The following is a 56,045-nucleotide window of genomic DNA, read 5'->3' as shown; positions in this document are numbered from 1 at the left end:
CGCAATAATCCTGTACCGCTGATAGCTTCGCTTGAATCGTGTACTTTCCCATGAAACACCCCATCGGTCGTGTCCAACTTTTGGGGTGCACACCAGAGCGTGGGAACGATCAGCGGTTACCCTCCTGCACCTGCACACTCGCCGTCATCCCCGAACTCAAATTCATCCCTTCCGGTAATTTATCAATCTTGATCCGCACCGGAATCCGCTGCGCCAGCCTCACCCAGTTGAACGTCGGTTCTACCTCCGCCAACAACTGCCCATCCGGCGTGGTATTACGATCGGTAATCCCGCGGCTGATGCTTTCCACGTGCCCTTCCAGCGCTTCCCCCGCGCTCATCAACCAGACCTTCACCGGATCGCCAACCCGAATCCGCGGCAACTTGGTTTCTTCGAAATACGCCTGCACATAAAAGGTCGAATCATCGATCAACGCCATCACCGGTTGCCCGGCATTCACGTAGTTGCCTTGGGCCAGGCGCAGGTTGGTGATGTGGCCGCTGCGAGGCGCATGGACCTGGCTGCGCGCCAGATTGAGTTCCGCGACCTTGGCTTCAGCCTGAGCTTCACGCAATTCACCCCGGGCGATGCCGGCGTTGATTTGCGCGTTCTCGCGCAGCTCGGCGCTGATGGCTTGCGGCCCAAGGCTGGCGCGGCGACTGGCTTCGCGTTCGCGCAGATTGAGTTGTTGCTGGCGGGTCTGCACCACCGCCTGGGCCTTCTCCAGCGCCGCTTCGAAACGATCACGATCGATGCTCAGCAACAGATCGCCCGCCTTGACCCGCTGGTTATCGAACGCCTTGAGCTCACGCACCCACCCCGAGACGTCCGGGGCGATGACCACCACGTCGGCGCGGATCCGCGCATCCCGGGTCCAGGGCGTGAGCATGTAGTACTGCCACAAATGGAAACCGGCAAAGATCGCCACCGCCACCAGGCACAGGGTTACCGCGACACGTACGGGGGTACGCATTTTCAACTCCTTATAAAGGTCCGAGGACGACGGTGATCAGGGTCAATACACAGACGTACAAGGCGCAATCAAACAATGCTTCGTGCCAGATCCAGCGGCCGACCGGCGTCAGGCGCAACAGCATGCGCAAGGCTCCGGTGACCAGTAGCGCCAGCAACACATAAATCAGAAACGGACTGAGCAGCACGCCGCCCACCGACCATTCACGCAAGCCCATGGCTTTGCTCCTGTTGACGGCACCAGGCGCGCCAGCTGCTTTGCAATTGCAGCACGGCACCCTGGGCCAGTTTCACGGCATCGCTGGGCGGCAACGCGTACAAGGTCTTCAAGAAGGCTTCGCTGGGTTGCTCCAGCGCATCGGCGCGGTTGCCCGCAGGGCCATGCTCAAGGACTTTTTCCAGCTGCTCGAGATAACGCCGTTGAGGTGCGCTGACCGGCACTTGCGCCACCGCCAGGCTCAACCGCAGATGCAGCAATTCATCGCCGATATCGAGGCCGAGCAAGCCGTCATCCCAGCGACTGCGCGCCGGTTCCGGCAACTCGGGGTAGTGCCGCGCCAGTTGCAGCAAGCGGTCGGCCATCCGTCCGCCAAACCAGCTTTCGGCACCCCGCAGGTTACGTCGGGTCAGCCGCACAAGATCGTCGAGCGTCGCCGCCAGCAAGCGGCGGCCATGCCACGCCGGGTTACGCAGGATCAGCAAGTGGAACGCCAGCACCGCCGCGCCGACACCGACCACCATCGCCTGGGCGCTGTTGAAGAACGTGGCGACGTCGAATTTCATCACGTTCAGCGGCGACACCAGCACGATGAAATGCAGACAGAACGAAGTGGCCGTGGCGCCGATCTGCGGCTTGGCCATGCCCAGCGCTCCGAAAAACAACGGCACGCCCATGCCCATGCAGAGCAAGGCAAATCCGCTCCATTGCGGCAGCAGAATTTGCCCGACGAAAAACGCCGTCGGAATCGCCAGAAAAATGCCCCGCATGAAACTCATGCCGATCTGCGCACCGTTCTCGCGACTGGCAAACAGGCTGCACACCACGCATGTCAGCACCAAGGCGCCGGACGCGGCGGGCCAGGCCGTCGCCAGCCAGAAGCACGACACCACCAGAAACGCCAAGGCGCTGCGCGCGCCGAACACCAGCGCCAATGACAGGTCGCGGTGCGGCGTCAGGGTGCGTGGAGGATCGATCGTTTCGCGCCCCTCCTCCACCGCTTTCAACGCCGCGGTGGCCGCCATCGCGGTATCGAGCAGCAAGGTGAAACGGGCCAGGCAGTAACTCTGCGCCGAGCTGATCTGCCGATCATGGGAAGCATCGAGCAACCTCGGCCGCAACGCTTGCAGGGTCGCGGTATCGTCGCCGCTGAGCGCAACCTGAACCTCGGTCATCCACGGCAACAGTTGCTCGGCTTCTTGTGGTTCCAACTGCTTCCACTGACGGCGCACCGAACGGGCGATGCGCAGCAGCATCAAGAGCTTCTGGCTCAAGCCGCTGATGGCTCGTGCCCGTTGCCGACCCAGGCCACCTTCAAACCAGGCATGTTCGCGCTGGGCATCGACCGCGACGATTCGCCCAAGGATTTCCAGCAAACCCTTGCGTGCCTGAGCATCGCCGGCCAGCGTTGCACGCGCAGCATTCATCCCGCTGTTCCAGGCTGCTCGCGCCTGATCCGCCAGTTGTCGCTCGACGCGCATCGGCCACAGCAACGCGCTGGCCGCCGTGGCGCAAAGGATGCCCAGACAGATTTCCGTGCAACGTGCCACGGCTTGGTCGAACACTGTCAGCGGATGGGTAATGGCCGGCAACGCGATGATCGCCACTGTGTAACCGGCCAGCACAAATGAATAGGACCAGGCACTGCGCAGCAAGGTCGAACTCGCCGTACACAGCCCGAGCCACAACGCCAATGCCAGTAGAAACAGCCAGGGCGTCTGGGCGAACAACCCCATGAACACCACTGACATGATGGTGCCGACCAGCGTGCCCAGCAGCCGCGCCAGCCCCTTCTGCACCACCATTCCGGACAAGGGCTGAGCGACGATGAACGCCGTCATCAGTGCCCAGGCGGGTTGCTCCAGGCCCCAGCGCAAGGCCAGCCACAGAGCCAGGCCACCACCGATCAAGGTTTTGATCGCGAACTGTAGGGCGCGGCGGTCAGGCGCAAACAAAGCCTGCAAAGTGATAGGCACGTAGAAGACTCTTGAAATGACGTTTTTAACGATAGTCGGGTTCACTGAAGTCACTTGAAAAACAAATTATTAGCGAGCTATCTATATCCCGTCCAGCGTTAAATCCCAGACACAAAAAAACGCCAGACTGGCTGGCGTTTTTGACAGGCAATGAGCGCTTTAAGAGCGTGCGCGAGCCTGGTTGCGCAGGGCTTTTACCTGATCATGATTGCGTTGCACGCCGTGGTACTGACGTTCAACCATGTCACGAATGCCCACCAGGTTGTGCTTGTTGATTTTTTCCATGGCTTCTTTGTAAGCCTTCAGTGCATGGTCTTCGCCGCGTTCGGCTTCGTTCAGCACGGCTTCTTCATCCTTGCCGGTGAACATCGCTTTGACGTCGACCCAACGACGGTGCAGATCACCGCTGACACTGGTGGAAGTTTCGGGATCGCCACCCATCGAACGCACGGCGCTCTGAAGTTCGGCAGCAGCGGTTGCGCAGTCAGCGGAACGTTGCACGAACAAGGTTTTGAGTTCAGGGTGTTTGATGTCTTCAGCGCAAGTCTTGAACCCTTCCTGACCGTCTTTGCTGGTTTCAATCAGGTCATTGAGTACAGAGATCGCTTCTTTATTCATGTCGGTCATTTTTCAATTCCTTGCGGGTTGATGAAAGATGCAATAGCTGTTGCACCCTGCATGCCAGCTTCGAACTGATAATTTAACCGTTATATTTCAACAACTTAGACTTAAAGACAAAATCTGTATCCGCTTCTTTTGCATGAACTGTCAATTGGCCTCCATGCAGAATGCCTGTATTTTTCCTGCCTGATGAATCAAGACGACCGATAGATGAACCCTGAAAAGCTCGAACTGTTGATCACCCGTGAAATGCCCTTCGGCAAATACAAGGGTCGAATCATTGCCGACCTGCCTGGCCAATACCTGAACTGGTTCGCCCGGGAGGGTTTCCCCCATGGCGAACTGGGGGGATTACTGGCCCTGATGCAGGAGATCGACCACAACGGTCTGTCGGACCTGCTCGAACCGCTGCGCGCCAAACACGGCAAACCTGCCCCGCGCCACTGACATTGCCGAAATCGAGTAGCCCATGCCCGACAACACCCGCCGCGCCCGTGATGAACACTTCTGGAAGACCTTTGCCGACCGCTACGCCGTCGAACCCGGGCCCATCAACCTGGAAAACGGGTACTTCGGGCGCATGTCGCGCACCGTGGTCGAGGAGTACCAGCGCAACATCGAACTGATCAACCGCAGCAACTCGGTGCATGTGCGCCAGCGCTTCGAACAGATCGAAAGTGTTGAGATCCGGGCACAGCTCGCCAGCCTGATCGACGTTCCAGTCGAAACCGTGGCCCTCACCCGCAACGCCTCGGACGGTTTGCAATCGTTGATCCGCAATTACAATCGCCTTCAACCGGGTGATCAGGTGCTGATTTGCGATCTGGAGTACGACACGGTCAAAGGCGCGATGCGTTGGCTGGCGCGGCATCGCGGCGTGGAAGTGATCGAAATCGACCACGCGCATCCCACAACTTTCGACAGCTTGCTGGCCACTTATCGCGACACCTTCGCGCGTTATCCAAAGCTCAAATTGATGGCCCTGACCCATGTCACCCATCGCACCGGATTGGTCATGCCCGTGCAGACCATTGCTGCCGCCGCCAAAGAACACGACATCGACGTAATCCTCGACGGCGCGCACGCCCTGGGCCAGATCGAGTTCAACCTGGACGAGCTTGGCGTTTCTTTCGCCGGCTTCAATCTGCACAAATGGATCGGCGCGCCCCTGACGCAGGGTTTTATCTACATCGCCCCCGAGCGCTTGGCCGACATCGACCCGGACATGGGCGAGATGCATTTCCCGGTCACCGATATTCGCGCCCGCACGTCCTACAGCACGCCGAACATCCCGGCCCTGCTGACGCTGCCGCTGGTGTTCGAGGAGCATCTCGCCATGGGCGGCGCCGCTGCCAAGAGCACACGCCTCAACTACCTGCGCAACCGGTGGGTCAACGCGGTTCGCGAGCTACCGGGGATCGAGGTCATGACACCGGATGACCCGCGACTGTATTGCGGCATTACCTCGATGCGCTTTACCCGGCATACCGATCAGCAGGCGATGGCCCAGCGGCTGCTCAACGACTACAACCTGTTCACCGTGGTCCGCAGCGGCGCGGCGAGCGGGCCATGCATTCGCATTACGCCGGGGCTCACAACCACCGCTGCCGAGATGGATCTGCTGGCCCGGGCGCTGACCGAGCTGCGCTGACGTCAGACCGTGTACTTGTCGAAGTCCTCCGGCTTGATTTGCGTCGATGCGGCGAACGTGTCGATACCGATGGTCGTGTGCCCGAAGAAGCCGTCCTCGTTCGAGTCTCGACCGAGGGTGTGGACCGTCAAGGTCGAGGCCTCGCCGCCCTGATCCCGGTAATAAGTGTCTTCATTGTTGCTTAGCGGCGAGACCGATCGACCGCTGTACTCCCGGGCGTTTAGCACTGAACGCGAGGCGGGTTCGGGAAAGTAGAGCTGACCGACCCAGGCGACGTGTCGTTCGTCGAGAAAATTGTTGCCGGACGTGATGCGCACGGCGACATGGATGTGCAAGGTACGGCCGGCATAGAACCCCGGGTAGATGGTGGTAAACCGCACCACGCCCTTTTTGTCGGTGAATTGCCCGCCACGCAGGTAGGTGTCGTCGTCAGTGCGCGGGACCGAGCCGATGTCACCGACATCGACTTCCTTGTCCGGGTTGATCTTGCTCCAGCCCGAATACGCACCACGCGCATTGCAATGCCAGATATCGACCAAGGCCCCGGTCACCGGCTCCCCCGTCATGGCATCGACAATCGCCAGTCGCAGCACCAGGGGAATGCCATCGGTGCTTTCGCTGATGTTGCGCCGGATCAGTTTCGGATTGCGGAAATACGGGCCGGCGATTTGCTCGGGAGACAGCAGGTAAATCGGGGGTGTGGGTGCAACGGAGGTGTTGTCGTCCATGACGTTCTCTCTTCCATAAGATGAACGCAGGTTAACGCTGGTTGAGCCGCGAGAGGCGGTAACTATGTATCGCCTCTTTTCCCTTGTAGGAGCGAGGCTTGCCCGCGAAAGCGTCGGCACAGTCAGCATTGAAGGTAACTGGTCTGGCGCCTTCGCGGGCAAGCCTCGCTCCTACAGGGACATTCATCAGGCAAAAAAAAACGGTGCACCGACCAAGCGCACCGTAAAGCCGTAGAACACACAACGAAGTGTTTGGTAAAAGCCGATCAGTCCAGCAGCGCCAATGCCTCGGCGGTACATTCCTGAATGCGGGCCCAGTCGCCGTTCTTGATCCACTCGGGATCCAGCATCCAGCTACCGCCCACGCACATCACGTTTTTCAACGCCATGTAGCTCTTGATGTTGGCCGGGCTGACGCCGCCGGTCGGGCAGAATTTCACTTCACCGAACGGGCCGCCGAGGGCTTTGATAGCCGCAACGCCACCGCTGACTTCAGCCGGGAACAGCTTGAAGCGGCGATAACCCAGGCCATAGCCTTCCATGATGCCGGACGCGTTGCTGATGCCTGGCAACAGCGGGATCGGGCTGTCGACGCTGGCTTCGAGCAGGTCACGGGTAATGCCCGGCGTGACGATGAACTGTGAGCCGGCCGCTTCAGCAGCGGCGAGCATAGTGCGATCCAGCACAGTACCGGCACCGGTCACCAGCTCCGGACGCTGCTCACGCAGAATCTGGATGGCCTTGAGGCCGAACTGCGAACGCAACGTCACTTCCAGCGCAGTCAGGCCACCGGCGGCCAGGGCGTCGGCCAGTGGCAGGACGTCTTGTTCGCGAGCGATGGTGATCACTGGCAGGATCCGCGCCTTGGCGCAGAGGCTGTCGATCAGGGCAACTTTGTCCGCCATGGAAACGGTCGGGGATGGGGTTGTCATAGCGGCTGTTCCTTGGCTCATGGGCACCAGTAAATCTCTAACGTAGGTTGCAGAAACGCGCGAATCGGCATGGCGGCGACATCGTCACCGGCCAATGCGGCACTCAGGGTGGTCAGTTTGGACTGACCGGAAATCGATAGAACGGTGGTCTTGGCCGAGGCCAGCAGCGCACGACTCATGGTCAGGCGCTGATGCGGCACGGTTGGCGCCAGCATCGGATAGCACCGACGGGTGCCGTCGACTTTCAAGGCATCGATCAGGTTCGGGCTGTTGGGGAACAGCGAAGCGGTGTGCCCGTCATCGCCCATGCCGAGTATCAGCACGTCGATCGGCGGCAACTCGGCGAGCAAACGGTCGGCCTGCTCGGCTGCCAGCTCAAGGTTCGCGGTGGCGCTGTACAGGCTCAGAAACTGAGCCTTGGCCGCCGGGCCTTGCAACAGGTAGCGCTTGAGCAGGCCGGCATTGCTGTCGGCATGCTCGACCGGCACCCAACGCTCGTCGGCCAGGGTGATGACCACCTTGGACCAGTCCAGTTTCTGCTTTGCCAGGTTCTGGAAAAACGCCACCGGGCTGCGGCCACCGGACACCACCAGCGTCGCGCTGCCGCGAGCGTCGATGGCGTCACTCAATTGCTTGGCCACATTCAGCGCCAGACCATCGGCCAGCAGCACCGGGCTCTTGAACTCATGGGCGCTGACGCCCTGAGGCAGTTGCAAGTTAGATATCGCCATACCACGACCTCCCATCCCGCGTGATCAGAGCAATGGAGCTCATCGGTCCCCAGGACCCAGCCGCATAAGGCTTGGGCGCATCACCGGATTTTTTCCACCCGGCGATCAACTGGTCACACCACTTCCACGCGGCTTCGATTTCATCTTTACGGACAAACAGGTTCTGATTGCCGCGCATCACTTCCAGCAACAACCGCTCGTAGGCATCGGGGATCCGTGCGCTACGCCAGGTGTCGGAAAAATTCAGCTGCAACGGACCGCTGCGCAGCTGCATGCCCTTGTCCAGGCCTTGTTCTTTGGTCATCACGCGCAAGGAAATGCCTTCGTCCGGCTGCAGGCGGATAATCAGCTTGTTGCTGATTTGCAGGCGCTGCTCGGGGGCAAAGATGTAGTGCGACGGTTCCTTGAAATGGATGACGATTTGCGACAGCTTCTGCGGCATGCGCTTGCCGGTCCGCAGGTAAAACGGCACGCCGGCCCAGCGCCAGTTGCGGATGTCGGCACGCAGGGCGACGAAGGTTTCGGTGTCGCTTTGGGTGTTCGAATTCGGTTCTTCCAGGTAGCCCGGCACCGGTTTGCCTTCGCTGTAGCCGGCGATGTACTGGCCACGCACCACTTGTGTGGTCAGGCCTTCCGGGCTGATCGGCGCCAGGGCCTTGAGCACTTTGACTTTCTCGTCACGGATGCTATCCGCAGACAGGTCGGCCGGCGGGTCCATGGCGATCAGGCAGAGCAGTTGCAGCAGGTGATTCTGGATCATGTCCCGCAGCTGTCCGGCCTTGTCGAAGTAACCCCAGCGGCCTTCGATACCGACCTTCTCGGCCACGGTGATTTCCACGTGGGAGATGTAATTCTGGTTCCACTGGGTTTCGAACAGGCTGTTGGCGAAACGCAGGGCGATCAGGTTCTGGACGGTCTCTTTGCCCAGGTAGTGATCGATGCGGTAGGTGCGGTTCTCCGGGAAGAACTGCGCCACGGCATCGTTGACCTTGCGCGAGGATTCCAGGTCCGAACCGATGGGTTTTTCCAGCACCACGCGGGTGTTTTCAGCCAGGCCGACCTTCGACAGGTTCTCGCAGATCGCGCCGTAAACGGCGGCCGGCGTGGCGAAGTAGGCAATCACACGCTGGGCGCTGCCGGCCATTTCGGCCAGGGCGACGTAATCGTCAGCCTTGAGGAAGTCGACATGCAGGTAGCTCAAACGGGCCAGGAAGCGTTCGACCACAGCTTCGTCCAGCTCTTTGGCACCTACATAACGGCGCAGTTCGGAGGCGATGAACGCCAAGTGTTCCTGCTCGCTGCCCGGCTCACGGGCCAGCGCGATAATCCGCGTATCCTCATGCAGCAGGCCTGCGCCATCGAGTTGATAAAGGGCAGGAAACAGTTTGCGCAGGGCCAGGTCGCCGAGGGCGCCGAACAAGGCAAAGGTGCACGGTTCAACCGTAATCGAAGGCATGATGTTTGTTCTTTTATCAAGTTAAGCTACAAATACCTTTTTTCAAGGCATCACTCAAGGGAAAATGTAGTAATAACCACAACATTTTCGCAAAATACAGATTCCGAGTGGTGGTCGGTCGGAGCCATCAGTAGGATAGGCCACCGTTTGGGGCAGTATCAAAGTCCCAATTTGCATAGCAGCACGCTTGCTTGCATCGCAGAGCACTCTTGTAGGCGAACCTAGGAAACCATATGGACCGCGTGCGAAATTTACTGGAACAAATCCAGAATCGCCTTGAAGACCTGAACAAGGCAGAACGCAAAGTCGCCGAAGTGATCCTGCTCAACCCAGAGCAGGCCACCCGGTTCAGCATCGCCGCCCTCGCCCAGGCCTCGAAGGTCAGCGAGCCGACGGTCAACCGTTTCTGCCGTTCGTTCGGCGTCAGTGGCTACCCGGAACTCAAGCTTCAACTGGCCCAGAGCCTGGCCAGCGGCGCGGCGTATGTCAGCCGTGCGGTCGAGGCGGATGACAATCCGGAAGCCTATACCAAGAAAATTTTCGGCAGCGCCATCGCGTCGCTGGACAGTGCCTTGCAGGCATTGGACCCGAACCTGATCAGCCGCGCCGTCGACCTGTTGATCCAGGCCCGGCAGATCCACTTCTTCGGCCTTGGCGCCTCGGCGCCGGTGGCGCTGGATGCGCAGCACAAGTTCTTCCGCTTCAACCTGGCGGTCACTGCCCATGCCGACGTGCTGATGCAGCGCATGATTGCGTCGGTGGCGCATACCGGCGAGTTGTTCGTGATTATTTCCTACACCGGCCGCACCCGCGAACTGGTGGAAGTCGCGCGTATCGCCCGGGAGAACGGCGCTTCGGTACTGGGTTTGACCGCAGAAGGTTCGCCATTGGCCAAGGCCAGTACCTTGAGCCTGAACATTCCGTTGCCGGAAGACACCGACATCTATATGCCGATGACGTCGCGGATTATTCAGCTGACTGTGCTGGATGTGCTGGCCACCGGCATGACCTTGCGCCGGGGCGTGGATTTCCAGCCGCATTTGCGCAAGATCAAAGAGAGCCTGAATGCGAGTCGGTATCCGGTTGGGGATGAATTCAACTAGCGCAACATTGATCGTTCCCACGCTCTGCGTGGGAACGATCATGGTCTCAAGCCCCGACCCTTGCCTGCAAACTCAGATGAGCCTTCTGCCCCGGCGCCAGGCTCAGGCTATCGGTCCCGCCACTCGCCGCCTCGACACACACAAATTCTGAAATCTCGTTCCAGCTCACCCCCAGCAACGGCCGCGAGCCCGGATGCCAGACCACCGTGTCCGCATGGTCACCGGTATCGATGCACAACTCGCGCTGCCAGGCGTGGTCCTTGAGCTGTAATTCGCCGTCATGCTGGAACACCCGCTGACAGCCACCCTCCACCCGCAATTCGCCTTCCTGATGACAAATCTGACGGTTCAACTGGTCATAACCCTGCGCCCCGTCGAGCCCGGACAGCGCTATCTCACCCACGTCACCAATACGCCAATACGCATGCAACGCCTGGCTCAATTGGCACGGCAGGCTGTCCTGATGCTCGGTGCTCAGGCGTAATTCCATGCGTTCGCCCAGGTGTGCATGCAAGTCCACTTGCCAGTCGCACAGCTGAAGTTGCCAATGCAGACGCACGCCATCGTCGTCATGGCTGCTATCGAGCAGCTTCCAGTCGATCAACCGTGCCCAGCCATGGGAAGGCCAGGCGTTTTCGCTGGGATGACGGCCATACCACGGCCAGCACACCGGCACGCCACCACGAATCGCACCGACCTGCGGCCACTTCGCCGCGCACCAGAGCCAGGGTTTCTGGCCCTTTGGCTGGAAGTGCAGCAACTGCGCGCCCTGTCGGCTGAACACCGCCTGGCACAGCGGATGGTCGATCACCAACACGTCGCGCTTCTGATAGCGCTCCCACGCAAACACCGGACGTTCGCGCAAGGATTTGAAGAAGCGTTGTAGCGGATGCTCATGCATGTGCCACGGTCCTGAAAATCATGGGTGTACTCATTCTTTTGTGCCCAGTGAACCACTGTGGCGAGGGGGCTTGCCCCCGTTCGGCTGCGAAGCAGTCGTAAAATCAGCCTGCTCATTCCTTCAGGTCAATCACAGTGGATTCCTGGGATCGCTTCGCAATCCAACGGGGGCAAGCCCCCTCGCCACAATCGCGCAAGACATGACATTCCTTGTAAGCCCCCAAAAAAAAGCGGACAGCCAAGGCTGTCCGCAAAAATGCGCACATAGAGAGGAGCTTATCGCAACAGCGTTAGAACACCGACTGAATTTTCAGGCCGGCCACCAGCGCGTTGTCGACTTCATCCACACCGCCCGGGTGAGTGATGTATTGCAGGTTGGGACGCACGGTCAGCCAGTTGGTAACGTGGAAGCCGTAGTTGATCTCGTAGTTGTACTCAGTGTTACGCAGCGGCGCGAACAGCGGGTCCTGATAGTCAGTGACATTGTTGGAGGCGTTGACCAACTCTGAGTTTTTCTTCACGTCATCGTTGACATGGATACGGGCGGCACCGATACCGAAGTCATCCTTCGGACGTGCATCGAACGGGCCCTTGTACACCAGCATCAGCGACTGGTAGTTGTCGACGAAGTTGGTGTCCTTGTCGTGGAAGGTCGCGTTGACAGCAATGTTCAGGCCGCGGGATTTGTCACCGTTGTGACTGGTGAGTTGTTGTTGCGCCACGAACCAGTAGCCGGACTTGCTATCGTGACTGCGATAGGCGTTGCCGCTGGTGGCCGCATCATTGCCGTTGGCATCTTCGCGGACGTCATCGGCATTGGCCGTGCTTTTGTAGTAACCGACACGGTATTCGCCCGGCAGGTTGCCAGGGTTAGGCAACCAGACCAGCTCGACCGGCAAAACGGTGCCTTTGGTACCACTGCCGCTGAGCTTGAAGCCGTTACCGTGCTCCAGTTGCGACGGGTTCTGGTTGTACGCACCGATCTGCGCATACCACTCAGGCGAGATGTTGTACTTCACGCGGACCGCAGCCTGCATGACCGGCCAGTTGTACCAGATGTTGGTCGCCCAGTTACCCGCTTGGGAACCGCAGAACGCCAGGTTCTGGAACTCGCAAGGGAAGGTGTTGAAGTCTTCGCCTTCGCCGAAGTAACCGGCCTTGACGTCCAGTTTGCCGTCGAGGAACTGGTGCTTGATCCACAGTTGGGTCAGACGGACCATGTGGCCACGGCCGTAGACTTCCTGGGAGGAACTCAAGGTGCCGGCACGCGGATCGCCGACGCGGTCATTGGAGATGTTTTCACCGTTACGGTTGGTGAACTGGACCTTGGCCTGGGTGTTATCCCAGCCCCACAGCTTTTGCAGGTCCAGCGCCACGCCCAGGCCAAACTGGTCGGAGTAACGCGCAGTCTTGTCGTCGTTGAAGCCGCCGTGAAGGTTGCCACCCACTTCACCGACGTAGTCCATCTTGATGTCGATACCCTGCTCGATCAGCCTGGTACGCTCGCCACCCCAGTCCCCGGTCATCCACTCCGAATCGGCGCTGAACGCGTCAGCCGCGTGCACACTACCGGCCAGCATCATGGCCGCAACCGCGGACAACTGGCAGATAAGCTGAGCGTTGTTGTTCTTCTTCATCCCTACATCCTCGTTTTATTGTTATTAACTGTTTTTATTTAACGCGGTTACATCAGGTGCGGAGAGCGACAGGCCGCTCACCGCATATCCCCCTGTAGGAGCCAGGCTTGCCGGCGAAGGCGTCCCTGAAATCGCCTTCGCCGGCAAGCCTGGCTCCTACAGTTTTTGATCTTCAGCGGCCTTTGAATTGCGCGACGTTGGCGTTGTGGCTCTCGGCTTTTGGCTGACCAGCCACCCCCAGGCGTTCACCGGTCTTGGCATCGAACAACAGCACTTTCGATGGATCGAATTGCAGGGTCAGGGTTTCGCCCACGTTCGGCGCGACGTCCGGCGCCAGACGGCAGCAGACTTTGGTGTCGTTGAGATTGACGAACACCAGGGTGTCGGGACCGGTCGGCTCGGTGACCTGGACTTCGGCGCGAATGGTCGGCAACCCGTTCGGCTCGCTGCCCGCCAGAACGATCTGCTCCGGGCGCAGGCCGAGGATCACTTCGCGGTCTTCGAGACCGGCGTCCTGCATGCCCATTGGCAATTCGCAGCGGGCCTGACCGCTGTCGAGCAACGCCACCAGACGACCTTCCTTGCGCTGCAAACGCAGGGGGATGAAGTTCATCGGCGGCGAACCGATGAAGCTCGCCACGAACAGGTTGGCCGGGTTGTTGTAGATGTCCTTCGGCGTACCGAATTGCTGGATGATCCCGTCCTTCATCACCGCAACCTTGTCGCCCAGGGTCATCGCTTCGATCTGGTCGTGGGTCACGTAGACCGTGGTGGTTTTCAGGCGCTGGTGCATCAGTTTCATTTCGGTGCGCATCTCGACGCGCAGCTTGGCGTCAAGGTTGGACAGCGGCTCGTCGAACAGATAGATCTTCGGCCGACGCGCCAGGGCACGCCCCATGGCCACGCGCTGTTGCTGACCACCGGAGAGCTGACCGGGCTTGCGATTGAGCAGGTGTTCGATCTGCAGCAGCTTGGATACCCGCGCCACTTCCGCTTCGATGTCGGCGGCGGGCATTTTGCGGATCTTCAAGCCGAAGGCGATGTTCTCGCGCACGCTCATGGTCGGGTACAGCGCGTAGGACTGGAACACCATGGCGATGTCGCGGTCTTTCGGGCTCATGCCGCTGACGTCCTGGTCACCGATCATGATCGCGCCGCCGGTGATGGTCTCCAGGCCGGCGATGCAATTCATCAGGGTCGATTTGCCGCAACCCGAAGGTCCGACAAGAATCAGGAACTCACCGTCCTTGATCGACAGTTCGATGTTCTTGAGGGTGTCCGGCAAGCCGGGGCCATAGGTCTTGTTTACATTGCGAAGTTCGAGCGTAGCCATGATTACCCCTTGACTGCGCCGGCCGTCAGCCCGCGCACGAAATACTTGCCTGCGACCACATAGACCAGCAGGGTCGGCAGCCCGGCGATCATCGCCGCCGCCATATCAACGTTGTATTCCTTGGCCCCGGTACTGGTGTTGACCAAGTTGTTCAACGCCACCGTAATGGGTTGCGAATCACCGCTGGAGAACACCACGCCGAACAGGAAGTCGTTCCAGATCTGGGTGAACTGCCAGATCAGGCAGACCATGATGATCGGGGTGGACATCGGCAGGATGATCAAGCGGAAGATGGTGAAGAAACCCGCGCCATCGAGCCGCGCCGCCTTCACCAGCGCATCGGGAACGCTGACGTAGTAGTTACGGAAGAACAGCGTGGTGAACGCCAGGCCGTAGACCACGTGGACGAACACCAGGCCGGTGGTGGTGCTGGCCAGGCCCATTTTGCCGAGGGTGAACGAGGCCGGCAGCAGGACGGTCTGGAACGGCAGGAAGCAACCGAACAGCAGCAAACCGAAGAACAGTTGCGAGCCACGGAAGCGCCACATCGACAGCACGTAGCCATTCAGTGCACCGATGGCGGTGGAGATCAGCACCGCCGGGACGGTGATCTTGATCGAGTTCCAGAAGTACCCGTCCACCGTGCCCCAGGCCTTGACCCAGCCGATGCCGCTGACCACGGTCGGCCAGCTCAGCAGGTTCCCGGAGTTGATGTCTTCCGGCGTCTTGAAGCTGGTCAACAGCATGACCACCAGCGGTATCAGGTAAAGCAATACGGCCAGGATCAGCACGCCGTAGATCGCGATGCGACTCAGGCTGATGGAAGGTTTGGCAGAGAAACTAGTCATGGCGCTTGGTCCTCAGCTCGGAGTACAGGTAAGGCACGATGATTGCGAGAATCGCACCGAGCATCAGAATCGCACTGGCCGAACCCATGCCCATCTGGCCGCGGCTGAAGGTGAAGGAATACATGAACATCGCAGGCAGGTCGGAGGAGTAACCCGGGCCGCCGGCAGTCATTGCCGCCACCAGGTCGAAACTCTTGATCGCGATGTGGGCCAGGATCATGACCGCGCTGAAGAACACCGGGCGCAGGCTCGGCAACACCACTTTCAGGTAAATACGCGGCATGCTCGCGCCATCGATCTGGGCGGCACGGATGATCGATTGATCAACCCCACGCAGGCCGGCGAGGAACATCGCCATGATGAAACCCGAGGCCTGCCAGACCGCAGCGATCACCAGGCAATACACCACGCGATCCGGGTCGATCAGCCAGTCCAGGCGAAAGCCTTCCCAGCCCCAGTCCCGCAACAATTTGTCCAGGCCCATGCCCGGGTTGAGCAGCCATTTCCAGGCAGTACCGGTGACGATCATCGAAAGCGCCATCGGGTACAGGTAAATGGTGCGAATGAAACCTTCGCGACGAATGCGCTGATCAAGAAACACTGCCAGCAGCACACCGATCACCAGGGTGATGCCGATGAACATGCCGCCGAACACGGCCAGGTTCTTGCTCGCGACCCACCAGCGGTCGTTGTCGAACAGCCGCTGATACTGCGCCAGGCCCGCCCACTTGTAAGTCGGCAGGAAGGTCGAGGTGGTGAACGACAGGATGAACGTCCACAGGATATAGCCATAGAAGCCCACCAGGACGATGAACATGCTGGGCGCCAGCACCAGTTTCGGGAGCCAGCGCTGCAGTGCATCGAACGGCGAGGCCTTGCTGAACACAGCAACAGAACTCATGGGAAGATCCCGTACGAAAAGAAAATTTACGTTGGAAATGCTTCCCCCTGCAGGAGTGAGCTTGCTCGCGATAGCTGAGTGTCAGACTCTGGATGTATCAACTGATACACCGCCATCGCGAGCAAGCTCGCTCCTACAGGGGCCAAGCATTACTTGGCAGCTTTGACGGCCGTGCCCAGTTGCTTGGCGGCAGTCGCCGGATCGGCTTTCGGGTCGTTGATGAAGTTGGTCACCACATCGAAGAACGCGCCTTGTACCGCCAGCGTGGTCGCCATGTTGTGCGCCATGCTCGGCTGCAGGCCGCCGGACTTGGCGTCCGCCAGGAAGTCCTTCGCAGCGGTCTGGGCGCAGGAGTCGAAACCGTACTTGCCCATGTCGCTCAGCATGTCGATTCGAACCGGGATCGAACCTTTGTTGATGCTGAAGACTTTCTGGAAGTTTTCACCCAGCACGACCTTGGCAATGTCCTGCTGCGCGGCAGCAGTGCCCTTGTCTTTCTGCTTGAACACCGCCAGGGAGTCGATGTTGTAGGTGAAGGCCTTGTCGGTGCCCGGGAACGCTACGCACTCGTAGTCCTTGCCGGCGACTTTCTTGGCTGCGGTCCACTCGCTCTTGGCCCAGTCACCCATGATCTGCATGCCGGCCTTGCCGTTGATGACCTTGGCTGCTTCCAGGTTCCAGTCCTGGCCTTTGCCGTCGGCGTCCATGTAGGTCGCGACTTTCTTCAGCTCGGTCAGCGCCTTGACCATTTCAGGACCGGTCAGTGCGGCGTTGTCCAAGTCGACCAGGGCTTTCTTGTAGCCGTCGACGCCCATGACCGAAAGGACCACCGCTTCGAACACGGTGCTGTCCTGCCAAGGCTGCCCGCCGTGGGCCAGGGCAATGAAGCCCGCAGCCTTGAGCTTGTCACCGGCGGCGTAGAATTCCTCAAGGGTGGTCGGGGTTTTTTCGATGCCGGCTTTCTTGAAGACTTCCGGGTTGATCCACAGCCAGTTGACCCGGTGAATGTTCACCGGCACGGCCACGTAGTCACCCTCGTACTTCACGGTATCGGAGACTTTCTTGTCGAGCAGGCTGTCCCACTTCTCGGTCTTGGCAGCGTCTTTCAAGACGTCGGTGTCGAGCAGACCGGTAGACGCCCATTCCTGGATGTCCGGGCCTTTGATCTGTGCAACGCCCGGCGGGTTACCGGCAACGGCGCGGCTCTTGAGTACGGTCATGGCCGTAGCACCGCCACCACCGGCGACTGCGCCGTCCTTCCAGGTGAAACCGTCTTTTTCGACTTGGGCCTTGAGGACATCGACGGCCGCTTTTTCGCCACCGGAGGTCCACCAGTGAACGACTTCTACCGAACCTTTGGAATCGGCGGCAAGCGCACTGACAGGGAATGCAGAGATTGGAAGCAATGAGGCAAGAGAAATGACAGTAGCGAGGCGAGAAATCGCATTCATCTAGAATTACCTTTCTTGTTGTTATGCATGCAAGTCTGGTGCTTGCGCTGCATAGGATTTTAAACAGGAGTTATCCCCTCGCAGGTAACGAAGGGACGCTTGAATGTCACCACATGGTTACACAGGAGCGCTCTGGGACAACTGCCCCAAGGCTGTGGCCATGCTCGGCGCCAACGGCAGGCGCGGGATCAGGACGGCTTGCCAGGCGTGATACAGGTCCGGTTTACCGGCCCAGATATCGGCGCTCGGGCGGTTTTGCGGATCGAGTTCATGGTGCCAACTGCCATCGCAACGGTCGATGAAATGACTGTCACAGAATTCCCAGAACAACCGGTACCAGGTTTCGTATTGCTCGTCGCCCGTGCGTTTAAGCAACGCGCTGGCGGCGGCACTGGCTTCGCAATGGGTCCAGTGCAAACGATGGCGAACCACCGCGCGATTGTCCCAGTCGAGGGTGTAGACAATGCCCGGCGCACCGTCGACATCCCAACCGTGACGGCAGTTGTGATCGAAGAGTTTTTGCGCGTCGGTCGCCAACCAGCCCGGCGTGAGCATGCCGGCCTGAACCCGCGCGGCTTCAAGGTGCAGCAACAGCCGCGCCCATTCGAAACCGTGGCCCGGCGTGGTGCCGTATGGGCGGAAACCGTCGGCCGGGTTGTCGTGGTTGTACTCGCGCAGCGGCTGCCAGTCGCGATCGAAATGCTCGACCACCAGGTAGTCGTTGGCAGCGGCGTGACCATGGATCACTCGTTCAACGATCCGTTGAGCACGGCACAGCCAACGGTTGTCTTCAGTGACATCCGCCAGGGCGAGAAAGGCTTCGGTGGCGTGCATGTTGCTGTTGGCACCGCGGTAGGCTTCTTCAGCGCTCCAGTCGCGATCAAAGGACTCGCGCATCGCGCCCTCCTCCTCGCTCCAGAAATGCGTGTCGATGATGTTGATCGCGTCATCGAGCAACGCTTGTGCGCCGGGGCGTTGCGCAACCACGGCGGAACTCGCCGCCAGCGCAACGAAAGCATGCAGGTAAGCGGCCTTGCCGGCGTTGCCATCGCGATGATGGGCCACTGCAAACCAGCCACCGTGTTCGGCATCGCGCAACGGGCCGCTGAGCGCCTGGATCCCGTGATCGACCAGCTCGGCAAAACCCGGCAAGCCCTGGATATGCGCCATGGCGAAGCTGTGGGTCATGCGTGCGGTGTTCATGGTTTCGGCGTGGGCGTTGGCCGGCAGCCGGCCCTTTTCATCGAGATTGCCGAAGCCTTCGGCAAGCTTCGAAGCCTTGGCAAATGCGAGCAGGCGCAAGCCTTCGGCCGCGAGCCATTGCTGATGGGCAGGTGCGTTGAGCCAACTGCTGAACGCAGGCTGGAAGGTGTCCATGGGGTGCCTTTTTTGTTGTTTTGACTACGGGCAGTCTAAACAACGGGCGGGGGCGGGCTTGTAACGAAGGGGGCGAGTTATGTCACCAGCTTGTGACATTCAGCCGGGTTCTACGGCGAGTGATGAACCTGTGGTGAGGGGATTTATCCCCGTTCGGCTGCGAAGCAGCCGTGAAACCATTGCACTCGATATACCAGATACACCGCAATTGCAGTTTTTGGGGCGGCTACGCCACCCAACGGGGATAAATCCCCTCACCACAGGTCTGCGTCAATCGATCGAACGAGGCAACTGCAACGTCACCCGCAACCCGCCTTCACGCAAGTTTTGCAAGCTGACCTCGCCACCATGGCTGTGGGCAATATTGCGCGCAATCCCCAACCCCAAGCCATATCCCTGCTGCTGCCCGGCCAGGCGGAAGTGTGGTTCGAACACCTGCTCCATCCGTTGCTCCGGTACCCCCGGCCCTTCGTCATCGACGTGCAGGATGAAAGCGCTCTCGTCGTCATCGATATGCAAATGCGCGTTCTGCCCATACTTCAACGCGTTGTCGATCAGGTTGCCGATGCAGCGCTTGAGCGCCAGCGGCTTGCCGGGATACGCCGCCAGCGCCCGGCCCTGCTGGGTCACGCGACCATTGCCGTTAGGCGCCAGGTACGGCTCCACCAGACAGTCGAGCACATGGTTAAGATCCACCGGCTCGATGTTTTCGTGAATATCGGTGTCTTTCACGCATTGCAGCGCGCCCTTGACCAGCAACTCCAGCTCATCCAGATCGCGGCCGAACTTGGCTTGCAGCTGTTCGTCTTCAAGCAATTCGACCCGCAGCCGTAAGCGAGTAATCGGCGTGCGCAGGTCATGGGAAATCGCGCTGAACAACTGGCTGCGCTCCGTCAGGTAACGGCTGATGCGTTCGCGCATCGCATTGAAAGCGCGGCCCACTTCGACCACTTCACTGCCGCCGCCTTCGGCCACCGGCTCGACTTCGGCACCGAGGGACATGTCCCGCGCCGCCCGCGCCAGACGCTTGAGCGGCCGGCTCTGCCAGTGCACCAGCAAGCCAATGAACAACAGCAAGAAGCTGCTGGTGAGGACGATGAACCAGACCTGCTGCGCCGGCAGGCCTTGCTCTTCAAGACTGGTGTAGGGCTCGGGCAACAAAGACGCGATGTACAGCCACTCGCCTGGCGCCATCTGAATTTGCGTGACCAGCACCGGCGGATTCACCGGTTCCAGCGTGAGCGCGTAATGCGCCCAGGAGCGCGGCAATTCATCAAGTTTCAGCCCGCTGTTGAAGATCCGCAGGTCTTCGGGGCTGACAAAGGTCACCGAGATATCCGTGTCTTGGCCGAGGGACTCGCGCAACACCTGATCCACCGCCTTGAGCACGGCCTCCTTGCGCGGGGTGATCGGCAGCACTTCCATGCCCAAGGGCTTGTCGTTGAGGGTCACCACGAACCGGGTGCCGCCCATGCTGCGCAACTGGTCGAGCACCAATGGCCGAAACGCGACCGGCAGCGAGCGAAAATAACTGACGCTGGCCGTCATCGAATGGGCCAGGCTGCGGGCGCTGGTCACCAGGCCTTCAAGCTGCGTGGCACGCAGTTGCGACACCCAGATCACGCTCGACAAGGTCTGCGCGAACAGCACCGCCAACAGGGTCAGCAGCAACATGCGCCCGAGCAGCGAACGCGGCACCGGCACGCGGGCGGCGAGCGTGCGGAAAAACTCAGTGGCCATTGCTGGCAACCACATTGGCGGCCAGTTGGTAGCCGCTGCCACGCACGGTACGGATCAGTCGCGGCGGTTTTTCGGTATCGCGCAGACGTTGGCGCAGACGGCTGACCGCCATGTCGACAATACGATCCAGCGGCATCAAGTCGCGGCCACGGGTGGCGTTGCCGATGGTGTCGCGATCGAGGATTTCCTGAGGGTGATCGAGGAACAGCTTCAGCAGCGCGAAATCGGCGCCGGAGAGAATCACTTCTTCACCGTCGATGTGAAACAACCGGTGACTGACCATGTCCAGCCGCCAGTCATCGAACGCCAGCACTTCACCGCCGGAACGCTCCTGACCGAACTGCGCGCGGCGCAACAAGGCCTTGATGCGCGCCTGCAATTCACGGGGGCTGAAGGGTTTGCCGAGATAATCGTCAGCGCCCAGCTCCAGGCCAATGACGCGGTCGGCCTCGTCGGAGCTGGCGGTGAGCATGATGATCGGCACCTGCGCCTGACGCGGGTGTTGGCGGATCCAGCGGCAGAGGCTGAAACCGTCTTCGTCCGGCAGCATCACATCGAGGATCACCAGATCGCTCGGCGCCTCGTTCATCGCTTGGCGAAAGCCTGCGCCATCGGGTGTGGTACGGACCTGGAAACCGGCGCGGGTCAGGTAGGTGTCCAGCAACTCGCGTATCTCTTGATCGTCATCGACCAACAAAATCGACTTGTTGACTGAGCTCACAGGGGCGGCATCCTTGTTGTTTGAATTGGGCGGATTATGCCTGATCGTTCCCACGCTCTGCGTGGGAATGCCTCAAGGGACGCTCCGCGTCCAGTGACGCGGAGCGTCACGGGCTGCATTCCCACGCAGAGCGTGGGAACGATCACTACTGTGCTTGATCGAGTGCCACACCCGCACCGACAAGGCCCGAATACGGTGCCGTCACCAGCCACACCGGGATGCCCTTGAAGTAATCGCTCATGCAGCCCTTGTCGGCAAAGCATCGGGCAAAACCGCTTTCAACAAAGAAATCGGCAAACCGCGGAATCACCCCACCAACGATGTACACGCCACCGCGCGCACCGGTGGTCAGCACGTTATTGCCGGCCACACGCCCGAGCCAGCAGCAGAACTGCTCCAGCACTTCCAGCGCAATCGGGTCACCCGCCAGTCCGGCAGCGGTAATCGACTCTGGGGTATCGAGCACCGGTTCATGCCCGTCCACCGCACAAATCGCCCGATAAACCCGCGGCAAACCACTGCCACTCAACGCGGTTTCAGCGCTGACATGCCCGATCTCATTGAAGATGTGCTGCCACAACTGAGTTTCACGCGGACTGCTCAGGGGCAAATCGACGTGACCGCCCTCCCCCGGCAATGCGGCGAAACGGCCTTCGCCCAGGTCCAGCAAGGTGCCAACGCCAAGGCCTGTGCCCGGACCGATCACCACGGCCGGTCGCAACGGTTCCGGCGTGCCTTGGCAAACAACGCGAAACTCGTCCGGCTGCAAGCGGGTCATGCCCAGCGCCATCGCCGAGAAATCATTGACCAGCAACAATTGATCGACCTGCAGCGCCTTGCAAAAACCTTTGCGACTGAGCCGCCAGTGATTGTTGGTGAACTTGAATTCGTCACCGCTCACCGGGCCGGCCACCGACAGGCACACCGAGCCGATAGAGCCCGGCGCCAGGCCAAGCCCGCCCAGGTAGAGGGCAATCGCCTCCTCCGGGCTGGCGTGATCGGCCGTCGCCAGCACCTGGATCGCTTCCAGTTGCTGGTTTTTCCACAACGCGAAACGTGCGTTGGTCCCACCGATGTCACCGACCAAAGCCAGTTTCAATTAAGCGTCTCCAGGGCAGAAGTAAAGGCGCTGGCGCCCTGCTCTGCGGAGCTGAAGGCCATGCGCATGAAACCAAACAGTTCGCGACCGCTGCCAATGTTGTTGCCCAACAGGCCCTTGGCCGGCGTGCGCGCTGCGAATTCGTCGGCGTCCACCTTAAGCTCCAGGGTGCCTTTGACGCCATCGACGCGGATGATATCGCCCTCTTGCACCCGCGCAAGAGCGCCGCCGACATAAGCTTCGGGACTGACATGAATCGCCGCCGGGATTTTCCCCGAGGCGCCGGACATGCGCCCGTCGGTTACCAGCGCCACTTTGAAGCCGCGATCCTGCAGCACGCCGAGGAACGGCGTCATCTTGTGCAACTCAGGCATGCCATTGGAGCGCGGGCCCTGGAAGCGCATCACGGCGACAAAATCCTTCTCCAGCAAACCGGCCTTGAAGGCATCGGCCAAATCCTGCTGATCCTGGAACACCATCGCCGGTGCTTCGACGATCTGGTTTTCCAAGGCAACGGCGGAGACTTTCATCACCCCACGCCCGAGATTGCCTTCCATCACCCGCAAGCCGCCCTCAGGCGAGAATGCACGCGCGACCGGGCGAAGAATGTTTTCGTCGAGGCTTTCGATCGGGCCTTCGCGCCAGACCAGTTCGCCGTTATCGAGGAACGGTTCCTTGGTGTAGCGGCTCAGGCCGTGACCGAGCACCGTGTTGACGTTTTCGTGCAGCAGCCCGGCTTCCAGCAGTTCGCGGATCAGGAACGACATGCCGCCCGCCGCCTGGAAATGGTTGATGTCGGCCTTGCCGTTCGGATAGACGTGGCTCAGGGTCGGCACGACTTCGGAGAGGTCGGCCATGTCCTGCCAGGTCAGTTGGATGCCCGCCGCCATGGCGATGGCCGGCATGTGCAGGGTGTGGTTGGTCGAGCCGCCGGTGGCGTGCAGGGCCACGATGGAGTTGACCAGCGAACGCTCGTCGACGATTTCGCCGATCGGCATGAAGTCGCCGTTCTGCTTGGTCAAGCGCGTGACCTGATGCGCCGCTTCGCGAGTCAACGCGTCGCGCAACGGGGTGTTCGGATTGACGAACGAGGCGCCCGGCAAGTGCAGGCCCATGACTTCCATCAGCAACTGGTTGGTGTTGGCGGTGCCGTAGAAGGTGCAGGTGCCGGGGCTGTGGTAGGACTTCATTTCCGATTCCAGCAGCTCTTCGCGGCTGGCCTTGCCTTCGGCATAGCGCTGGCGCACGTCGGCTTTCTGCTTGTTGGAAATGCCCGAGACCATCGGCCCGCCCGGAACGAAAATCGTCGGCAGATGACCGAAACGCAAGGCGCCCATCATCAGGCCCGGGACGATCTTGTCGCAGATGCCGAGCATCAGCGCGCCATCGAACATGTTGTGGGACAGCGCCACGGCGGTGGACAGCGCAATCACCTCACGGCTCGGCAGGCTCAGTTCCATGCCTGGCTCGCCTTGGGTCACGCCATCGCACATCGCCGGGGTGCCGCCAGCGAACTGGCCAACGGAGCCGATCTCGCGCAGGGCTTTTTTGATCTGTTCAGGAAAGACTTCGTACGGCTGATGCGCCGAGAGCATGTCGTTATATGACGAAACAATCGCGATGTTGGCGGAGTTCATCATCCGCAGACTGTTTTTGTCTTCGGTGCCGCAACCGGCCACGCCGTGGGCGAAGTTGGCGCATTGCAGCTTGCCGCGCATCGGACCGTCGCTGGCTGCATCGCGAATGAGCGCAAGGTAAGCCTCACGGGTTGCACGGCTGCGGGCGATAAGCCGTTCGGTGACCTCAATTACGCGGGGATGCATGTGTAGAACTCCAGGCTAACGGATGTGGCGACCTGATTGTCTATGCTGAGCAAGAGCCGGTGTCGATGGGATGACAGACGGTTTTCTTGATCGGTCGGACCAGTTGATTCAGGTCACTCGTTGTAGATTGAACAAAATATTGCCATTAAAAAGGCTTGTTTTCTATTTTTATGCGAATAATCTTGTAATTCCAACAACAAAACGACGGCGGCCCTGTTAAATGACTCTTCGAATCGCAATCAATGGTTTTGGCCGAATTGGCCGCAACGTCCTGCGCGCACTGTATACCCAAGGCTATCGCCAGGACTTGCAGATCGTTGCCATCAATGACCTGGGCGACAGCGCGATGAACGCTCATCTGCTGAAGTACGACACCGTTCACGGCACGTTCGACGCGGATGTCCAGCACGATCAGGAAAGCCTGACCGTCAACGGTGACCGTATTGCCGTCAGCGCCATTCGCAACCCGGCCGAGCTGCCCTGGGCCGCGGAAAAAATTGATGTCGTGTTCGAATGCACCGGTCTGTTCACCGACCGTGCCAAAGCCGCCGCGCATATTACAGCCGGCGCGCGCAAAGTGATCATCTCGGCCCCGGCCAAAGGCGCCGATGCCACGGTGGTGTACGGGGTCAACCACGACATTCTGCGCCAATCGCACCAGATCATTTCCAACGCGTCGTGCACCACCAACTGCCTGGCCCCGGTGGCTCAGGTGCTGCACCGCGAACTGGGTATCGAAAGCGGTCTGATGACCACGATCCACGCCTACACCAACGACCAGAACCTGACCGACGTCTACCACACCGACCCGTACCGCGCCCGTTCGGCCACCCAGAACATGATCCCGAGCAAGACCGGCGCCGCTGAAGCGGTCGGCCTGGTGCTTCCGGAACTGGCGGGCAAACTGACTGGCATGGCGGTGCGTGTTCCAGTGATCAACGTGTCGCTGGTGGACCTGACCGTGCAGCTCAAACGCGAAGCGTCGGCTGATGAAGTGAATGCGCTGCTCAAAGAAGCCAGCCAGCACTCGAAGATTCTCGGCTACAACACCCTGCCGCTGGTCTCCAGCGACTTCAATCACAACCCGCTGTCGTCGATCTTCGACGCCAACCACACCAAGTCCAGCGGCAAGCTGCTCAAGGTACTGGCCTGGTACGACAACGAATGGGGCTTCTCCAACCGCATGCTCGATAACTGCCTGGCGCTGTGCAACGCTGAGTAACTCTGTACCTGTTGCGCCATACCCGACTCTGTAGGAGCCAGGCTTGCCGGCGAAGAACGATGACGCGGTCTGACAGATACATCGCGCCGCTTGGTTCGCGGGCAAGCCTCGCTCCTACAGGCGATGGCGTCCTCGGAATCACCTCGCAAATCGCCTGTGGAACAACTCATGATCGGTATCAGCTTCACGCAAAAGACCATGGCGGCGCGCAAGCGTATCGCCCTGGTCGCCCATGACCACTGCAAAGTGTTTTTGCTGGACTGGGCCGAGCGGCAGAAAGACAAGCTCGCACAACATGAACTGGTCGCCACCGGCACCACGGGTTTGTTATTGCAACAACGCCTGGATCTGCCGGTGGAAAGCATGATCAGCGGCCCCTTGGGCGGCGACCAGCAACTCGGCGCGCGCATCGCCGAGCAGCGGGTCGACATGCTGGTGTTCTTCTGGGACCCGTTCGAACCGCAACCGCACGACCCGGACATTAAGGCGCTACTACGGGTCGCGGCGGTCTGGAACATTCCGGTGGCGTGCAATGAATGCAGCGCCGACTACCTGCTCAGCAGCCCGATGATGGAGCAGGCGCACGCACACCGCATTCCCGATTACGCGACCTATCTGTTGGGTCGTGCCTGAATCATTGCAAATCAATACTTGACCACTCGAGCGGATGATAAGCATTATCATTCGCTCGAAATGGATCAGGTTCTCCCGTGAGTCAATCTCGCTTCAATCACGTCTTCATCGCTCAGCGAGTTTCTCTGCTGCGCACGCTGGAGCGGATGGTCAACAATCACAGCACCGCCGAAGACCTCTTGCAGGAGACCTACCTGCGAGTGACCCGGGCGCTCAGTGAACGGGCCATCGATCACCTTGAACCCTTCGTTTTCCAGACCGCCCGCAACCTGGCGCTGGACCATTTGCGTGCGCGGCGCATTCAGTCGCGCACGATGCTCGACGACGTGCCACTGGACGTGCTGGAAAGCGTTGCCGCCCCCGCCAGTAGTGCCGAGGATACTGCCCATGCCGAACAATTGCTGGAGCGTTTGAACGTGAGCCTCAGTGAACTCAGCCATCGTCAGCAGCAGATTTTCATCCTCAGCCGGCTGCACGGGCACAGTTATCTGGAAATCGCCGAAAAGCTCAACGTCTCATTGAGCACCGTGCAGAAAGAACTGAAGCTGATCATGGCGATCTGCATCGGAGTCGCAGAGCGGTTAAACGGCGACTGAGTCTGTAGGTTTATTCTCTACCTGCCGGGATCGACTGCGCTGGCTTTCGGGCTTTGCTACCCTTGCCCACTTTCAAGCTTCACTCATAAAACAGCCGTGCACAGACACTGCCGAGGAAACACCGTGACGGACACGCTTCCAGTGCCTCCCCCCGCCCCCCCTCCGCCCTCACCGGCGCGGGACCCCGCAAGCGCGATGGACCAGGCGTTGGACTGGCTGATCGTGCTGGGCAGTCCGAGCGAAGAACAGACCCGACAGTTTCATGACTGGCTGGCCGCCGCCCCGTTGCATGCCGAAGCGTTCGCCAAGGCTCAGGCAATCTGGGATGGCCCGCAAGTGGTGCAATGCGCCCAAAACCTGGCCGCCCGGCCGCCGAAAGTGACGGTCCTGTCGCGGCTGCGTCCGCACTGGAAACCGCTGGCCACCGCCGCCGTGTTGATCCTCGGCCTGTTCAGTTTCAGCAACCTGCCGATGCGGCTCCAGGCCGATCACTTGACCGTGGTCGGTGAACGCCAGCGCCTGCAACTGGAGGACGGCTCGAAAGTCCTGCTCAATACCAACTCGGCGTTCTCCAGCACCATCAACGATCAACAGCGCGTGGCCCGGTTGTATCAGGGCGAGGCGTTTTTCGAGGTGCCGGCCAATCGCGGCCAGCCATTGGAAATCGATGCCGGCCCGGTCAAGGCCAGCGTGCGCGATACCGCGTTTGCGGTGCGCTATCTGGACGGTGTGGCACTGGTTCGGGTGCAGCGTGGGGATGTCGACTTGCGAGCGACCCGCGACGATGCGCGGATTCGCTTGTCCGCCGGAGAAAGCGTGCGCATCGGCCCCAACGGTTTTGATCGCCCGGCCAAGCTCGATGCGGCCACTGATCTGGCGTGGGTCCAGGGGCGCCTGGTGTTCGAGAACTGCCCGCTGAGCCAGGTGCTGGCGGAGCTGCGCCGCTATTACCCGGGCTGGATCATCAACACCAATGAGCAGCTGGCCGACGTCGCCGTGACCGGCAATTACCGTCTCGACCAACCGCTGGACGTGGTCCGCTCCCTCGCTCACATCACCTCTGCCCGACTCCAGGAATTTCCGGCTTTGGTGATCCTGAACTAAATGAGAATTATTTTTACTCGATAGCCGAAGCTCGTTCGTCTCGTTATAGCCAATGCAATTGATTCGCATCTCGACATGCCAATCAGCACCTATAAAGATTCGTGCGACACGGAGCGCTATCGATGTCCTCTCGTCATACCCGCCAATCCTCTTCACCTTCCCGCGTGCTGTCGCTGCTGACGGCTGCCATCCTGATGGCCGGCGCCGCGCCGCTCATGGCGGCCACCGCCGCCGGGCAGCCGACGCGCACCATGGGCGACTATTCGTTCGCCATCCCGCAGCAGTCGCTGGTCTCGGCACTCAATGCCTTTACCACGGTGACAGGCTGGCAAGTCGGCTTGCCGGCCGAACTGGCGGACGGCGTCGCCTCGCCGGGTGTACGCGGTTCGTTGCCGCCGGAAAAAGCCCTCGATCGCCTGTTGGTGGGGACCAACCTGAGCTATCGCAAACTGGGCAGTAACAACATCGTGCTGGAGAAGCGCAACAATAGCGGCGCGATCAACCTGGATCAGGTGACCATCAGCGCCACTCGTAATGAACAGGACGTGAGCAGCGTGCCGAGCACGGTGACGGTCCAGACCCGCGAAGACCTGGACCGCAACAACGTCAATAACATCAAGGATCTGGTGCGCTACGAGCCGGGCGTATCGGTCGGCGGCGCTGGCCAGCGTGCCGGTCTCACGGGCTACAACATCCGCGGCATCGACGGCGACCGCGTACTGACCCAGATCGACGGCGTGCAAGTGCCCGACAGCTTCTTCAACGGCCCTTATGCCCAGACCAACCGCAACTACGTCGATCCCGAGATCATCAAACGTGTGGAAATCCTGCGCGGCCCGGCGTCGGTGCTTTACGGCAGCAATGCCATAGGCGGCGCGGTCAGCTACTACACGCTGGACCCGGATGACATCATCAAGCCGGGCAAGGACGTCGGCGCACGTCTGAAAACCGGTTACAGCTCGGCAGATGACAGCTGGCTGACCTCCGGCACGGTGGCCGGTCGAACCGGTGACTTCGACGGCTTGCTGCACTTGAGCCAACGCAACGGCCATGAAACCGAATCCTACGGCGAAACCGGCGGCATCGGCCTGAACCGCACCGAGGCCAACCCCGAGGACGTGCGCACCACCAACGTGCTGGCCAAACTGGGCTGGGACTACGCCGACGACGCACGCTTCGGTCTGATCTACGAGCATTACAAGGACGACCGCGACACCAAGCAGCTGAGTGCCGTGGGCGGCCCGTTCAACGCCGGACGCGGTTTCGGCTTCTATAAATCCCGCACCGGCAACGACACAGTCACCCGCGAACGCTTTGGCCTGGAGCACAGCTTCGGTCTGGACAGCGTGCTGGCCGACAACATCAAGTGGTCGCTGAACTACCAGATCGCCAAGACCGACCAGAGCACCGAAGAAATCTACGCGCCGTCGCGTACCGTGCTGCGCAACCGCGACACCAACTACAAGGATCGCCAATGGGTGTTCGATGCCCAGGCTGACAAGTCGTTCGCCATTGCCGACACCGAGCACCTTGTAACCTATGGCACCACCCTCAAACAGGACAAAGTCACCGGCCTGCGCACCGGCAGCGGCACGTGCCTGACCGTGGCCGGTGCCTGCCGGGTCATCGGTGCGCCGAGTGCCGCCGACACCCTGAAACCGGCCAGCGACTTCCCGGACCCGACCATCAACAGCTACAGCCTGTTCGCCCAGGATCAGATCAGCTGGGGCAACTGGACGTTCCTGCCTGGCGCACGCTACGACTACACCGAACTCAAGCCGCACATCACCGACGAGTTCCTGGCCACCGCCGACCAGAGCGGCAACGGTGTAGTGAGCGACAGCACAAAAACCTGGCATCGTCTGTCGCCAAAATTCGGCACCACTTACAGCTTCAACGACAACTACACCTGGTATGGCCAGTACGCCGAAGGCTTCCGCACGCCGACGGCCAAGGCCCTGTATGGTCGTTTCGAAAACCTGGCGGGTGGCTATCAAGTCGCACCGAATCCGGACCTGGAACCGGAAAAGAGCAAGAGTTACGAAACCGGCCTGCGCGGCCAGTTCGAGGCGGGCACTTTCGATGTGGCGGTGTTCTACAACAAATACCGCGACTTCATCGATGAAAACGCCATCACCCCCGGCTACACCGAGACCACCTTCCAGAGCAACAACATTGCCCACGCCACCATCAAAGGCGTCGAGCTCAAGGGTCGCTTGAACCTCGACAGCTTCGGCGCCCCGTCCGGCCTCTACACCCAAGGCTCGATGGCCTACCTGTATGGCCGTAACGATGACAACGGTCAGCCGCTGAACAGCATCAACCCGCTGACCGGCGTGTTCGGCCTCGGCTACGACCAGGATAACTATGGCGCCCTGTTGAGTTGGACCGTGGTCAAACGCAAGACCCGCGTCGACAGCAGCAGCTTCAAAACCCCGGATGGCACCAGCACCCAGTTCAAGACTCCGGGCTATGGCGTGCTCGACCTGGCCGGTTTCTACAAGGTGACCGACGACGTGACCGTCAACGCCGGCCTGTACAACCTGACCAACAAAAAATACTGGCAGTGGGATGACGTGCGCGGTTACGACAGCGTCGGCGAAGCCTCGGTGACACAACCGGCCAACCTCGACCGCCTGACCCAACCGGGTCGCAACTTCGCGATCAATCTGGTCTGGGACATCTGACGCTGAACAGCTCACTGCGCTGCTTGTATAGAAGCGGTGCAGTGAGGTTTTTTTTACTGTCAGGCGCCTGCTTGTTCGTCTCGTTACCAAGCACCTCTTTTTCTCAAGGATTTCTCATGACCACTCAGGACACTGCTCAACGCCCTGCTCTGCGTTCGCAACGCTTGAACCAGATAACCACCGAGCCTCACACCAAACTCGATGCGTTGGTCAAAGCCCACGCACCGTTTGAAACCCAGGCCAACTTCGCCCGTTTTGTGGTGGCGCAGTATTTGTTCCAGTCGGAATTGGTGGCGCTGTACAACGATGCCGATTTGACGGCCATCGTCCCGGACTTGCCGGCTCGTTGCCGGGCCGAAGCGGCCAAGGCGGACCTGGCGGATCTGGACACTGAAGTGCCGGCACCGGTGGCTGGCGCGGTGAAGAACCCCAGCACAGCCGAAGCACTGGGTTGGCTGTTTGTCTCCGAAGGTTCGAAGCTGGGCGCGGCGTTCCTGATCAAGCGTGCTATCGGTCTGGGCTTGAGCGAAACCTTTGGCGCCCGCCACCTCGGCGAACCGGCCGGAGGTCGCGCTGAAGGCTGGAAGCGCTTTGTCAAAACCCTGGATGGATTGGAGCTCAGCGCACAAGAAGAAGCCGAGTTGGATAAAGGCGCCATCGACGCGTTCAACCGCTTCACCGTGTTGTTAGAGCAAGCCTACACCCCAGAACTCGCCTGACACAGCATCCTCCCTGTAGGAGCGAGGCTTGCCCGCGAAAAACGATAACGCGGTCTGCCTGAAGTACCGCGTCGTACCATTCGCGGGCAAGCCTCGCTCCTACAGGTTTTTCGTAGGCCCTATGAACCCCACCTCAAAACTCACCCGAATCCTATTTGGCCTGCTGGCCTACGTGAGCCTGGGCATCGGCCTCATAGCCATCGTCATCCCCGGCCTGCCGACCACCGAATTCATCCTCCTCGCCGCCTGGGCCGCGACCAAAAGTTCGCCGCGCCTGAGTGCCTGGCTGGAGAACCATCGGCTGTTCGGTTCCATCCTGCGCAACTGGCGCAACGGCAAAATCATCGCCCGCCGGGCCAAGGTCAGTGCCACTGTCAGCATGCTGCTGTGTGCGACGCTGATGCTGGTGATGCTCGATCACGGCTGGCCAATCTATCTGGCGATTGCTGGCATGAGCCTGGGTAATTTGTGGATCTGGTCACGACCGGAATCATTACCGCAACCGTCTTGATCGACGCCGCGATTTACTCCCGTTTTAAATCCGCTTTGCGGCACATTTTTCTGCGCAAACGTTCAACCACTACCGCTCGTCGGAGCCACCATCATGCATCCTCGTCCCACGCCGATGTGCATTGAATGGCGCTGAATGGATTTGGCGAACCGGGTCGACATCGGCCCACAGCCAACACATCATCCCTTCGCGAGTTCGCCCTATGTTCGACTCTCTGTCCATCCGCCTGAAAATCGTCCTGCTGTCCGGCCTGTGCCTGCTTGGCGTGGTCGCGTTGATCGTCGGCATCAACTTCTACCAGACCAACCAGAACGATGAATTGGTCAGCGCCTCCAGCCGCAAGATGCTCACCGCCAGCGTGCAGGACCTGCTCCAGGCCAAGGCCGCCGAGCAAGCGGTGCGGGTGCAGAAGACCTTTGGTGAAAGTCTGCTGGTGGTGACCGCCCTGGCCGATCAGATCAAGGACATGCGCACCTTGGCCGCCAAGCGCTCGCTGGACGCCGGTGCCCTGCGTGAAGAGTTGAACCAGAGTCTGAAAACCGCGTTCGAGCGCAACAGCAAGGTGCTGGGGATCTGGCTGGCGTTCGAACCCAACGGCCTGGACGGCAAGGACAGCGAGTTCGCCAATGATGCGGCGCGCCAGTCCAACGAAGCCGGGCGTTTTGCCAGTTACTGGAGCCGTGCCGGTGGGGCCGGGATCAACACGATCATGGTCGAAGACGACATGACCAAAACCACCTTGAGCCTCAGCGGTACGCCGTACAACAGCTGGTACACCTGCCCTCGCGACAGCAAACGCACCTGCCTGCTGGACCCGTATGCCGACACTGTCGGCGGCAAGGAAATGCTGATGACCACCATTTCCGTCCCGCTGCTGGTGGACGGCAAATCCATCGGCGTGGTCGGCGTGGACATCGCCCTCGACGCCCTGCAAGCGGCTGCGGTCGACTCCCAACGTGACCTGTTCAACAGCGCCGGGCACATGCTGATCGTCTCCGGCAGCGGTGTACTGGCCGGTTTCAGCGTCGACGCGAGCAAGGTCGGCAAGAGCATCGATGCCACCCTGGGCGCAGACGGCAAGGACATCCTGCAACTGCTCAGCGGCGGCACGCCAAAGATCCTCGAACAAGGCGACGTGATTCGTGCGGTGTACCCGGTCAGCCCGATCAGCGACTCCAAAGCCTGGGGCGTGGTGATCGACCTGCCGAAACACGTGTTGCTGGCCGACTCGGTCAAGTTGCAAGCCGTACTCGATGACGCCCAGCAAAGCGGCACGATCAAAGCGGTGCTGGTGGCTGTCGCGGCCGGCCTGGTCGGTCTGTTGCTGATCTGGCTCACCGCCTCGGGCGTGACCCGGCCGATCAACAGCGTCGCCGAAATGCTCAAGGCGATTGCCAGCGGCGACGGTGACCTGACGCAACGCCTGCACTACACCAAGAAAGATGAACTGGGCGAATTGGTCAGCTGGTTCAACCGCTTCCTCGACAAGCTGCAACCGACCATCGCGCAGATCAAACAAAGCATCACCGATGCGCGCGGCACCGCCGACCAGTCTTCGGAAATCGCCCGTCAGACCAGCGAAGGCATGCAAGTGCAGTTCCGCGAAATCGACCAGGTCGCCACCGCGTCCAACGAAATGAGTGCCACCGCCCACGACGTCGCCAATAGCGCGTCGAACGCCGCCAATGCGGCCAAAGGTGCCGATCAATCGGCCCGCGACGGCATGTCGATCATCGAACGCAGCACCCGCGACATCAATCAGCTCGCCGACGAAGTCAGCAAAGCCGTGACCGAAGTCGAGGCGCTGGCGGTCAACAGCGAGCAGATCGGTTCGGTGCTGGAAGTGATCCGCAGCATTGCTGAACAGACCAACTTGCTCGCCCTCAACGCAGCGATCGAAGCGGCCCGTGCCGGTGAAAGCGGTCGCGGGTTTGCGGTGGTGGCCGATGAAGTGCGCAACCTGGCCAAACGCACTCAGGACTCGGTAGAAGAAATCCGCATCGTGATCGAGCGCATCCAGACCGGCACGCGCGGCGTGGTGGCCACCATGCATTCGAGCCAGACCCAGGCCCATAGCAACGCCGGGCAGATTCAGCAAGCGGTCCAGGCCTTGAGCAAAATCAGCGACGCGGTCACCGTGATCAGCGACATGAACCTGCAAATCGCCAGCGCCGCCGAACAGCAAAGCGCAGTGGCCGAAGAGGTCAACCGCAACGTCTCGGCGATCCGCACCGTCACCGAAACCCTGACCGGCCAGGCCACCGAATCGGCGCAGATCAGCAGCCAACTCAACGCCCTGACCACCCACCAGATGAAATTGATGGATCAGTTCCGGGTGTAACAGTCACAGCCCTGTAGGAGCGAGGCTTGCCCGCGAAGGGAGCGCTGCGGTTTTCAGATAGACCGCATCATCGTTCTTCGCGGGCAAGCCTCGCTCCTACAGGTTTCATACGCTTCATCACCTGTTTGATCTATGCTCGGGCTCTCGTTCCGGAGGGCCTTCGATGACTGGCTTACTCACGTCCATTCAAGCCGCGCTCGGCCTGCCTCACACGCCGATTCCTTTTACGTCGAGCGGCGCCCTGCCCTCGGCGTTTGCTGTGACCGACCTGGCCTGCGCCAGCATCGCTGCTGCCGGTCAGGCGGTCAGCAAGTTGCTGCAGCAACACACCGGTCGCTTGCCCAGCCTTGAAGTCGACCGGCGCCTCGCGTCTTTCTGGTTCGCCACCTCGATTCGCCCCGTGGGCTGGAGCGTTCCGCCGCTGTGGGACCCGGTGGCCGGCGACTACGCGACCCAGGATGGCTGGATCCGCCTGCACACCAACGCGCCGCATCACCGCGCCGCCGCCGAAAGCGTGCTCGGCGCCTGTGCCGACCGTGCCGCGATGGCGAGCAAGGTCGCGCAATGGGCGAAAACCGATCTGGAACAGGCCGTGGTCGATGCCGGTGGTTGCGCCGCCGAAATGCGCACTTGGGCGCAATGGCAGGCGCATCCCCAAGGTCTAGCGGTGAACGCCGAGCCGTTGATTCAGTTCAGTGCTGACGGTGGTCAACACGCGAAACCGTGGAAAGGCTCCGTGGCGCAACCGTTGGCCGGTATCAAGGTGCTGGACTTGACCCGCGTGTTGGCCGGCCCCGTCGCTAGTCGTTTTCTCGCCGGCCTCGGTGCCGATGTGTTGCGCATCGATCCACCGACCTGGAACGAACCGGGCGTGGTGCCTGAAGTCACGCTGGGCAAACGCTGCACACGGCTGGACCTGCACAGCAATGATGATCGAGCCATATTCGAAAGCCTGCTCAAGGACGCCGATATCGTGCTCCACGGCTACCGCGCCGATGCACTGGAAAAATTGGGTTACGGTGTCGCCGAGCGTGAAAAACTGGCGCCGGGCCTGATTGATGTGTGCCTCAACGCCTACGGTTGGAGCGGCCTGTGGCAGAACCGTCGCGGCTTCGACAGCCTGGTGCAGATGAGCAGCGGCATTGCCGACGCGGGCATGCAATGGAAGAAAGCGGACAAACCGACGCCGCTGCCGGTTCAGGCGCTGGATCATGCAACCGGGTATTTGATGGCGGCTGCGGCAATCACGTTGATGGGGCGTGGTGGGTCGGCCAGGTTGTCGCTGGCACGCACGGCGAAGTTGTTGATTGAAAGTGGTGCCGGGACGGATGAGGCGCTGCGAGCTGAAGATAAAAACGATCAAGGATTGTTGATCGAGCAGACGCCTTGGGGGCCGGCGCATCGGCTTCATGTGCCGCTGAAAATAACCGGAACTCCATTGCAATGGGCACTCCCAGCTTCCGAGTTGGGTGCCCATCGCGCGCAGTGGTGCTGACTGCTCGCGATGGGGCCAGAACACTCAACACAAAACCGGGGCCAGCAGCCACCTCACAACGACAGCAACCCGCTGTACAACCCATACGCCGCCAGCCCTGCCCCGCTGAAGACGCAGGTGAAAATCCCTTTCTCGATATGGGTAAACAACGGCTCGCCCTGTTCATGCTTGGCCTTGGCAAACAAGATCACCCCTGGCGCATACAACAGCGCCGACAGCAGCAAATACTTCACCCCGCCCGCGTACAACAGCCACACCGCGTAACCCAGGGCGATGCCGCCGATCATCAGGTCCTTGGTCCGTTCGGCCGACGCGTGTTCATAGGTCTCGCCGCGTCCGCTCAACAGCACCGCATACGCCGCCGACCACAGGTACGGCACCAGAATCATCGATGAAGCGAGGTAGATCAGGCTGGTGTAAGTCCCGGCAGAAACCAGCGTGATCAGCAGGAAAATCTGGATCATCACGTTGGTCAGCCACAACGCATTGACCGGAACATGGTTGGCGTTTTCCTTGGTCAGGAAGGCCGGCATGGTTTTGTCTTTAGCGGTGGCAAAGAGGATTTCGGCGCAGAGCAGCGCCCAGGACAACAACGCACCGAGCAGCGAAATCGCCAGGCCGATGCTGATCAGCAGCGCGCCCCAAGGGCCGACAATGTGCTCCAGCACCGCCGCCAGTGACGGGTTCTGCAGGGTGGCCAATTCGGGCTGGCTCATGATCCCCAGGGACAACACGTTCACCAGCACCAGCAACGCCAACACGCCGAGAAATCCGATCACCGTTGCCCGGCCGACATCCGAGCGTTTCTCCGCTCTGGCTGAGTAAACACTGGCGCCTTCAATGCCGATGAACACGAACACGGTGACCAGCATCATGTTGCGCACCTGGTCCATCACGCCGCCGAAATTCGGGTTGCTGCGGCCCCAGATGTCGCGGGTAAAAATGTCCGCTTTGAAGGCCACTGCGGCGATGACGATGAACATGATCAACGGCACGATCTTGGCCACGGTGGTCAGCTGATTGATGAAGGTCGCCTCCTTGATCCCGCGCAGCACCAGAAAATGCACGGCCCACAGCAACACGGAGGCGCAGCCGATGGCGATCGGCGTATTACCCTGGCCAAATACCGGAAAGAAATAGCCGAGGGTGCTGAACAGCAACACGAAATAACCGACATTGCCCAGCCAGGCGCTGATCCAGTAACCCCAGGCGGACGAGAAACCCATGTAATCGCCAAACCCGGCCTTGGCGTAGGCGTACACCCCGGAGTCCAGTTCGGGTTTGCGATTGGCCAGGGTCTGAAACACGAAGGCCAGGGTCAGCATGCCGACGGCGGTGATCGCCCAACCAATCAATATCGCCCCGGCATCGGCACGCGCCGCCATATTTTGCGGCAAGGAAAATATCCCGCCACCGATCATCGATCCCACCACCAAGGCGATCAACGCACTCAGGCGAAGCTTTTGCGTCGGTTGCGACATTAGGGGTTCCCCTTCGTTCGATTATTTAACCAAATAGATAAAGCGCAATAACGTTTATTAATTAATGCCTATTGATGTGTTTTATTTATAACCGACCCATCTATGACAATCGGCACATAGCAGTTTTGTGTGTCATTCCTGATAAATCAATTCTGTACTGAAAACACACGTCAAAAAGTTGCGAAAAAGAGAAAACAAACTAGCTTAAAAACTCCAAGCATCTCCGGTTACGCCCACTCAATCTAGCCGAGGCTTCTGGAAAGGGCATTTGCGGTTATACAGTTATGCCCGCAAAAAGTTCATAAGTCTTTCATTAACAATGGAATGTGCCCCTGCACTGATCTATGTCAGCTAATTGAACAGTTAATAGATTTAGTCTGTTGTCTCTCTTCTCCTGCATTGGAGTCATGCAATGTCTGATACCCCCGGAAAACTGAAACTCGGCGCACTTGTTGCACTGGTTGTCGGCTCAATGATTGGTGGCGGGATTTTCTCTTTGCCCCAGAACATGGCCGCCAGTGCGGATGTCGGCGCCGTGCTGATCGGTTGGGCCATTACCGCGGTCGGCATGCTGACCCTCGCGTTCGTCTTTCAAACCCTGGCCAACCGCAAGCCTGACCTGGATGGCGGGGTCTACGCCTACGCCAAGGCCGGTTTCGGCGACTACATGGGCTTCTCATCGGCCTGGGGTTACTGGATCAGTGCGTGGCTGGGCAACGTCGGCTACTTCGTTCTGCTGTTCAGCACCCTCGGCTATTTCTTTCCGATCTTCGGCGAAGGCAACACCGTGGCGGCCGTGATCGGTGCGTCGGTGCTGCTCTGGGGTGTGCATTTCCTCGTGCTGCGGGGGATCAAGGAAGCGGCCTTCATCAACCTGGTGACCACTGTCGCCAAGATCGTGCCGCTGGTGCTGTTTGTCCTGATCGCAATTTTCGCCTTCAAACTGGACATCTTCACCGCCGACATCTGGGGCCTGAAAAACCCGGACCTGGGCAGCGTGATGAACCAGGTGCGCAAAATGATGCTGGTCACCGTCTGGGTGTTCATCGGCATCGAAGGCGCGAGCATCTTCTCAGCCCGCGCGGAAAAGCGCAGCGACGTCGGTAAGGCCACCGTGATCGGTTTCATCACCGTGCTGCTGTTTCTGGTGCTGGTGAACGTGTTGTCGCTGGGCATCATGACCCAACCGGAACTGGCCAAATTGCAGAACCCGTCGATGGCGGCGGTGCTGGAACACGTGGTCGGTCCGTGGGGCGCGGCGTTCATCAGCGTCGGCCTGATCATTTCCCTGCTCGGAGCGTTGCTCTCGTGGGTGCTGCTGTGTGCGGAGATCATGTTCGCCGCCGCCAAGGACCACACCATGCCGGCGTTCCTGCGCAAGGAAAACGCCAACCACGTGCCGGTCAACGCCTTGTGGCTGACCAACGCGATGGTGCAGCTGTTCCTGATCATCACCCTGTTTTCGGCCAGCACTTACCTGTCGCTGATCTACCTCGCCACTTCGATGATTCTGGTGCCTTACCTGTGGTCAGCGGCTTACGCACTGCTGCTGGCGGTGCGCGGCGAGACTTACGAAAACGACTCGGGCGAACGCACGAAGGACCTGTTGATTGGCGCCATCGCGGTGATCTACGCAGTCTGGCTGGTCTACGCCGGCGGCACCAAATACCTGCTGCTGTCTGCCCTGCTCTATGCGCCCGGCGTGATCCTGTTCGCCAAGGCCAAGCGAGAACTGGGCAAACCTGTTTTCACCAACGTCGAGAAGCTGATTTTTGCAGCCGTGATCATAGGTGCCGTGGTGGCAGCCTATGGACTGTATTCCGGCTTCCTGACCCTGTAACACCTGACCCATTTGTCATCTGGAGGATCACTGTAATGACCACCGAAAAAGTTAAGTACGGCGTCCATTCCGAAGCCGGCAAACTGCGCAAAGTCATGGTTTGCTCCCCCGGCCTGGCCCACCAGCGGCTGACCCCGAACAACTGCGACGAGCTGCTTTTCGATGATGTGCTGTGGGTGGCCCAAGCCAAGCGCGACCATTTCGACTTCGTCACCAAGATGCGCGAACGCAACATCGACGTGCTGGAAATGCACAACCTGCTGACCGACATCGTCGCCATCCCTGAAGCCCTCGACTGGATTCTGGAACGCAAGGTCACCGCCAACTCGGTCGGCCTCGGCCTGATCAACGAAGTGGGGTCGTGGTTGCGTAGCCTGGAGCCGCGCCATATCGCCGAATTCCTGATTGGCGGCGTCTCCGCCGATGACCTGCCGGACAGCTTCGGCGGCAAGACCATCCAGATGTTCCGCGATTTCCTCGGCCACTCCAGCTTCATTCTGCCGCCGCTGCCCAACACCCAGTTCACCCGCGACACCACTTGCTGGATCTACGGTGGCGTGACGCTGAACCCGATGTACTGGCCGGCGCGTCGTCAGGAAACCCTGCTGACCACCGCCATCTACAAATTCCACCCGCAGTTCACCAACGCCGATTTCGAGATCTGGTACGGCGACCCGGACAAGGACCACGGCAGCTCCACCCTTGAAGGCGGCGATGTGATGCCGATCGGCAACGGTGTGGTGTTGATCGGCATGGGCGAGCGTTCGTCCCGCCAGGCCATCGGCCAACTGGCGGTGAACCTGTTCAAGAACAAAGCCGTGGAGAAAGTCATCGTCGCCGGCCTGCCGAAATCCCGCGCAGCGATGCACCTGGACACCGTGTTCAGCTTCTGCGACCGCGACCTGGTCACGATCTTCCCGGAAGTGGTGAACCAGATCGTCGCCTTCACCCTGCGCCCTGACGAAAGCAAACCGGGCGGCATCGATATTCGCCGCGAAGAAACCAACTTCCTCGACACCGTGGCCAAGGCTCTCAACCTCAAAGCGTTGCGCGTGGTGGAAACCGGCGGCAACAGCTTCGCCGCCGAACGCGAGCAATGGGACGACGGCAATAACGTGGTGGCCGTGGAACCCGGTGTGGTGATCGGTTACGACCGCAACACCTACACCAACACCTTGCTGCGCAAGGCGGGTATCGAGGTCATCACCATCAGCGCCGGCGAACTGGGGCGCGGCCGTGGCGGCGGCCACTGCATGACCTGCCCGATCATTCGCGACGCTATCGACTATTAATTCCTGTGCCCGGCTTCGCGCTCATGAAGCGTGAAGCCGGCGGATAACCGAAACCCAAGGAGATCCCATCATGGCTTTCAACATGCGCAACCGCAGCCTGCTCTCGCTGATGCACCACACGACTCGCGAGCTCAATTACCTGCTGGACCTGTCCCGCGACCTCAAGCGTGCCAAGTACACCGGCACCGAGCGTCCGCACCTGCAAGGCAAAAACATCGCGCTGATCTTCGAAAAAACTTCGACCCGCACCCGTTGCGCCTTCGAAGTCGCAGCCCATGACCAGGGCGCTCACGTCACCTACATCGACCCGGTGTCGTCCCAGATCGGCCACAAGGAAAGCATGAAAGACACCGCCCGCGTGCTGGGGCGGATGTTCGATGCCATCGAGTACCGGGGCTTCGAACAGGAAATCGTCGAAGAGCTGGCCAAGTTTGCCGGTGTACCGGTGTTCAACGGCCTGACCGCCGAATTTCACCCGACGCAAATGATCGCCGACACCCTGACCATGCGTGAGCACAGCGACAAGCCGTTGCACGACATCAGCTACGCCTACCTCGGCGATGCGCGCTACAACATGGGCAACTCGCTGCTGATGATCGGCGCCAAACTCGGCATGGACGTGCGCATCGCTGCGCCCAAAGCCTTGTGGCCGCACGCTGATTTCATTGCCCAGTGCAAAGGCTTCGCTGAGGAAAGCGGCGCGCGGATCACCATCACCGAAGACCCGAAAGAGGCGGTCAAGGGCGTGGACTTCATCCACACCGACATCTGGGTGTCGATGGGTGAACCGGTGGAAGCGTGGGACGAGCGTATCGAGCAACTGCTGCCGTACCAGGTCAACGCCGAGATGATGAAGGCTTCCGGCAACCCGCGCGTGAAATTCATGCACTGCCTGCCGGCGTTCCACAACAGCGAAACCAAGGTCGGCAAAGACATCGCCGCGCGCTATCCGCACCTGGCCAACGGTGTCGAAGTGACGGAAGAAGTCTTCGAATCGCCGGCCAACATCGCCTTCGAGCAAGCGGAAAACCGCATGCACACCATCAAGGCGATTCTGGTGTCGGCGTTGGCGGATATCTAAGCACCGATGCGGTCGGCTCTTTGTGGGAGCGAGGCTTGCCCGCGATAGGATCGCCGCGGTGTACCTGATGCACCGAGGTGTCTGCATCGCGGGCAAGCCACGCTCCCACAGGGAACTGTGTCGCCCGTTACTTCTCTGTCTAGAAGGACTGCATTATGCGTATCGTCGTAGCTCTGGGCGGTAACGCCCTGCTCCGCCGGGGTGAACCCATGACCGCGGACAATCAACGCGCCAACATCCGGATCGCCACCGAACAGATCGCCAGGATTTATGCCGGCAACCAACTGGTGATCGCTCACGGTAATGGCCCGCAGGTTGGGCTGCTGTCGCTGCAAGCGGCGGCCTACACCCAGGTTTCCCCTTACCCGCTGGACGTGCTCGGTGCCGAAACCGAAGGCATGATCGGCTACATCATCGAACAGGAACTGGGCAATCTGCTGGACTTCGAAGTGCCCTTCGCCACCCTGCTGACCCAGGTCGAAGTCGACGCCAACGACCCGGCCTTCCAGAACCCCACCAAACCCATCGGTCCGGTCTACGCCAAGGCCGAAGCGGAAAAACTCGCCGCCGAAAAAGGCTGGGCAATTGCCCCGGACGGCGACAAATACCGGCGCGTGGTGGCCAGCCCGAGACCCAAACGCATCTTCGAAATCCGCCCGATCAAGTGGTTGCTGGAAAAAGGCAGCATCGTGATTTGCGCTGGCGGTGGTGGCATTCCGACGATGTACGGCGCCCACGGCAAGCTGCAAGGCGTGGAAGCGGTGATCGACAAGGACCTGTGCTCGGCGCTGCTGGCCGAACAGCTGGAAAGCGATCTGCTGGTGATCGCCACCGACGTCAACGCGGCGTTCATCGACTTCGGCAAGCCGACCCAGAAAGCCATCGCCCAGGCCCACCCCGACGACATGGAAAAACTCGGCTTCGCCGCCGGCTCCATGGGACCTAAGGTTCAGGCGGCCTGCGAGTTTGCCCGCCATACTGGAAAAACTGCGGTGATCGGTTCACTCTCGGACATCGAAGCGATCGTCCAGGGCACGGCCGGCACGCGTATCAGTACGGCGACACCTGGCATTACTTACTTATAAGGAGAAACGTCAATGGCAATGTTCGAGCCCGGTCACTTGCACATCGAGCGCCACGCGCTGACCTCGGATGATGTCAACTACAACGTGCACCTCGACTATGAGGTCAGCAAGAACGACAAAGGGGAACAAGGCATCCAGTTCACCATGCACGGCAGCATTCAGGGCAAGGACATGTCAGAGCCTTTCTTCCTGCCCAAGGCGGAGGCCTGTAACTTCGCCAGGGATGTGACAAGAATTGCCGAGAAGTACGGAATTCCGAAAGAGCACAGCCAGATAGGCTCAGTCCACAAGCATTACGATCTGATGTTCGAAGACATTCGGAAGCAGTTGGACATGAAATCCGGCGACCCGATAAACCTCGAAAACTTCGAGTAACCCACTCTCCGTAACGCCGACCACCTGTAGGAGCCGGCTTGCTGGCGATAGCATCACCCCGGTGCATCTGAAAAGCCGAGTCGATGCCATCGCCAGCAAGCCGGCTCCTACAGGTGGTGCGTACATCAGCGGATTTCACCTCCACCCCTCCTCCAAGGCATACTTGCCCCCCTCCGCTCGCAAGATTTAAAACCGCCCCATGCGTATCCACGTCAGCTTCATCGACCGCGTCGGCATTACCCAGGAAGTCCTGGCCCTGCTCGGTGGGCGCAATCTCAATCTGGATGCGGTGGAAATGGTTCCGCCCAACGTTTACATCGATGCGCCGACCCTGAGCCCGGAAGTGCTCGAGGAGCTGCGCGACGCGTTGCTCAGCGTGCGCGGCGTGCAAGCGATGACGGTGGTCGACATCCTGCCCGGCCAACGTCGGCACTTGCAGCTCGATGCGCTGCTCGCCGCCATGACCGACCCGGTGCTGGCCCTCGACAGCGACGGCAAAGTGCTGCTGGCCAACCCGGCGCTGATCGCTTTGTATGGCCGTGAGCCGGCCGGCGAAAGTGTCGCCGACCTGTTTGCCGACCCGGCGCTGCTCGGCGTATTGCTCGAAAACGGCTTCCGCCTGCCGCTGCGCGAAATCACCGTCAACGGTCAGACCCTGCTGCTGGACGCTACCCCGATCACCGACGCCGGCGCCCTGCTGACCCTGTATCAACCGAACCGCATCGGCGAACGTCTCTCGGCGCTGCACCACGATCACGCCGAAGGTTTTGACGCGTTGCTCGGCGAATCCCCGGCGATTCGAACCCTCAAGGCGCGCGCCCAGCGGGTGGCGGCCCTTGATGCGCCGCTACTGATCCAGGGCGAAACCGGCACCGGCAAGGAACTGGTGGCGCGGGCCTGCCATGCGATCAGCGCGCGACACAGTTCTCCGTTCCTGGCGTTGAACTGCGCGGCGTTGCCGGAGAACCTCGCTGAAAGCGAACTGTTCGGCTACGCCCCCGGCGCCTTCACCGGCGCGCAACGGGGCGGTAAACCGGGACTGATGGAACTGGCCAACCAAGGTACGGTGTTTCTGGATGAGATCGGCGAGATGTCGCCGTACTTGCAGGCGAAGTTGCTGAGGTTCCTCAACGACGGCAGCTTCCGTCGAGTCGGGGGCGATCGCGAGGTGAAGGTCAACGTACGGATCCTCAGCGCAACCCACCGCAATCTGGAAAAAATGGTTAGCGAAGGTTCGTTCCGCGAAGATTTGTTCTATCGCCTCAACGTCCTCAACGTCGAGGTCCCGCCGCTGCGCGAACGTGGCCAGGACATCCTGCTGCTGGCCCGTTATTTCATGCAGCAGGCCTGCGCGCAGATCCAGCGCCCGGTCTGTCGTCTGGCCCCGGGGACTTATCCGGCGCTGCTGGGTAACCGCTGGCCGGGCAACGTGCGGCAATTGCAGAACGTGATCTTCCGTGCGGCGGCGATTTGCGAAAGCAGCCTGGTCGACATCGGCGACCTCGACATCGCTGGCACCTCGGTGGCGCGCCAGAGTGACAGCGACGTCGATAGCCTGGAGCAGGCGATGGAAGAGTTCGAGAAAACCCTGCTGGAAAAACTCTACGTCAGCTATCCGTCGACCCGGCAACTGGCCAGCCGACTGCAAACTTCCCACACAGCCATCGCCCATCGACTGCGCAAGTACGGGATTCCCAACAAGCCGTGAGGCCGGAAATACAATCTCCCAACCAACACAAAACCACTGTAGGAGCGAGCCTGCTCGCGATAGCGGTGTGTCAGTCGCGGCATGTGTTGACTGACACACCGCTATCGCGAGCAGGCTCACTCTCACAGGGTTTGTGTCCGGCCCGAAATCTCTTCAAAAACGACCTCCATCTGTACTGAAAGCGCTACAGCGGAACGATATCGCTACACGCTCCCCTGATCGCCGCTGCGCAAGGCTTTGATCCTCCTAGGCTTTTTTCTTTGCTTCTGGCTGTAGCGATTTCGCTACAGGCGTAACATTCCCGCACCCATCGAAAACACCCAAACCATTGATTTTTAAAGACTAAATAACATTGGCCACGATCTTGCTTAGTAGCCACCTATAAAGAAGGGCTTTAGCCCAAGCATTCAATCGCGTCCACCAGACGAGTCTGGCCCCCTTAGGAGTTTCCATGAGCGAGTTGCGTTTTACTGAAGATCACGAATGGCTGCGCACCGAAGCTGACGGCAGTGTCACTGTCGGCATCACCGCCTTCGCACAGAACGCCTTGGGCGACGTGGTTTTCGTACAACTGCCTGAGCTGCAGTCCTACGACAAAGGCGCTGAAGCCGCCACCGTGGAATCGGTAAAAGCCGCCAGCGGCGTGTACATGCCACTCGACGGTGAAGTGCTGGAAGTGAACCCGGCGCTGGACAGCAGCCCGGAACTGGTCAACGAAGATCCGCTGGGCGAAGGCTGGTTCTTCCGCTTCCAGCCAACCGACGCCTCGGCTGTCGCCATACTGCTGGATCAGGACGCCTACGACCGTCTGATCAAAGCCAACGCCGAAGCCTGAGGAGCACTGACATGACTCAAGTAAACCTTACGACCGCCAACGAATTCATCGCCCGCCACATCGGCCCGCGTGCAGGCGATGAGCAAGCCATGCTCAACAGCCTCGGTTTCGACTCCCTGGAAGCCCTGAGCGCCAGCGTCATCCCCGACAGCATCAAAGGCACCAGCGTCCTCGGCCTCGAAGACGGCCTGAGCGAAGCCGATGCCCTGGCCTTGATCAAGTCCATCGCCGGCAAAAACCAGCTGTTCAAGACCTTCATCGGCCAGGGGTACTACGGCACCCACACACCGTCGCCGATCCTGCGCAACCTGCTGGAAAACCCGGCCTGGTACACCGCCTACACCCCGTACCAGCCAGAAATTTCCCAGGGTCGTCTCGAAGCGCTGCTGAACTTCCAGACCCTGATCAGCGACCTCACCGGCCTGCCGATCGCCAACGCCTCGCTGCTGGATGAAGCCACCGCCGCTGCCGAAGCCATGACCTTCTGCAAACGCCTGAGCAAGAACAAGGGCAGCCACGCCTTCTTCGCCTCCGTGCATTGCCACCCGCAAACCCTCGACGTGCTGCGCACCCGTGCCGAGCCGTTGGGTATCGACGTGGTCGTCGGTGACGAGCGCGAATTGACGGACGTGACGCCATTCTTTGGCGCCCTGCTGCAATACCCGGCGAGCAACGGTGACGTCTTCGATTACCGCGAACTGACCGAACGCTTCCACGCCGCCAACGCCCTGGTCGCAGTCGCCGCTGACCTGCTGGCCCTGACCGTGTTGACTCCGCCGGGTGAATTCGGCGCCGACGTGGCCATCGGCAGCGCGCAACGCTTCGGCGTGCCGCTGGGCTTCGGTGGTCCGCACGCGGCTTACTTCTCGACGAAAGATGCGTTCAAGCGCGACATGCCGGGCCGTCTGGTCGGTGTCTCCGTGGACCGTTTCGGCAAGCCGGCCCTGCGCCTGGCGATGCAGACCCGCGAGCAGCACATCCGCCGCGAGAAAGCCACGTCGAACATCTGCACCGCGCAGGTTTTGCTGGCCAACATCGCCAGCATGTACGCCGTGTACCACGGCCCGAAAGGCCTGACGCAGATCGCCAACCGCATTCATCACCTGACCGCGATTCTGGCCAAAGGCTTCAGCGCATTGGGTCTGAACGTCGAGCAAGAAAGTTTCTTCGACACGCTGACGATCAAGACCGGCACCAACACTGCCGCGTTGCACGACAAGGCGCGTGCCCAGCAGATCAACCTGCGCGTCGTGGATGCCGAGCGTCTGGGCCTGTCCCTCGACGAAACCACCTCGCAATCCGACGTGGAAACCCTGTGGGCCCTGTTCGCCGACGGTAAGGCGCTGCCGGACTTCACCACCCTCGCCGCTTCCGTCGTTAGCACCCTCCCGGCCGCGCTTGTTCGTCAATCGCCGATCCTCAGCCACCCGGTGTTCAACCGTTACCACTCGGAAACCGAGCTGATGCGCTACCTGCGCAAGCTGGCCGACAAGGACCTGGCCCTGGACCGCACCATGATCCCGCTGGGTTCGTGCACCATGAAACTCAACGCCGCCAGTGAAATGATCCCGGTGACCTGGGCTGAATTCGGTGCCCTGCACCCGTTCGCTCCAGCCGAGCAAAGCGCCGGCTACCAGCAACTGACCGACGAACTGGAAGCGATGTTGTGCGCCGCGACAGGCTACGACGCGATCTCGCTGCAACCGAACGCCGGTTCGCAAGGTGAGTACGCCGGCCTGCTGGCGATTCGCGCCTATCACCAGAGCCGTGGCGAAGACCGTCGCGACATCTGCCTGATCCCGTCCTCCGCCCACGGCACCAACCCCGCCACCGCCAACATGGCCGGCATGCGCGTGGTCGTGACCGCGTGCGATGCCCGTGGCAACGTCGACATCGAAGACCTGCGCGCCAAGGCCATCGAGCACCGCGAGCACCTCGCCGCGCTGATGATCACTTACCCGTCGACCCACGGCGTGTTCGAAGAAGGCATCCGTGAAATCTGCGGCATCATTCATGATCACGGCGGCCAGGTGTACATCGACGGCGCCAACATGAACGCCATGGTCGGCCTCTGCGCACCGGGCAAGTTCGGCGGCGACGTTTCGCACCTGAACCTGCACAAGACCTTCTGCATCCCTCACGGCGGTGGCGGCCCGGGCGTCGGCCCGATTGGCGTCAAGTCGCACCTGACCCCGTTCCTGCCGGGTCACGGCACCATGGAGCGCAAGGAAGGCGCGGTCTGCGCGGCACCGTTCGGCAGCGCAAGCATTCTGCCGATCACCTGGATGTACATTCGGATGATGGGCGGCGCGGGTCTCAAACGCGCTTCGCAACTGGCGATCCTCAATGCCAACTACATTTCCCGTCGTCTGGAAGAGCATTACCCAGTGCTCTACACCGGCAGCAACGGCCTGGTAGCACACGAATGCATCCTCGACCTGCGTCCGCTGAAAGACAGCAGCGGCATCAGCGTCGATGACGTCGCCAAACGCCTGATCGACTTCGGTTTCCACGCCCCGACCATGTCGTTCCCGGTGGCCGGCACGCTGATGATCGAGCCGACCGAAAGCGAATCCAAGGAAGAACTGGACCGCTTCTGCGACGCCATGATCCGCATCCGCGAAGAAATCCGCGCGGTGGAAAACGGCACGCTGGACAAGGAAGACAACCCGCTGAAAAACGCTCCGCACACTGCAGCGGAGATTGTTGGCGAGTGGACGCATCCGTACAGCCGTGAGCAAGCGGTGTATCCGGTTGCGTCGCTGATCGAAGGCAAATACTGGCCACCGGTCGGTCGCGTCGACAACGTGTTTGGCGATCGCAACCTGGTTTGCGCTTGCCCGTCGATCGAAAGCTACGCTTAAACCAGTGTGGGGCGGCTAATCCGCCCCACACACCGTATTCCCTGTAGGAGCGAGGCTTGCCCGCGAAGAGGCCCTCAAGACCGCCAAAAGCTTCGCGGGCAAGCCTCGCTCCTACAGTTTCGTGTTGCGCCTATAACAAGAAACCGGAGAACAACCATGTCATTAAGCGTGTTCGACCTGTTCAAGATTGGCATCGGCCCCTCCAGCTCCCACACCGTCGGCCCGATGCGTGCAGCCGCGCGCTTTGCCGAAGGCTTGCGCCGTGAAGGGCTGCTGACTGCAACCGCCTGCGTCAAAGTCGAGCTCTACGGCTCGCTCGGCGCCACCGGTAAAGGCCACGGCAGCGACAAGGCCGTGTTGCTCGGCCTGGAAGGCGAACACCCGGACACCGTGAACACCGAAACCGTCGCCGCCCGTCTGCAAGAGATTCGCGGCAATGGTCGCTTGAACCTGCTCGGCGAACACAGCATTGCGTTCAACGAGAAAGAACACCTGGCGATGATCCGCAAACCGTTGCCCTATCATCCCAACGGCATGATTTTTCGCGCGTTCGACGCGGCGGGTCTGCAGATCCGCAGCCGCGAGTATTACTCGGTTGGCGGCGGTTTCGTGGTCGATGAAGACGCCGCCGGCGCCGACCGCATCGTCGAAGACGCCACGCCGCTGACCTTTCCGTTCAAAAGCGCCAAGGACCTGCTCGGTCACTGCACCACTTACGGTTTGTCGATCAGCCAGGTGATGCTGACCAACGAAAGTGCCTGGCGCCCGGAAGCGGAAACCCGCACCGGTCTGCTGAACATCTGGCAGGTGATGCAGGACTGCGTTGCCGCCGGTTGCCGCAACGAAGGGATTTTGCCCGGTGGCTTGAAGGTCAAACGCCGGGCTGCTGCGCTGCATCGGCAACTGTGCAAGAACCCGGAATCGTCATTGCGCGACCCGCTGTCGGTGCTGGACTGGGTCAACCTGTACGCCCTGGCGGTCAACGAAGAAAACGCCAACGGCGGACGCGTTGTCACTGCGCCCACTAACGGTGCGGCAGGCATCGTCCCGGCGGTGCTGCATTACTACATGCGCTTTATCCCCGGTGCCAACGAAGACGGCGTCGTACGCTTTCTGCTGACCGCCGCCGCGATCGGCATTCTCTACAAGGAAAACGCCTCGATCTCCGGCGCCGAAGTCGGCTGTCAGGGTGAAGTCGGCGTGGCCTGTTCCATGGCGGCCGGAGCCTTGTGCGAAGTACTTGGCGGCACCGTGCAGCAAGTGGAAAACGCCGCCGAAATCGGCATGGAACACAACCTCGGCCTGACCTGCGACCCGATTGGCGGGCTGGTGCAAGTGCCTTGCATCGAGCGCAACGCCATGGGTTCGGTCAAGGCCATCAATGCGGTACGCATGGCCCTGCGCGGAGACGGTCAGCACTTCGTCTCCCTCGACAAGGTCATCCGCACCATGCGCCAGACCGGCGCCGACATGAAAAGCAAATACAAGGAAACCGCCCGAGGCGGTTTGGCGGTCAACATTATCGAGTGCTGATGCTCACGCGCATCCGCACACTTTTTCAGGAGCTGAATATGTCCACCGAACAATTGCTGAAAACCCCGCTGCACGCCCTGCACATCGAACTCGGCGCGCGCATGGTGCCGTTCGCCGGCTACGACATGCCGGTGCAATACCCGTTGGGCGTGATGAAAGAACACCAGCACACCCGTGATCAGGCCGGGCTGTTCGATGTCTCGCACATGGGCCAGATCCGCCTGACCGGCGCCAATGCCGCCAAGGCCCTGGAAACCCTGGTGCCGGTAGACATCATCGACCTGCCGGTGGGCATGCAGCGCTATGCGATGTTCACCAACGAAACCGGCGGCATCCTCGACGACCTGATGGTCGCCAACCTGGGTAACGACGAACTGTTCCTGGTGGTCAACGCCGCCTGCAAGGATCAGGACCTGGCGCATCTGCGCAAACACATCGGCGACCAGTGCACTATCGAGCCGCTATTTGAAGAACGCGCCCTGCTCGCTCTGCAAGGTCCGGCCGCCGTCACCGTGCTCGCGCGCCTGGCCCCTGAAGTGGCGAAGATGACCTTCATGCAGTTCACCCGCGTGAAACTGCTGGGCGTCGAATGCTTTGTCAGCCGTTCGGGCTATACCGGTGAAGACGGTTTCGAAATCTCCGTACCGGCCGCCAACGCTGAAGCCCTGGCGCGCGCCCTGCTGGCCGAATCTGAAGTAGCGGCCATCGGCCTTGGCGCTCGCGACTCGCTACGTCTGGAAGCCGGCCTGTGCCTCTATGGCCACGACATGAACACCGAGACCACTCCAATTGAAGCCAGTCTGCTGTGGGCCATCTCCAAGCCACGTCGCGCTGATGGCGCACGGTCCGGCGGCTTCCCTGGCGCCGAGACCGTGTTCGCTCAACAACAAGCCGGCGTCAGCCGCAAGCGTGTAGGTCTGCTGCCTCAGGAACGCACGCCGGTGCGTGAAGGCGCAGAAATCGTCAACGAAGCGGGCGACATCATCGGTGCCGTGTGCAGCGGTGGTTTCGGCCCAACCCTGGGTGGTCCATTGGCCATGGGTTACCTCGACAGCGCTTATATCGCCATCGATACACCTGTATGGGCGATTGTTCGTGGGAAAAAGGTGCCTTTGCTTGTAAGCAAAATGCCATTTGTTCCACAACGCTACTATCGCGGCTGATTGACTGTTTCTATAAGTAACGCGGTTGCGTTAACAGTGCACTAATGTGTAACGCAACCGCCATAAAACAGTGCATGTCTTTGGTTATAAGCTTCGTTTATGAACGTTGCTTATAACGTTCGAAAACAATTGAACAACCTGATCGAATAAGCTCGCACTAGTAGGGACGCTAATGCCGTCAACCTGAGCAAAACCGGGCCTCTCACAGGGCTTGTTTTTTCTCCCGTAGTTGGCGTAGAGTTTGTTCACTGTGTTTGCATGGGTCGCTTGGAATCGTGACCTGGGCAGTAGCCTACAAGTTAGCTACATCCCGTTCGACGTCTTCTTACTCTCCTGCAACCAGCCCCAGTACTCTTTCATGAGAAGGAGACTGTCATTAATTTTTGCGTCAAAGGAAATAAGAAATGTCCCAACGTCAGAGCGGTACCGTCAAGTGGTTTAACGACGAGAAAGGTTTTGGTTTTATCACTCCAGAAAGCGGTCCGGATCTGTTCGTGCATTTCCGCGCTATTCAGGGCAACGGCTTCAAGAGCCTGAAAGAAGGCCAGAAAGTGACTTTCGTCGCTGTGCAAGGCCAGAAAGGCATGCAGGCTGACGAAGTACAAGCAGAAGCCTAATCTTCTGTAACGAAAAAGCCCCTGATGCTGACATCAGGGGCTTTTTTGTGCGCGTAAATCCGTAAAATGGCTTCTTTTTTCCGTCCAGAGGCTGCCATGTCGAAACACCTGCTCAAACCCCAGGGCGACTTTCCCGCCGCCACCCTGGGCCGTCGCCTGGCAGCGATGTTCTATGACTTCCTGTTGTGTACCGCCCTGCTGATCGTCACCAGCGGCATTTACAAGATGATCCAGATGGCGATCATCGGCGAAGACAAAATGCGCACCTTGACCGAATCCGGCGCGCTGGACGGTGATCCGTTGCTGTCGACGGTGTTGTTGTTTGTGCTGTTTGGTTTCTTCGCCAAGTTTTGGACCTGGTCCGGTCAGACCTTGGGCATGCAGGTATGGTGCATTCGGGTGCAGAACGCTGATGGTTCATCGATCAGCCTTTGGCAGGCGCTGTTGCGGTTTGTGGTGTCGATCGCGTCGCTGTTGTGCGTTGGCCTTGGGTTCATCTGGTCGCTGTTCGACAAACAGAAACGCAGCTGGCATGACATGTACTCGAACACTCAACTGGTTCGAATTCCGAAGAAGACCAAGTAATGTCGGCAGACAAAAATCACTGTGGGAGCGGGCTTGCTCGCGAATGCGGTGCATCAGTCAACATCAATAGTGACTGATCCACCGCATTCGCGAGCAAGCCCGCTCCCACATTTTTCACAACTCAGGCGTTACCGGCCAGTTTCATCCGCGCAGCCTGGGTGAAATCGAGCATGCGCTTCAACGGCCGAATCGCCTGCGGAATCAACGCCGGATCCACAAATATCTCGTTCGTCCCTTCCTTCAAGCACTTCAGCGTGCGCTCAAGGGTGTTCATCGCCATCCATGGGCAGTGTGCGCAACTGCGGCACGCTGCGCCGTTACCGGCCGTTGGGGCTTCGATGAAGACCTTGTCCGGGCACAGCTGCTGCATCTTGTAGAAGATGCCGCGATCGGTGGCGACGATCAGGGTCTTGTTCGGCAGGCTCTGTGCCGCCGCAATCAACTGACTGGTGGAACCGACGGCATCCGCCAGTTCGATCACCGAAGTCGGCGACTCCGGGTGCACCAGAATCGCCGCGTCCGGGTACAGCGCCTTCATGTCTTCGAGCTGCTTGGACTTGAACTCCTCGTGAACGATGCAGGCACCGTCCCACAGCAGCATGTCCGCGCCGGTCTGGCGCTGGATGTACGTGCCCAGGTGTTTGTCCGGGCCCCAGATGATGGTTTCGCCGTTATCCATCAGGCTTTCGACGATCTCCAGCGCGCAGCTGGACGTTACCACCCAATCCGCCCGGGCTTTGACCGCCGCCGAGGTGTTGGCATACACCACCACCGTGCGCTCCGGGTGTTGATCGCAGAACGCCGAGAACTCATCCACCGGACAACCCAGGTCCAGCGAGCAGGTCGCCTCCAGGGTCGGCATCAGAATGCGTTTTTCAGGATTGAGGATTTTGGCGGTTTCGCCCATGAACTTCACACCGGCGACCAGCACGGTCTTGGCCGGGTGGGCACTGCCGAAGCGGGCCATCTCCAGTGAGTCGGAGACGCAACCACCGGTTTCTTCGGCCAGGGCCTGAATCACCGGATCGCAATAGAAGTGAGCAACCAGCACCGCGTCCTGAGCCTTGAGCTCGGCAGCGATGGCGGCACGGTAAAAAGCTTCCTCCTCGACAGTCAGCGGTTTGGGCTGCTTGGCGTCGAGGTGGGCTTGAACCAGAAGGCGTTCGGAAATCTGCGTCATGTTCGCAAGACCTGCAGGCGCTTTCGCGCGAAAGTCGAGTATACACCCGGCTCCGGACCCTTCAGGGTACCGCCGGGAGAGTGAGTATCATCAGGCACGGACAGCGGTGAAGATGCGCAAGGCTACAGAATATCCCGTGGATGCAAAAGATGATTCTGACCTGCGTCACGCGGTGCAGCCCCGCGTTGAGCCGAGCTCAAATCGCGGACAAAAAAAAATCCGGAAATCCTCACTTGCGTGGGCCTTCCAGACTTTTAAAACTGCTACAAAAATGGTGGGTCGTGTGGGATTCGAACCTACGACCAATTGGTTAAAAGCCAACTGCTCTACCAACTGAGCTAACGACCCGCTGTGTGGTGGCGCGTATAATACTGATTTTTAAGGACTATTCAACACCTAATTTAAAATAAATCAAAAATAAGGTGTTGGGTCGCTGATTCCGGCCGCCGCGAAGCCTTCTGCACGCAGTCGGCAGCTGTCGCATTTGCCGCAAGCGCGGCCGTTATCGTCGGCCTGATAGCAGGAAACAGTCAGCCCGTAATCAACCCCCAGCTTCACGCCTGCCTGGACGATCTGCGCCTTGCTCAGGTTCTGCAATGGCGCCTGAATTCGGAAACCATTCCCCTCTACACCGGCCTTCGTCGCCAGATTGGCCATGCGCTCGAACGACTCGATGAACTCGGGACGGCAGTCCGGGTAACCGGAATAATCCACCGCATTCACGCCGATAAAGATGTCACGCGCGCCGAGCACTTCAGCCCAGCCCAGCGCCAGGGACAGAAACACCGTGTTGCGCGCCGGCACGTAAGTGACTGGAATGCCTTCCCCCAGCTCTTCCGGAATGTCGATGCTGCTGTCGGTCAGTGCCGAACCGCCCATACCGTTCAGATTGAGGCCGATCACCTTGTGCTCGACCACACCCAAGTCCCGGGCAACGCGTGCAGCGGCGTGCAACTCTGCTTGAGAGCGCTGACCGTAATCAAAGCTCATGGTGTAGCACCTGTAGCCTTCAGCGCGAGCCATGGCCACAACCGTCGCGGAATCGAGGCCGCCGGACAGCAGGATGACCGCACGTTTTTCAGCAGGTTTCAGTTGTTCAGTCATCTCAGCGCCCCGGCTCGTCATTCCAAAGATATTTATGCAGCTGTAATTGCAGACGCACTGGCAGGTTGTCCGCCACCACCCAGTCAGCCAGGTCCCGCGCATTCAGGTCATGGTGGCTTGGCGAGAACAGTACTTCGCCTGCACGCTTGTCCAGACCGTACTGAATCAGCTTGGACACGGCCCAGTCGTAGTCTTCCCGCGAGCAGATGACAAACTTCACCTGGTCGTTGGGCGTGAGCAGTTCGATGTTCTCGTAGCGGTTGCGGTGCGCTTCTTTCGAACCCGGGGTTTTCAAGTCAACGACGCGACTGACCCGTGGATCGACCGCCGAGATGTCGAGCGCGCCGCTGGTTTCCAGCGACACTTCGTAACCGGCGTCACACAACTGCTTGAGCAATGGGATGGCGTTGGGCTGTGCCAGCGGCTCGCCACCGGTGACACAGACGTAACGCGGACGGAAACCGGCCACTTGCTCGAGGATGTCGTCGAGTGGGCGAACGGTGCCGCCGGTGAACGCGTAGGCGCTGTCGCAATACTGGCAACGCAACGGGCAACCGGTCAGGCGCACAAAAACTGTGGGCAGCCCGGCAGTCCGCGTTTCACCCTGCAACGAGTAGAAAACTTCGGTGATTCTCAATGTGTCTTGCATAGTCGCCACGGGCATAACAGCTAAACAGGCTGTCCGCCTCCGTCAGGCACTTCAAGGAACCCCGCCAACGCGCAGATCCCAAAAAGCGTGTTTCATAAAAAGGGCGTGAATTCTAACGAAAAAACCCGCGACAGGCGCGGGTTTCTTCAAAACGGGTCAAGCAGCCCTTACATTTTTTGCAGATCACGCTGGGCCAGCTGAGCGGCGGAAGTGCCCGGGTATTGCGACACGACCTGTTGCAGAATGCCTTTGACCTTGTCGGGATGACCGAGGCGGCGCTCTACATCAGCAAGCTTGTACAGCGAATCGGGCACTTTAGGGTGCTTGGGGTACAGCTGCGAAACCTTGGCAAATGCCTGACCTGCACCTTGCAGATCGCCTTTGGCCAAATTCACTTCGCCCAACCAGTACTGGGCATTGCCCGCGTACTGGCTGTTCGGGTACTTGCGCAGGAATGCGGCAAACGCCTGGCTGGCCTTGTCGAAATCCTTGGCTTTGATCAGGTCGAAGGCTGCATCGTAATACAGTTTTTCCTTCGCCGGATCTGCCGGTTCGCTACCCGCGGCAGGCGTTTGTGTGGAAGTGGCAGCGGCTGCCGCTCCGGCACCCGCGCCAGCGGCTGCACCGGGGGCATTCAAACTGCCACCGGTTGAAGAATTATCAGGAGTCGCGGCTGGTGCAACGCCGGTTCCTATGCGCCGATCAAGATCCTGATATCGCTCCAGGTTCTCTTGCTTCATGCGCGCTACATCATTCTGCAGAACTTCGATTACACCCTGTTGGCGTGAAATCTGCTCCTGCATGGATTGCAATTGGTTGAACAGCTCGCCCTGTGCCGAGACAGGGGCCGAAACCCCTCCCCCGGCATAGGCGCCGTTCGTACCGTAACCCGCAGGCGGATTACTAGTCCCGCTATTGTTATAGCCGGAGTCGTTATCGACCACAGGAACCGCAGCCCACACCGCAAGCGGTGCGAGGCTGAGAGCCAAAACAGTTACAGCACGACGGCACGTTCGCATGACGAATTACTTACGCAGTTCGACGCGACGGTTTTGAGCCCAGGACTGCTCGTCGTTGCCTGTAGCATCTTGTCGCTTTTCGGGTTATTATATCTTTTGCAGTTTATTT

48 protein-coding genes, 1 tRNA gene and 2 pseudogenes are annotated in these 56,045 nt (G+C 60.1%); 25 read left to right on the top strand and 26 right to left on the bottom strand.

Annotated features, from left to right (window positions below):
* Positions 1 to 109 precede the first annotated feature (109 nt).
* From ACIQV9_RS25245 to ACIQV9_RS25230, 4 genes are all read right to left on the bottom strand, one after another.
* The gene (locus ACIQV9_RS25245) at positions 110 to 973 is read right to left on the bottom strand and encodes an efflux RND transporter periplasmic adaptor subunit (RefSeq protein ID WP_403107339.1); all 864 of its coding nucleotides are present in this window, start codon (positions 971 to 973) and stop codon (positions 110 to 112) included.
* Between the two features lie 10 nt (positions 974 to 983).
* Complete coding sequence (locus tag ACIQV9_RS25240) at positions 984 to 1,190, bottom strand: DUF1656 domain-containing protein (RefSeq protein ID WP_008151119.1); 207 nt, start codon at positions 1,188 to 1,190, stop codon at positions 984 to 986.
* Positions 1,177 to 3,165 (bottom strand): FUSC family protein, encoded by a 1,989-nt coding sequence (locus ACIQV9_RS25235; RefSeq protein ID WP_403107337.1) that lies wholly within the window; start codon positions 3,163 to 3,165, stop codon positions 1,177 to 1,179. The genes ACIQV9_RS25240 and ACIQV9_RS25235 overlap by 14 nt, the downstream gene beginning before the upstream one ends.
* Positions 3,166 to 3,324: 159 nt before the next feature.
* On the bottom strand, positions 3,325 to 3,792 hold the full coding sequence (locus tag ACIQV9_RS25230; protein ID WP_403107335.1) for a PA2169 family four-helix-bundle protein: 468 nt from the start codon (positions 3,790 to 3,792) through the stop codon (positions 3,325 to 3,327).
* A 204-nt stretch (positions 3,793 to 3,996) separates the two neighbouring features.
* Here ACIQV9_RS25230 and ACIQV9_RS25225 point away from each other — a divergent pair, with 204 nt between their 5' ends.
* The gene (locus ACIQV9_RS25225) at positions 3,997 to 4,233 is read left to right on the top strand and encodes a DUF3820 family protein (RefSeq protein WP_010457368.1); all 237 of its coding nucleotides are present in this window, start codon (positions 3,997 to 3,999) and stop codon (positions 4,231 to 4,233) included.
* A gap of 22 nt (positions 4,234 to 4,255) precedes the next feature.
* Positions 4,256 to 5,437: an aminotransferase class V-fold PLP-dependent enzyme gene (locus ACIQV9_RS25220; protein ID WP_403107333.1), complete on the top strand. Its 1,182-nt coding sequence runs from the start codon at positions 4,256 to 4,258 to the stop codon at positions 5,435 to 5,437.
* Positions 5,438 to 5,439: 2 nt separating this feature from the next.
* Here the strand turns inward: ACIQV9_RS25220 and ACIQV9_RS25215 are convergent, their stop codons facing one another.
* The 4 genes from ACIQV9_RS25215 to zwf form a co-directional block, all read right to left on the bottom strand.
* Positions 5,440 to 6,165: an intradiol ring-cleavage dioxygenase gene (locus ACIQV9_RS25215; protein ID WP_403107331.1), complete on the bottom strand. Its 726-nt coding sequence runs from the start codon at positions 6,163 to 6,165 to the stop codon at positions 5,440 to 5,442.
* A 266-nt stretch (positions 6,166 to 6,431) separates the two neighbouring features.
* Positions 6,432 to 7,097, bottom strand: coding sequence for a bifunctional 4-hydroxy-2-oxoglutarate aldolase/2-dehydro-3-deoxy-phosphogluconate aldolase (locus tag ACIQV9_RS25210; RefSeq protein ID WP_403107329.1), 666 nt, complete (start codon positions 7,095 to 7,097; stop codon positions 6,432 to 6,434).
* Positions 7,098 to 7,114: 17 nt separating this feature from the next.
* A complete protein-coding gene (gene pgl / locus ACIQV9_RS25205) occupies positions 7,115 to 7,828 on the bottom strand; it encodes a 6-phosphogluconolactonase (protein WP_403107327.1) in 714 nt (237 codons plus the stop codon).
* Positions 7,815 to 9,284 carry a glucose-6-phosphate dehydrogenase gene (gene zwf / locus ACIQV9_RS25200; RefSeq protein ID WP_090187336.1) on the bottom strand — a complete coding sequence of 490 codons (1,470 nt, stop codon included), beginning with the start codon at positions 9,282 to 9,284 and terminating at the stop codon, positions 7,815 to 7,817. The genes pgl and zwf overlap by 14 nt, the downstream gene beginning before the upstream one ends.
* A gap of 242 nt (positions 9,285 to 9,526) precedes the next feature.
* Between zwf and ACIQV9_RS25195 the strand changes: the two genes are divergently transcribed.
* A complete protein-coding gene (locus ACIQV9_RS25195; protein WP_172825977.1) occupies positions 9,527 to 10,387 on the top strand; it encodes a MurR/RpiR family transcriptional regulator in 861 nt (286 codons plus the stop codon).
* A 46-nt stretch (positions 10,388 to 10,433) separates the two neighbouring features.
* Here ACIQV9_RS25195 and ACIQV9_RS25190 read toward each other — a convergent pair whose 3' ends face one another.
* From ACIQV9_RS25190 to edd, 11 genes are all read right to left on the bottom strand, one after another.
* Positions 10,434 to 11,288: a D-hexose-6-phosphate mutarotase gene (locus tag ACIQV9_RS25190; protein ID WP_403107325.1), complete on the bottom strand. Its 855-nt coding sequence runs from the start codon at positions 11,286 to 11,288 to the stop codon at positions 10,434 to 10,436.
* A gap of 289 nt (positions 11,289 to 11,577) precedes the next feature.
* Positions 11,578 to 12,924 (bottom strand): carbohydrate porin, encoded by a 1,347-nt coding sequence (locus ACIQV9_RS25185; protein WP_403107323.1) that lies wholly within the window; start codon positions 12,922 to 12,924, stop codon positions 11,578 to 11,580.
* Between the two features lie 172 nt (positions 12,925 to 13,096).
* On the bottom strand, positions 13,097 to 14,257 hold the full coding sequence (locus tag ACIQV9_RS25180) for an ABC transporter ATP-binding protein (RefSeq protein ID WP_403107321.1): 1,161 nt from the start codon (positions 14,255 to 14,257) through the stop codon (positions 13,097 to 13,099).
* A 2-nt stretch (positions 14,258 to 14,259) separates the two neighbouring features.
* Complete coding sequence (locus ACIQV9_RS25175) at positions 14,260 to 15,105, bottom strand: carbohydrate ABC transporter permease (RefSeq protein WP_403107319.1); 846 nt, start codon at positions 15,103 to 15,105, stop codon at positions 14,260 to 14,262.
* On the bottom strand, positions 15,098 to 16,006 hold the full coding sequence (locus ACIQV9_RS25170; RefSeq protein ID WP_010457390.1) for a carbohydrate ABC transporter permease: 909 nt from the start codon (positions 16,004 to 16,006) through the stop codon (positions 15,098 to 15,100). Before ACIQV9_RS25170 ends, ACIQV9_RS25175 begins: the two co-directional genes overlap by 8 nt.
* Before the next feature lie 149 nt (positions 16,007 to 16,155).
* Positions 16,156 to 17,457: an ABC transporter substrate-binding protein gene (locus ACIQV9_RS25165; RefSeq protein WP_403107317.1), complete on the bottom strand. Its 1,302-nt coding sequence runs from the start codon at positions 17,455 to 17,457 to the stop codon at positions 16,156 to 16,158.
* A 117-nt stretch (positions 17,458 to 17,574) separates the two neighbouring features.
* Positions 17,575 to 18,834, bottom strand: coding sequence for an AGE family epimerase/isomerase (locus tag ACIQV9_RS25160; protein ID WP_403107315.1), 1,260 nt, complete (start codon positions 18,832 to 18,834; stop codon positions 17,575 to 17,577).
* A gap of 270 nt (positions 18,835 to 19,104) precedes the next feature.
* Positions 19,105 to 20,574 (bottom strand): ATP-binding protein, encoded by a 1,470-nt coding sequence (locus ACIQV9_RS25155; RefSeq protein ID WP_403107313.1) that lies wholly within the window; start codon positions 20,572 to 20,574, stop codon positions 19,105 to 19,107.
* A complete protein-coding gene (locus tag ACIQV9_RS25150; RefSeq protein ID WP_010457397.1) occupies positions 20,564 to 21,295 on the bottom strand; it encodes a response regulator in 732 nt (243 codons plus the stop codon). The genes ACIQV9_RS25155 and ACIQV9_RS25150 overlap by 11 nt, the downstream gene beginning before the upstream one ends.
* 145 nt (positions 21,296 to 21,440) lie before the next feature.
* Positions 21,441 to 22,394, bottom strand: coding sequence for a glucokinase (locus ACIQV9_RS25145; RefSeq protein WP_403107311.1), 954 nt, complete (start codon positions 22,392 to 22,394; stop codon positions 21,441 to 21,443).
* Positions 22,391 to 24,217 carry a phosphogluconate dehydratase gene (gene edd / locus ACIQV9_RS25140; RefSeq protein WP_109634251.1) on the bottom strand — a complete coding sequence of 609 codons (1,827 nt, stop codon included), beginning with the start codon at positions 24,215 to 24,217 and terminating at the stop codon, positions 22,391 to 22,393. Before edd ends, ACIQV9_RS25145 begins: the two co-directional genes overlap by 4 nt.
* Positions 24,218 to 24,437: 220 nt before the next feature.
* Here edd and gap point away from each other — a divergent pair, with 220 nt between their 5' ends.
* The 10 genes and pseudogenes from gap (at position 24,438) to ACIQV9_RS25090 (ending at position 35,525) form a co-directional block, all read left to right on the top strand.
* Entirely contained in the window at positions 24,438 to 25,439 is a 1,002-nt protein-coding gene (gene gap / locus ACIQV9_RS25135; protein ID WP_010457403.1) for a type I glyceraldehyde-3-phosphate dehydrogenase, read from the top strand.
* Between the two features lie 168 nt (positions 25,440 to 25,607).
* Complete coding sequence (locus ACIQV9_RS25130; protein ID WP_200666866.1) at positions 25,608 to 26,072, top strand: methylglyoxal synthase; 465 nt, start codon at positions 25,608 to 25,610, stop codon at positions 26,070 to 26,072.
* Positions 26,073 to 26,149: 77 nt separating this feature from the next.
* On the top strand, positions 26,150 to 26,668 hold the full coding sequence (locus ACIQV9_RS25125) for an RNA polymerase sigma factor (RefSeq protein WP_403107308.1): 519 nt from the start codon (positions 26,150 to 26,152) through the stop codon (positions 26,666 to 26,668).
* 195 nt (positions 26,669 to 26,863) lie between these two features.
* Entirely contained in the window at positions 26,864 to 27,772 is a 909-nt protein-coding gene (locus tag ACIQV9_RS25120) for a FecR family protein (RefSeq protein WP_403107307.1), read from the top strand.
* Between the two features lie 122 nt (positions 27,773 to 27,894).
* The gene (locus ACIQV9_RS25115; protein WP_403107305.1) at positions 27,895 to 30,459 is read left to right on the top strand and encodes a TonB-dependent receptor; all 2,565 of its coding nucleotides are present in this window, start codon (positions 27,895 to 27,897) and stop codon (positions 30,457 to 30,459) included.
* A gap of 116 nt (positions 30,460 to 30,575) precedes the next feature.
* Positions 30,576 to 31,178, top strand: a complete 603-nt coding sequence (locus ACIQV9_RS25110; RefSeq protein WP_403107303.1) for a biliverdin-producing heme oxygenase — start codon at positions 30,576 to 30,578, stop codon at positions 31,176 to 31,178.
* 121 nt (positions 31,179 to 31,299) lie between these two features.
* On the top strand, positions 31,300 to 31,689 hold the full coding sequence (locus ACIQV9_RS25105) for a YbaN family protein (RefSeq protein ID WP_403107301.1): 390 nt from the start codon (positions 31,300 to 31,302) through the stop codon (positions 31,687 to 31,689).
* 202 nt (positions 31,690 to 31,891) lie between these two features.
* Positions 31,892 to 33,124 (top strand): annotated as a pseudogene (locus ACIQV9_RS25100) (chemotaxis protein); the annotation flags it as partial.
* 150 nt (positions 33,125 to 33,274) lie between these two features.
* Positions 33,275 to 34,030, top strand: coding sequence for a methyl-accepting chemotaxis protein (locus ACIQV9_RS25095; protein WP_403107341.1), 756 nt, complete (start codon positions 33,275 to 33,277; stop codon positions 34,028 to 34,030).
* Positions 34,031 to 34,193: 163 nt separating this feature from the next.
* Positions 34,194 to 35,525, top strand: coding sequence for a CoA transferase (locus ACIQV9_RS25090; RefSeq protein ID WP_403107299.1), 1,332 nt, complete (start codon positions 34,194 to 34,196; stop codon positions 35,523 to 35,525).
* A 53-nt stretch (positions 35,526 to 35,578) separates the two neighbouring features.
* Here the strand turns inward: ACIQV9_RS25090 and arcD (ACIQV9_RS25085) are convergent, their stop codons facing one another.
* Positions 35,579 to 37,006: an arginine-ornithine antiporter gene (arcD, locus tag ACIQV9_RS25085; RefSeq protein WP_403107297.1), complete on the bottom strand. Its 1,428-nt coding sequence runs from the start codon at positions 37,004 to 37,006 to the stop codon at positions 35,579 to 35,581.
* Between the two features lie 412 nt (positions 37,007 to 37,418).
* On the opposite strand from arcD (ACIQV9_RS25085), the gene arcD (ACIQV9_RS25080) reads away from it, so the two are divergent.
* From arcD (ACIQV9_RS25080) to ACIQV9_RS25025, 12 genes are all read left to right on the top strand, one after another.
* Positions 37,419 to 38,846, top strand: a complete 1,428-nt coding sequence (gene arcD, locus ACIQV9_RS25080) for an arginine-ornithine antiporter (protein WP_403107294.1) — start codon at positions 37,419 to 37,421, stop codon at positions 38,844 to 38,846.
* Between the two features lie 35 nt (positions 38,847 to 38,881).
* The gene (arcA, locus tag ACIQV9_RS25075; RefSeq protein WP_403107292.1) at positions 38,882 to 40,138 is read left to right on the top strand and encodes an arginine deiminase; all 1,257 of its coding nucleotides are present in this window, start codon (positions 38,882 to 38,884) and stop codon (positions 40,136 to 40,138) included.
* A 70-nt stretch (positions 40,139 to 40,208) separates the two neighbouring features.
* On the top strand, positions 40,209 to 41,219 hold the full coding sequence (locus ACIQV9_RS25070) for an ornithine carbamoyltransferase (RefSeq protein ID WP_403107289.1): 1,011 nt from the start codon (positions 40,209 to 40,211) through the stop codon (positions 41,217 to 41,219).
* 155 nt (positions 41,220 to 41,374) lie between these two features.
* Entirely contained in the window at positions 41,375 to 42,304 is a 930-nt protein-coding gene (gene arcC, locus ACIQV9_RS25065; protein ID WP_403107286.1) for a carbamate kinase, read from the top strand.
* Positions 42,305 to 42,316: 12 nt separating this feature from the next.
* Positions 42,317 to 42,679, top strand: a complete 363-nt coding sequence (locus tag ACIQV9_RS25060) for a DUF5064 family protein (protein ID WP_403107283.1) — start codon at positions 42,317 to 42,319, stop codon at positions 42,677 to 42,679.
* 199 nt (positions 42,680 to 42,878) lie between these two features.
* Positions 42,879 to 44,387, top strand: a complete 1,509-nt coding sequence (locus ACIQV9_RS25055) for a sigma-54-dependent transcriptional regulator (RefSeq protein ID WP_403107280.1) — start codon at positions 42,879 to 42,881, stop codon at positions 44,385 to 44,387.
* A 451-nt stretch (positions 44,388 to 44,838) separates the two neighbouring features.
* Complete coding sequence (gene gcvH, locus ACIQV9_RS25050) at positions 44,839 to 45,222, top strand: glycine cleavage system protein GcvH (RefSeq protein WP_403107277.1); 384 nt, start codon at positions 44,839 to 44,841, stop codon at positions 45,220 to 45,222.
* An 11-nt stretch (positions 45,223 to 45,233) separates the two neighbouring features.
* Positions 45,234 to 48,086, top strand: a complete 2,853-nt coding sequence (gene gcvP, locus ACIQV9_RS25045; RefSeq protein ID WP_403107274.1) for an aminomethyl-transferring glycine dehydrogenase — start codon at positions 45,234 to 45,236, stop codon at positions 48,084 to 48,086.
* A gap of 156 nt (positions 48,087 to 48,242) precedes the next feature.
* Positions 48,243 to 49,619 (top strand): L-serine ammonia-lyase, encoded by a 1,377-nt coding sequence (locus tag ACIQV9_RS25040; RefSeq protein WP_403107271.1) that lies wholly within the window; start codon positions 48,243 to 48,245, stop codon positions 49,617 to 49,619.
* Between the two features lie 38 nt (positions 49,620 to 49,657).
* On the top strand, positions 49,658 to 50,782 hold the full coding sequence (gcvT, locus tag ACIQV9_RS25035; RefSeq protein WP_403107268.1) for a glycine cleavage system aminomethyltransferase GcvT: 1,125 nt from the start codon (positions 49,658 to 49,660) through the stop codon (positions 50,780 to 50,782).
* Positions 50,783 to 51,186: 404 nt separating this feature from the next.
* Complete coding sequence (locus tag ACIQV9_RS25030) at positions 51,187 to 51,399, top strand: cold-shock protein (protein ID WP_003175786.1); 213 nt, start codon at positions 51,187 to 51,189, stop codon at positions 51,397 to 51,399.
* 96 nt (positions 51,400 to 51,495) lie between these two features.
* Positions 51,496 to 51,984 carry an RDD family protein gene (locus tag ACIQV9_RS25025; RefSeq protein WP_403107265.1) on the top strand — a complete coding sequence of 163 codons (489 nt, stop codon included), beginning with the start codon at positions 51,496 to 51,498 and terminating at the stop codon, positions 51,982 to 51,984.
* A gap of 121 nt (positions 51,985 to 52,105) precedes the next feature.
* Here the strand turns inward: ACIQV9_RS25025 and nadA are convergent, their stop codons facing one another.
* The 6 genes and pseudogenes from nadA to ACIQV9_RS24995 all read right to left on the bottom strand — a co-directional run.
* Entirely contained in the window at positions 52,106 to 53,164 is a 1,059-nt protein-coding gene (gene nadA / locus ACIQV9_RS25020) for a quinolinate synthase NadA (protein ID WP_077748706.1), read from the bottom strand.
* 272 nt (positions 53,165 to 53,436) lie between these two features.
* A tRNA-Lys gene (locus ACIQV9_RS25015) sits at positions 53,437 to 53,512 on the bottom strand.
* 63 nt (positions 53,513 to 53,575) lie between these two features.
* Complete coding sequence (gene queC, locus ACIQV9_RS25010; protein WP_403107262.1) at positions 53,576 to 54,268, bottom strand: 7-cyano-7-deazaguanine synthase QueC; 693 nt, start codon at positions 54,266 to 54,268, stop codon at positions 53,576 to 53,578.
* A 1-nt stretch (position 54,269) separates the two neighbouring features.
* Positions 54,270 to 54,917, bottom strand: coding sequence for a 7-carboxy-7-deazaguanine synthase QueE (queE, locus tag ACIQV9_RS25005; RefSeq protein ID WP_131059798.1), 648 nt, complete (start codon positions 54,915 to 54,917; stop codon positions 54,270 to 54,272).
* A 167-nt stretch (positions 54,918 to 55,084) separates the two neighbouring features.
* Positions 55,085 to 55,936: a tol-pal system protein YbgF gene (gene ybgF, locus ACIQV9_RS25000; protein ID WP_403107258.1), complete on the bottom strand. Its 852-nt coding sequence runs from the start codon at positions 55,934 to 55,936 to the stop codon at positions 55,085 to 55,087.
* Between the two features lie 6 nt (positions 55,937 to 55,942).
* Positions 55,943 to 56,017 (bottom strand): annotated as a pseudogene (locus ACIQV9_RS24995) (peptidoglycan-associated lipoprotein); the annotation flags it as partial.
* Between the last annotated feature and the right edge of the window lie 28 nt (positions 56,018 to 56,045).

It is taken from the genome of Pseudomonas sp. NPDC099000, from assembly GCF_044759925.1.
Taxonomy (GTDB): Bacteria; Pseudomonadota; Gammaproteobacteria; order Pseudomonadales; family Pseudomonadaceae; genus Aquipseudomonas.
The sequence above is the reverse complement of the archived record's forward strand: the minus strand, read 5'-3'. Positions and strand labels throughout refer to the sequence as shown.

What these genes read in the sequence shown, in the direction of transcription:
- ACIQV9_RS25110 (WP_403107303.1), top strand. Translation starts at nt 30,576, where the DNA reads ATGACCACTCAGGACACTGCTCAACGCCCTGCTCTGCGTTCGCAACGC.
- ACIQV9_RS25220 (WP_403107333.1), top strand. Translation starts at nt 4,256, where the DNA reads ATGCCCGACAACACCCGCCGCGCCCGTGATGAACACTTCTGGAAGACC.
- gcvP (WP_403107274.1), top strand. Translation starts at nt 45,234, where the DNA reads ATGACTCAAGTAAACCTTACGACCGCCAACGAATTCATCGCCCGCCAC.
- ACIQV9_RS25225 (WP_010457368.1), top strand. Translation starts at nt 3,997, where the DNA reads ATGAACCCTGAAAAGCTCGAACTGTTGATCACCCGTGAAATGCCCTTC.
- queE (WP_131059798.1), bottom strand. Translation starts at nt 54,917, where the DNA reads ATGCAAGACACATTGAGAATCACCGAAGTTTTCTACTCGTTGCAGGGT.
- ACIQV9_RS25185 (WP_403107323.1), bottom strand. Translation starts at nt 12,924, where the DNA reads ATGAAGAAGAACAACAACGCTCAGCTTATCTGCCAGTTGTCCGCGGTT.
- ACIQV9_RS25055 (WP_403107280.1), top strand. Translation starts at nt 42,879, where the DNA reads ATGCGTATCCACGTCAGCTTCATCGACCGCGTCGGCATTACCCAGGAA.
- ACIQV9_RS25030 (WP_003175786.1), top strand. Translation starts at nt 51,187, where the DNA reads ATGTCCCAACGTCAGAGCGGTACCGTCAAGTGGTTTAACGACGAGAAA.
- nadA (WP_077748706.1), bottom strand. Translation starts at nt 53,164, where the DNA reads ATGACGCAGATTTCCGAACGCCTTCTGGTTCAAGCCCACCTCGACGCC.
- ACIQV9_RS25060 (WP_403107283.1), top strand. Translation starts at nt 42,317, where the DNA reads ATGGCAATGTTCGAGCCCGGTCACTTGCACATCGAGCGCCACGCGCTG.
- ACIQV9_RS25115 (WP_403107305.1), top strand. Translation starts at nt 27,895, where the DNA reads ATGTCCTCTCGTCATACCCGCCAATCCTCTTCACCTTCCCGCGTGCTG.
- edd (WP_109634251.1), bottom strand. Translation starts at nt 24,217, where the DNA reads ATGCATCCCCGCGTAATTGAGGTCACCGAACGGCTTATCGCCCGCAGC.
- ACIQV9_RS25210 (WP_403107329.1), bottom strand. Translation starts at nt 7,097, where the DNA reads ATGACAACCCCATCCCCGACCGTTTCCATGGCGGACAAAGTTGCCCTG.
- ACIQV9_RS25180 (WP_403107321.1), bottom strand. Translation starts at nt 14,257, where the DNA reads ATGGCTACGCTCGAACTTCGCAATGTAAACAAGACCTATGGCCCCGGC.
- pgl (WP_403107327.1), bottom strand. Translation starts at nt 7,828, where the DNA reads ATGGCGATATCTAACTTGCAACTGCCTCAGGGCGTCAGCGCCCATGAG.
- ACIQV9_RS25105 (WP_403107301.1), top strand. Translation starts at nt 31,300, where the DNA reads ATGAACCCCACCTCAAAACTCACCCGAATCCTATTTGGCCTGCTGGCC.
- ACIQV9_RS25175 (WP_403107319.1), bottom strand. Translation starts at nt 15,105, where the DNA reads ATGACTAGTTTCTCTGCCAAACCTTCCATCAGCCTGAGTCGCATCGCG.
- arcA (WP_403107292.1), top strand. Translation starts at nt 38,882, where the DNA reads ATGACCACCGAAAAAGTTAAGTACGGCGTCCATTCCGAAGCCGGCAAA.
- ybgF (WP_403107258.1), bottom strand. Translation starts at nt 55,936, where the DNA reads ATGCGAACGTGCCGTCGTGCTGTAACTGTTTTGGCTCTCAGCCTCGCA.
- arcD (WP_403107297.1), bottom strand. Translation starts at nt 37,006, where the DNA reads ATGTCGCAACCGACGCAAAAGCTTCGCCTGAGTGCGTTGATCGCCTTG.
- arcD (WP_403107294.1), top strand. Translation starts at nt 37,419, where the DNA reads ATGTCTGATACCCCCGGAAAACTGAAACTCGGCGCACTTGTTGCACTG.
- arcC (WP_403107286.1), top strand. Translation starts at nt 41,375, where the DNA reads ATGCGTATCGTCGTAGCTCTGGGCGGTAACGCCCTGCTCCGCCGGGGT.
- ACIQV9_RS25240 (WP_008151119.1), bottom strand. Translation starts at nt 1,190, where the DNA reads ATGGGCTTGCGTGAATGGTCGGTGGGCGGCGTGCTGCTCAGTCCGTTT.
- ACIQV9_RS25090 (WP_403107299.1), top strand. Translation starts at nt 34,194, where the DNA reads ATGACTGGCTTACTCACGTCCATTCAAGCCGCGCTCGGCCTGCCTCAC.
- ACIQV9_RS25160 (WP_403107315.1), bottom strand. Translation starts at nt 18,834, where the DNA reads ATGGACACCTTCCAGCCTGCGTTCAGCAGTTGGCTCAACGCACCTGCC.
- queC (WP_403107262.1), bottom strand. Translation starts at nt 54,268, where the DNA reads ATGACTGAACAACTGAAACCTGCTGAAAAACGTGCGGTCATCCTGCTG.
- ACIQV9_RS25130 (WP_200666866.1), top strand. Translation starts at nt 25,608, where the DNA reads ATGATCGGTATCAGCTTCACGCAAAAGACCATGGCGGCGCGCAAGCGT.
- ACIQV9_RS25245 (WP_403107339.1), bottom strand. Translation starts at nt 973, where the DNA reads ATGCGTACCCCCGTACGTGTCGCGGTAACCCTGTGCCTGGTGGCGGTG.
- gap (WP_010457403.1), top strand. Translation starts at nt 24,438, where the DNA reads ATGACTCTTCGAATCGCAATCAATGGTTTTGGCCGAATTGGCCGCAAC.
- ACIQV9_RS25190 (WP_403107325.1), bottom strand. Translation starts at nt 11,288, where the DNA reads ATGCATGAGCATCCGCTACAACGCTTCTTCAAATCCTTGCGCGAACGT.
- gcvT (WP_403107268.1), top strand. Translation starts at nt 49,658, where the DNA reads ATGTCCACCGAACAATTGCTGAAAACCCCGCTGCACGCCCTGCACATC.
- ACIQV9_RS25170 (WP_010457390.1), bottom strand. Translation starts at nt 16,006, where the DNA reads ATGAGTTCTGTTGCTGTGTTCAGCAAGGCCTCGCCGTTCGATGCACTG.
- gcvH (WP_403107277.1), top strand. Translation starts at nt 44,839, where the DNA reads ATGAGCGAGTTGCGTTTTACTGAAGATCACGAATGGCTGCGCACCGAA.
- ACIQV9_RS25120 (WP_403107307.1), top strand. Translation starts at nt 26,864, where the DNA reads ATGGACCAGGCGTTGGACTGGCTGATCGTGCTGGGCAGTCCGAGCGAA.
- ACIQV9_RS25230 (WP_403107335.1), bottom strand. Translation starts at nt 3,792, where the DNA reads ATGACCGACATGAATAAAGAAGCGATCTCTGTACTCAATGACCTGATT.
- ACIQV9_RS25095 (WP_403107341.1), top strand. Translation starts at nt 33,275, where the DNA reads ATGCAAGTGCAGTTCCGCGAAATCGACCAGGTCGCCACCGCGTCCAAC.
- ACIQV9_RS25155 (WP_403107313.1), bottom strand. Translation starts at nt 20,574, where the DNA reads ATGGCCACTGAGTTTTTCCGCACGCTCGCCGCCCGCGTGCCGGTGCCG.
- ACIQV9_RS25070 (WP_403107289.1), top strand. Translation starts at nt 40,209, where the DNA reads ATGGCTTTCAACATGCGCAACCGCAGCCTGCTCTCGCTGATGCACCAC.
- ACIQV9_RS25025 (WP_403107265.1), top strand. Translation starts at nt 51,496, where the DNA reads ATGTCGAAACACCTGCTCAAACCCCAGGGCGACTTTCCCGCCGCCACC.
- ACIQV9_RS25040 (WP_403107271.1), top strand. Translation starts at nt 48,243, where the DNA reads ATGTCATTAAGCGTGTTCGACCTGTTCAAGATTGGCATCGGCCCCTCC.
- ACIQV9_RS25215 (WP_403107331.1), bottom strand. Translation starts at nt 6,165, where the DNA reads ATGGACGACAACACCTCCGTTGCACCCACACCCCCGATTTACCTGCTG.
- ACIQV9_RS25165 (WP_403107317.1), bottom strand. Translation starts at nt 17,457, where the DNA reads ATGAATGCGATTTCTCGCCTCGCTACTGTCATTTCTCTTGCCTCATTG.
- zwf (WP_090187336.1), bottom strand. Translation starts at nt 9,284, where the DNA reads ATGCCTTCGATTACGGTTGAACCGTGCACCTTTGCCTTGTTCGGCGCC.